Raw genomic sequence first — 56399 nt, 5'->3', positions numbered from 1 at the left:
TACTCAAACATTGTCTGTACTGGTTTCAGACAACCAAACACATAGCGTTTGCGATAGGTAAGTCTGCGCAAACGTTGAACAGAATCTTTTTTGAGATACAAACCGTTTGCGCTCTATGAGCCACTACAGTTCTGCGACAAATATCTATAATGTATATATCTATAGAAAGTAGGGTAAAACTTATGAATGAAGTTATCCTCGCAACCCTAGCGGGTTTTGTTGTTGGAGTCCTGTTTTCCGCTATCAAGTTGCCAATACCGGCTCCGCCTGTTTTATCGGGTGTGATGGGCATAGTAGGGGTCTACTTAGGTGGCATAGCTTATCAATGGATTATTGAAAAGTTTTTCAGCTAGCGATAATTGATACATGGAGTATGATTAACGCTGGTGACGGGGGATTTCCCCAACTGTTAGACACCGCAATCGCAGATTGTTGTGCCATAGACCAAACTGGTACTGTGCGGTGACAGGGATAGCAATTGGTATATTTTTCGCTGTATATACCGAGTCTTCAAGGAACCAAGTCCGTTCATAAATGAATGCAGCCTTAAAACAGAATTAAGGCCGTAACTTTTTTGAATATTGATCGGAGATAGAAATGAGCGATTTAAAAGCAGCAGCACTACGTGCACTTAAACTTATGGACCTAACTACGCTGAATGATGATGACACTGATGCGAAAGTTATCTCTCTATGTCATGACGCAAAATCAGCAGTAGGTAACACAGCTGCAATTTGTATTTACCCTCGCTTTATTCCTATTGCTAAGAAGACACTTCGTGAGCAAGGTACACCAGAAATTCGTATCGCAACCGTGACTAACTTCCCTCACGGTAACGATGACATCGAAATCGCAGTAGCAGAAACAAAAGCGGCTGTGGCTTACGGTGCAGATGAAGTCGACGTTGTTTTCCCATACCGTGCCCTAATGGCGGGTGATGAGAAAGTAGGCTTCGAACTGGTTAAGCAATGTAAAGAAGCTTGTGGTGACATTCTTCTAAAAGTGATCATCGAAACAGGTGAGCTAAAAGAAGAAGCACTGATCAAGAAAGCTTCACAAATCTGTATCGAAGCGGGTGCAGACTTTATTAAAACTTCAACAGGTAAAGTGCCTGTAAACGCAACACCAGAATACGCACGCATGATGCTTGAAGTGATTCGTGATATGGGTGTAGCGGAAACCGTTGGTTTCAAACCAGCAGGTGGCGTACGCACTGCAGAAGATGCAGCGGCTTACCTAGCCATGGCTGACGAAATCCTAGGTGATGGCTGGGTTGATGCTCGCCACTACCGTTTTGGTGCGTCAAGCCTACTGACTAACCTACTGAATACATTAGAAGTAACAGACGAAACTGCAGATCCATCTGCATATTAATTCTAATTAACGTCTGTTTGGTGGAGCGGTGTAAACCGTTCCACATTACCTCTTTACCTTACAACCATCGCTATCTTTAGCGTGGGAGGATCTAATGTACTTACCTCAAGAAATCATTCGCAAAAAACGCGACGGTGAAGAACTTACCGCCGACGAAATCAATTTCTTTATTCAAGGTGTTGCGAACAATACCGTCTCTGAAGGTCAGATTGCTGCATTCGCAATGACGATCTTTTTCAACGAAATGACGATGCCAGAACGCATTGCTTTGACTTGTGCAATGCGCGATTCAGGTATGGTGATTGACTGGAGCCACAAGAACTTCGGTGGCCCGATTGTCGATAAACACTCAACTGGTGGCGTTGGGGACGTCACCTCACTGATGCTTGGCCCTATGGTGGCAGCGTGTGGTGGTTTTGTACCAATGATCTCCGGCCGTGGCTTGGGTCACACTGGCGGTACACTCGACAAACTAGAGTCTATCCCTGGCTACAACATTACTCCAACCAATGAAGTGTTTGGTGATGTAACCAAAGAAGCCGGTGTCGCGATCATCGGTCAAACTGGTGACTTAGCACCAGCAGACAAACGTGTTTACGCCACTCGTGACATCACGGCTACTGTAGACAACATCTCTTTGATTACCGCGTCAATTCTGTCTAAGAAACTGGCAGCTGGTCTTGAGTCACTGGTTATGGACGTAAAAGTAGGTTCTGGTGCATTTATGCCGACTTATGAAGCGTCTGAAGAACTAGCGAAGTCTATCGTTGCAGTAGCGAATGGCGCAGGTACTAAGACCACCGCTATCCTAACGGATATGAACCAAGTGCTTGCGTCGTCAGCAGGTAACGCGGTTGAAGTGCGTGAAGCGGTACGTTTCCTCACGGGTGAATACCGTAACCCTCGTCTACTTGAAGTGACACTTGCGTCGTGTGCAGAAATGTTGGTGCTAGGTAAGCTGGCAGACAACACTGAGGACGCGCGTGCGAAGCTGATGGAAGTACTGGACAACGGTAAAGCGGCTGAGTGCTTCGGTAAGATGGTTGCAGGCTTAGGTGGTCCGGCTGATTTCGTAGAAAACTACGACAACTACTTAGACAAAGCTGAGATCATCAAGCCAGTATTCGCGGATCAGAACGGTATCGTTTCTGCGATGGATACTCGTGCAATCGGCATGGCAGTTGTTGCTATGGGCGGCGGTCGACGCGTTGCAACCGACAAGATTGACTATGCGGTGGGTTTTGATGGTTTCATCCGTTTAGGCGAAGAAGCATCAAGCGACAAACCGCTAGCGATTATCCACGCGCGCAGTGAAGAGCAGTGGCAAGAAGCAGCAGACGCATTGAAGAAAGCGATCACAATCGGTGGTGAGTACACACCAACCCCAGAGGTTTATCGCCAAATCCGCGCAGAAGATATTTAATTAGTTATAAATTAAGGCCTGCTTAATACCAATTATTACCGAGTGGGCCTAAGGAACGAGCAATGAAAAGAGCATTTATTTTAGTACTAGACTCATTCGGTATTGGCGCATCAGCAGACGCCGATAAATTTGGTGACGTTGGTTCAGACACACTAGGGCACATCGCTGAGCAATGTGCAAACGGCTTGGCAGATAACGCAGAGCGTAGCGGTGAACTTAAGCTACCTAACTTGTCAAAACTTGGCTTAGCGATGGCACATAAAGAATCAACTGGCCAGTTCGCTCCAGGTTTAGACGCAGACGTTGAGATCATCGGGGCATACGGTCACGCAGCAGAGCTGTCGTCGGGTAAAGATACTCCGTCTGGTCACTGGGAAATCGCTGGTGTACCCGTACTGTTTGACTGGGGTTACTTCACTGACAAAACCAACAGCTTCCCGAAAGAGCTGACAGACCGCATTTTAGAACGTGCGGGCCTAGACGGTTTCCTTGGTAACTGCCACGCTTCTGGTACGCAAGTACTGGATGACTTAGGTGAAGAGCACATGAAGACTGGCATGCCAATCTTCTACACCTCTGCAGACTCTGTATTCCAGATCGCTTGTCATGAAGAGACATTCGGCCTAGACCGTCTGCTAGAGCTTTGCCAAATCGCTCGTGAAGAGCTAGAAGATTACAACATCGGCCGTGTTATCGCGCGTCCGTTCATTGGTCCGGGTAAAGGTCAATTTGAGCGTACAGGTAACCGTCGCGACCTTTCTGTTGAGCCACCGTCAGCAACTGTGTTGCAAAAGCTGGTTGAAGAGAAGCAAGGTAACGTTGTTTCTATCGGTAAGATTGCCGATATCTACGCGAACTGCGGCATCACCAAGAAAGTCAAAGCAACGGGTATCCCTGCGTTGTTCGAAGCGACACTTGAGCAAATCAAAGAAGCGGGTGACGACACTATCGTTTTCACTAACTTCGTCGACTTTGACTCAGCGTACGGTCACCGCCGTGATGTAGCAGGTTACGCAGCAGCACTTGAGTACTTTGACGGTCGTATCAACGAGGTACTCGAACTGATGGAAGAAGACGATGTGCTGATCCTAACTGCGGACCACGGTTGTGATCCAACATGGCCAGGTACAGACCATACTCGTGAGCACATCCCAGTGATTGTTTACGGTAAAAAAGTACCAGCCGGTTCGCTTGGCCGCCGCGAGACGTTTGCCGATATCGGTCAAACCTTGGCAAGCCACTTTGACATCTCGCCAATGGATTACGGCAAGAATTTTCTATAATTGAGACTTAAGTAGAGAGGCGTTGTGCCTCTCTCTTTTTTTAGTTCGGATATAAGGAATATACAGACATGGCAACTCCACATATTAATGCTGAAATGGGGGCATTTGCAGACGTTGTTCTAATGCCAGGTGACCCGTTGCGCGCCAAGTACATTGCAGAAACCTTCCTCGAAGACGTCGTTCAGGTATGTGATGTGCGTAATATGTTCGGCTTTACTGGCACGTACAAAGGTCGCAAAGTTTCTGTGATGGGCCACGGTATGGGTATCCCGTCTTGTTCTATCTACGCCACTGAGCTGATTAAAGACTTTGGTGTGAAGAAAATTATCCGTGTCGGTAGCTGCGGCGCGGTGAACGAAGACATCAAAGTACGCGACGTTGTGATTGGCATGGGCGCGTGTACCGATTCCAAAGTGAACCGTATCCGTTTTAAAGGTCATGACTTCGCTGCGATTGCGGATTACAAAATGGTTCGCGCTGCAGAAGACGCGGCAAAAGCACGTGGCATCGACGTAAAAGTGGGTAACCTGTTCTCGGCTGAACTGTTCTACACGCCTGATCCAGAGATGTTCGATGTGATGGATAAATACGGCATCGTAGGTGTAGAAATGGAAGCGGCAGGTATCTACGGTGTATGCGCGGAATACGGTGCGAAGGCACTGACGATTTGTACCGTTTCAGACCACATCAAGACGGGCGAGCAGACAACCTCAGATGAGCGTCAAACCACCTTTAACGACATGATGCTGATTGCACTGGATTCTGTGTTGCTCGGTGATAACGAGTAATCATCTAGTTGTTTGAAAAGCAAAAAGCCTTGGTTTAAGACCAAGGCTTTTTTTGTTGTGTTAATCCAGCGAGCTTAGGATTCCATATCTTGCAGCAGCAAGTTCTTTCCTTTGCGTTTCGGCTTTCTACGAATCACGATCGCCAGCACCAAACCGGCAAGGAAACTCACCGCGACCATCGAATACATATAGCGGTCGCTCTTGCGGTAGTAATGGTCAGAAAACGCGGTCACTTTACCCGTTTCAAAGGTGATGCGGACAAAACCAATCACCGCATTATCGTGCATAATCGGCTCAACCAATTGCTGCTTACCAATGCGTGCGGTCGCCAGTGGCGTATCTAACCCAAGCGTTTCACGAACCGACTTTGCGTTATCACTCGACGCTAAACGAACGCCGTCTGCGCTATAAATGGTTGCGTCGTATACCAAATCATCTTGCGCCAGTTGGTTGCTAAGCTTAAGTAGGCGCTCTTGATCTTCGTTTGCGATTAAATCACCCGCTGACAAGGATGCTTGTGAGATTAGCACCTGAGTGAGGGTCTTGAGCTGGTTTTGCTGAATCTGCTCGTTACCCTTGGTGATTTTGACACTGTTGACGCCAACTAATGCCACCATGGCGATCAGAGCAAGAATAGCAAGCGCTCTGATGGCGACTCGAAATGAAAACAGAGATGAATCCATTTGACCTCAAAAATCGATTTATTTAGCCATAGGGCATATTGAGACTTGCGTAGGCAAATTGCAATAGGTTAACGTGTTGCAAGGTTTTTTTAGGATTATAAACATGGAACGGTTCAATACATTATCAATTCGACGCTCTATTCCGCTGATGAATCGACTGCCAGAAACACGTTTAGCGACTTGTTTTGACGTTGCTAAGGCCAGTTGGATTATCTATGGCCCTTACTTGTCTGGTGGCCAATTCGACGATATCGACTTTTTCACTGGTTACTACAACGGAGTCGTAGACGTATGGAAAGTCGGTCAGTACGAAGTCGCGCTGATGGACGGTGAACTCACCCCTGAGCACGAAGAGATCTTACAAGCTATCGGACTGGATTACGCGAAGTTGCAAGATGTGCCGGATTTGAGCAAGCCAGGTGTGGTTGTATTCGATATGGATTCGACGGCGATTCAAATTGAATGTATTGACGAAATTGCCAAGTTGGCTGGTGTTGGCGAAGAAGTGGCTGAAGTGACCGAACGCGCAATGCAGGGTGAGCTGGATTTTGAACAGAGCCTGCGCCAGCGCGTTGGCAAACTGGCGGGTGCGGATGAGTCGATTTTATCGGCAGTAAGAGAAGAGCTTCCACTGATGCCTGACTTGCCTGAACTTATCCAGACTTTCAAACAGTTTGGCTGGAAAACGGCGATTGCATCGGGCGGGTTTACCTACTTTTCTGACCATTTAAAACAGCAGCTTGGTCTTGATTTTGCCCAATCTAACCAGCTTGAAATCGTTAAGGGCAAGCTGACAGGTAAAGTATTGGGCGACGTTGTGACGGCGCAAACTAAAGCTGACATCTTAGAAGACCTTGCTGAGCAATATGAGATTGAGTCACACAATACGATTGCAGTTGGTGATGGTGCCAATGACCTGACCATGATGGGCGTAGCCGGATTAGGAATCGCGTATCACGCGAAGCCAAAAGTCGAACAGCAAGCGCAAGCCGCAATCCGTTTCTGCGGATTAGGCGGTGTGATATGTATTCTATCGGCGATGTTGGTGAAGCAAAAACGCGTTAGCTTCTCGCCGCAGCCTTAATCGCGGGTGTTCAGATATAGCAAAGGCGAGCATTTGGCTCGCCTTTATTGTTTTTGTCACAGTGTTTATTTGGTCAGTTCCAACCGAATTAGGACTTCTTCTGTGATGTCGGTGAGTTCACCGTATCCCACCACGTCGTGGAGCTCTTTTTCGAGACTGCGAGCTTTTGCCTGACTGATTTGATTGAGCTCTTTTAGGTCTTTGTGCATCAATACCGTCATTGGGTCGAGCACTGGCGCACTCAACACTCGGATCGCGAAGAACTCGCCGCTGGCTTGCGCGTCTTTGATAAACTTAATCCGCGACTTGATGTTGCTAAACTCGCTCGAGAGCTTTGATTCTACCGCTTGAATACGTGTACCAAACTTTATCACCATCAAATAGAGTTCGTGATATTGCGGTTTTGCCCCTTCAATACGTTTCATCGGCATCGCCAACAAAGTATTGGTGCGGCCTTTGTAGATCGGCTCCAATGAGTAACTTTTCTCTTCGCCGAGCTTCGCCAGTAACGCGATATGTGCTGGCAGCGGGAAGTTGACGCCAATGACTTTTGGTTTCAAGTTGCCGCGACGTTTCTCAAAGTAGACAGGTGTCGAAACCACCTTATCCAGCAGAATATCGTGTAGCCCTTCTAGCAACTCGCCACTTGGCAACAGCTCTTTCTTCGCAACCAGCTTTTCTTGATTGTAGTCAATCAAGCGCCCGAGGAAGGCGACGATTCGCAGGGTAAAGCTCTCTTCCATCATCGAGAGCTGAATTGTGCGACCATCAGGGCTGATGCGCACGATCTGATAAGGAACGGAGTTAAGCGGAACGCGTTTGTCGTACAGCTGTAGCTCTTTAAAGTTGAGATCACAAACGTCACCCGCTTTAAGATGGCTCGGCTCGGAAAGTATGATGCGCACACCGTGCTTGGAGAGATCGTCGGTATGACCAACCAAAACTTGCTTGTCGTCTGTGGTCAGTTCAACCGGAGATTTAAACTGGTATCTTGGTTCTCTGCGGCGTGATTTGGCGTCAAAGTACAAACTGGTTGGGTCGTACTCTGGAGTGCGAGCGTGCTTAAACTGATTCAGCGAGCTGCTTGGCAGTCTTGGCTTTTCTGTCAGTAAATAGTCTTGGCTGCTCTTTTCATCACTGATCTCCTGCAACATACCGCAGTGTGTCAGCGTGTTCGGGTCTAAATCCAGTTCGGTTGAGTGATGACTCAGCGCTTGTTTGTCTTCGTCCGACATTTCAAACACCGAAAGGCGGAAGGCTTTCCAAGACGGTTTCTTTGCTCCCACGTGCCAGAATAACTGGCGTACTTCACGTGTTGCTTCGGGCATCATCATTGAAAAGAAATGGGTCTTACCGTGGTGCTCATGGGTAAACGAGTAGAGTACGTTGCTGCTACCTCTCAGCCCTGGTCTGGTCAACTGCGACATGCGGTCTTGGTTGAACAAGCTGCTCAAAGCTTGTTGGTTACGCTCGTCTTGCCAGTAGTGCCAAATCGGCTGGTTGTTTTCCGTCATCAACACCAGCTTGAGCTGATCACCGCTGAAAAACAGTGGCAAGCTGCAGGTGTGTTTGAGGAAAATGTGCTCGTAGCCACGAGTGCGGGCGCGAATGATTTTATCTTGATTATCGTGACGTGCCTTTTGCGCGTCGCTTTTGAAGTACTGTTCAATCACGGTCGCGAGTGTGTTGCTGTTATCAAGCTTCAACACGCGCAGGAATTTTACCGCGTCGTTTTCGTATGACTCATCAATGCCGACAACACGATATGGAATTGCTTGGTCAATCCCCTCAATTTCACTGGTTCGTGCCAGCTCGACGAAACGCGCATGAATGATCTCACCGAGTTTATAATCAAATGCAGACGGAACTTTAAACTTCGCGCCAGACGGAGATAGATCGACCGTAACCGCGTGAACCAGTTGGTTGCTGTCGAGTTGAATCTCAAGCTGAGAGGAGACTTTGAGGCGATTTTCTTTACGTTTTAAATCAAAGCCTAAATTGATCGCCTCCACTTCGAGTGGCTTTTCAGGGGGCTGGCTTTCGCTGTGCAGAGATTGGTGTCGCTGCTTCATCACGCGGAAGTTATTATGGGTGTTAAACAGCGCTTCCCAAACACCTTCAGTGTAGCCACCAAATTTGTTCGTCAGCTTGTGATATGCATTGAACGCGACATCGTCCAGCCAGTGCGTGCGACCAGCGAGTTCGTATTGTCGGCATTCGCCATTGACCCTGCCACGCAAATCAATGCTCTTGTAACAAGGTGCCATCATTCGGTTGAGTTCCATCTTGACTAAGAACTTTACTGAAGGCGCTTCGCCTTTAGTCATTTGATTGAGTAATAGGTCAAAGTCGTCCGAATGATAGGCGGGAATAAGCCTTTCTGCTAAAGAGAGAATTTCTGGCTGCTGCATATCGTTTGTTTAAAGTGCTCCATGCTGAATTTATCGGCCTTGAAACGCAGATCTTTAGTGATATGTTACCGCGAATCAAGCAGAATTAGAGCCAAAGCGATATTCAAGTTCACAATTTATAACTGAGGCGACATGGCAAAAGCGAAAACAGCATATGTATGTAACGATTGTGGTGCAGATTTCCCCAGATGGCAGGGGCAGTGTAACGCATGTGGTTCGTGGAACACGATCAGCGAAGTACGTTTAGCCGCATCTCCAGCAGCGGCGAGAAACGAGCGTTTGTCGGGTTATGCGGGCAACAGCGGCGAGACCAAAGTACAGACACTGGCTGAGATCGACTTACAAGAAGTGCCTCGTTTTACCAGTGGCTTTAAAGAGTTTGACCGAGTGATGGGCGGCGGTGTCGTTCCCGGTGCTGCGATCCTAATCGGTGGTAACCCGGGCGCGGGTAAGTCGACCTTGTTGCTACAAACCATGTGTTTTCTTGCGTCGCACATGCCAACGCTTTACGTCACCGGTGAGGAATCTTTGCAACAGGTAGCGATGCGTGCTTCGCGCTTGGGACTACCCAAAGATAACCTCAAGATGTTATCGGAGACCAATGTTGACCGTATCTGTCAGATTGCAGAGAAAGAGCAACCAAAGATCATGGTGATCGACTCGATCCAGGTGATGCACGTATCGGATGTGCAATCTTCGCCGGGCAGCGTCGCGCAGGTTCGTGAATCGGCAACTGCGTTGACACGATACGCCAAGCAGAACAATGTGGCGGTGTTCATCGTTGGTCACGTGACCAAAGACGGTTCACTCGCCGGACCGAAGGTTCTAGAACATATCATCGACTGCTCTGTACTGCTCGATGGTGGAACCGACAGTCGTTTCCGTACGTTACGCAGTCATAAGAACCGTTTTGGTGCGGTCAACGAGCTCGGTGTGTTTGCCATGACAGGGCAGGGACTAAAAGAAGTCAGCAATCCGTCTGCAATCTTCTTATCGCGTGGTGAAGAAGAAACCTCAGGCAGCTCGGTAATGGTTGTGTGGGAAGGGACTCGTCCGTTGCTCGTCGAAATCCAAGCGTTGGTGGACTATTCACAACTGGCCAACCCTCGTCGTGTCGCGGTCGGCCTAGAGCAGAACCGCTTGTCGTTACTGCTTGCAGTGCTACACAAACACGGCGGCTTACAAATGGCCGACCAAGACGTGTTTGTTAACGTCGTTGGTGGGGTGAAAGTGACAGAAACCAGTGCCGACTTGGCGTTGGTGGTGGCGTTGCTTTCGAGCTTCCGTGACCGCCCACTACCGAAAGATGTGGTGGTGTTTGGCGAGGTCGGCTTGGCGGGAGAGATTCGCCCAGTGCCAAGTGGTCAGGAGCGTCTCAACGAAGCGTTCAAACATGGTTTCAAGAAAGCCATTGTGCCCGCGGCAAATATGCCCAAAGGTGGTATTCCGGGCATGCAAATCCACGGGGTGAAAAAACTCTCGGAAGCGATTGAAGCGTTTGATGAGTTGTAATACCTACAGGTAAAAAATAGAAAGAGCGAGCCACAGTGCTCGCTCTTTTTGCTTTTCGCCTTAGCGCATTAAAGCATGTCGACCGCTTTCTCTACCGCTTGGATAAATCGCTCAACATCGTTGTCAGTGTTATAGATCGCGAATGACGCACGCACAGTTCCTTTGACGTTCAGCGCATCCATTAATGGGTGCGCACAGTGGTGACCCGCGCGTACTGCAATACCTTGCTGGTCAAGCAACGTCGCGATGTCTTGGTGATGAACCCCATCAATCACAAAAGAAATGACTGACGCGTGTTCTTGGTAGCCAAGTATCCGTACATCTTCGATTTGATTTAAGCGGCGCTGCGCTTTGTCGACAAGCGAGTGAATATGCGTTGCTACGTCTTGAGGGGTAAACTCTTGGTACCATTTGATCGCGGTTTCAAGTGCGATTGCACCAGCAACGTTAGGCGTTCCTGCCTCAAACTTTCCCGGTAACTCGCTATAGGTCGTGCCGTTGAAAGATACTTTCTCGACCATCTTACCGCCGCCATGCCAAGGAGGCATGGCTTCCAATAAGTTGAGTTTGCCATACAACACGCCGATACCTGCAGGAGCGTATAACTTGTGGCCTGAGAAGACGTAAAAATCGGCATCTAGCGCTTGTACATCTACTTTCTCATGAACGATACCTTGCGCACCATCGACTACCACGACAGCGCCCACTTGATGCGCTCTGCTAATCACTTGTTCAATCGGTTGGCGTGTGCCAGTGACGTTGGTGATGTGGGCAATGGCTACTAGCTTTGTCCGGCTAGATAACAGTGATTCGAATGCCGCTAAGTCAAACTGGCAGTCTGGTGTCATCGGTACTTTGACCACTTTGGCGCCAGTCTGCTCGGCGACAATCTGCCAAGGGACGATGTTGGCGTGATGCTCCATCTCTCCGACGAGAATTTCATCTCCCGTTTGTAACGTATTACGTGCGTAAGTCTGCGCGATTAAGTTAAGCGCTTCGGTTGCGCCTCGCGTCCAGATGATTTCTTTGCTGGAGTCGGCATGGATGAAGTCAGCAACCGTTTCTCTGGCTGATTCAAACTGGCTAGTCGCGTGTGCGGTCAAGCTGTGGCTACCACGATGAACATTGGCGTTTTCTTGGCTGTAGTAACGGCTGATTGCATCAATCACGCACTGCGGCTTTTGGGTTGTCGCCGCACTATCCAGATAGACTAAGCGCTGGTCATTGACGGTTTGTTGTAAAGCCGGAAACTGGCGGGTGACTGCGTTAACGTCGAGCATTATTCGTCACCCAGCTTGTGATATTGCAGAGTCGGAATGGTCACCATTGGTTCGGCGACGGTCCAAGCGTGCGCTTTACCCGACAAGTTGATGATGATTTCCATCGCAAACTCAAGTGCAGTTCCCGGTCCTTGGCTGGTGAGCAAGTTATGGTTGATATCGTAAGTCACACGTTTGACGCGCCATTTGTCCTTAGCGATATGATCTTGGAAGTTTGGATGGCAAGTCATTAACGCATCGGGATAAAGATTGTGATGAGCAAGAACTAAGGCAGGTGCAGCGCAAATCGCAGCGACTAATTTGCCTTCGTACATTTGCTGACGAACGATCTCAACCAGTACCGTACTATCACGAAACGTTTCCGCGCCGCCAACCCCACCGGGCAGGATCACCGCGTCAAATTCGTCATCAGCGATATCGACCAGTTTACAGTCCGCGGTTAACGTTACTCCGCGCGAGGCTTTCATCACCAGATTACCGTCAAAGTCAGCACTGGCTACAACGGTTTCGTAGCCAGCGCGAACCATCATGTCGATGATAGTTACCGCTTCCATCTCTTCGGTGCCTGGAGCGATAGGGACGAGGACTTTTTTGCTCATGATGATTTCCAGCTTTGTTCTATGAGTTTGATTTGTTCAAACAGTGCGGTGTTGTGTGGCACAGCAATGTTGTGTGTTTGGGCGCGTTGCAGTAAATAACCCGTGATAAAGTCTATCTCGCTTGGGCGTTTGTGGACAATATCTTGCTGCATAGAAGAATGGTTTTTTGCCGTGGCTTGAATCACATTAAACACCGTTTCTTCTAGTTTAGCCGCATCGGTGACAATGCCCTCTGCGTTCATCACCTGTGCCACTTCTTCAACTACGCTAACCAACGTTGAGCGATAGCTATCTGCGGCCAACTCACCATTGGTGATCTGGTTGATCGCCGTCAATGGGTTGATCGCGCAGTTGATCGCGAGCTTTGACCACAATGCTTGTTCGATGTGGTTGTGCCATTGCGCGGTACTCAGTGCGTGGTCAAAGACCTCTGCAAGAAACTGACACTGTTTACCTTTCTCATTGTGTCCGCCGAGTTGCGTGATTCCTACACCAGTATGCTGCACTTTGTTTGGTTCTGGGCGATAGGCTCCATGCGTGGTCGTGGCCAGAACCAGTGGATTATTAGGTAGCAGCTCGGCAACGATGTCTGCGGTGCCCATGCCGTTGTGCATCAGAACTACGATGCAGTCGGGGTCAATCTGCTCAAGTAGCGGCTGCATTGCTGTTTCGACTTGAGGTGCTTTTAGTGTGACCAATAACAGGTCGGCATCTTTTAGCTTTTCAGCGTCATTGTTAACCAACGTGACGGGGGAGAGCGTATCGAGACACAGAGTCGACTGGTGGTGGCCGTTTCGTGACCAGAGTGATAGCGAATGACCAGCGTTGTGTAAGGAGAGTGCCCAGAGAGAGCCAATTGCTCCAGGACCTAAAACCACAATGTTCATGCGTTAACGAAGAGAAAAGGATTTGCCCAAAGGATAAGGCTATCGAGTGAGAAAGCAAATAAAAATGGCACCCGAAGGTGCCATTTGATGTTCTGAGCAACGTCTAAAATTAGAAGTTGTACTGTAGTCGGTAGATTACTAGATCTTGGTAATCTTTACGCGCTAGTTTGTTTACTGTGTAACGGTATAGTACGCCAGCAGACCAATCTTGGTGGAAGTTCCAAAGTAGGTTCAAGCTACCGTTTAGACCCCAGCTTTCTGAACCGTCGCCGCTTGCGAAGTCAGTGCTTTGAAGATCTGAGTAGTCGTCGTTACGCGCGAATTCTAGCTCGTTCCAAGTTGCGAACGTGAAGTTCTGACCCGCTAGGTCGAAGTTGTAGTAACCCACGTAACCGAACATACCGCCGTTGCTACCGCTGATGTCACCGCTGTTGATTTGGTGAACACCGATGAACGGAGTGAATGCCCAACCATCACCTTTAAGACCAGTGTAGCCTAGACCTAGAACACGGTTTTGCTCGTGGAATGCTGATTTGTCTGCGTCTGTGTTGTACACCTGAGCGTAAAGAGAAACACCAGAGTCAGTTAGGTTGTAGTGGATAGTACCTTTCGTTGATGCGCCACGGTCATCACCAGAACGGTCTACACCTTCATAGTCGTAGAAGCCGTAGATTTGACCCCAGTCAAACGCTGCACCACCTTCGATACCAATTACAAGTTGGTTACGATCATCGATATCGCCGCCAAAGTTGTCATCGTCGTTACCGAAACCGTGATCCCAAACTTGGTAATCTGCATACATGCTACCAAAGCCGTATAGGTATTCTGCTTGTGCTGGTACTGCTGAAACTGCTGCCACAACACCAAGAGCTAAAAGTGATTTACGCATACTGGTACTCTCTATGTTTGTTCAATATTAATTTAGATGCTTATAGCCAAAACTGCACAATCTATGCTGTGCTCTAATGGTGCGAATGATAGCGATAAAAATCTCAATTTGAAGTGACGCAGAGTGAAAAAGTACATAAAACTAGTGATGGAGATCTCGTTAACAAACAAAAAAAATGAACCAATTCAAATTTTCACGATGTTGCACAAAAAATGTTGCAGGTAACGATTACGCAAACGTTCAACTAAAATTTGAAGTACATCACGCGTTCGAAAAGGGGAAATGTGATCTATCCGATGTATATAACGTAAATGTTAGTAAGTTGTTTTTTGGAGAGTTGCAATGAACGAATTGATGCTATTTCCTCTGAACTCAGTCGTGTTGCCTGAAGGGAAAATGCGTCTGAGAATTTTTGAGGCGAGATATAAGCGTTTGGTATCTGAAGCACTGAAAGCCGACGGGACATTTGGCATCTGCTTGTTTGAGCCGCAAGCTTCTCTAGCACGAAGTGAGCTATCTCATCTCGGTACTTTGGTAAAGATTGTGGATTTTGAGCAGCTCGAAGACGGTTTACTCGGCATTACGGTCGCAGGAATTAATCGCTTTAAGATTGCCGGAGTGCGTGTGGAACATGACGGTTTGAGGTTTGCGAAGGTAAAAACTCTACCTGAATGGGATGTGACAGAACTGGACTCGGTAAGTATGCCGCTAAGTTTGCACTTACAAACTATCTATCAGCAATTTCCTCAGCTAAGTGAGCTCTACCAACAAAAGTTTTTTGATGACGCTAGCTGGGTAAGCCAGCGCTGGCTAGAAATTCTACCGCTTAGCAACAGCGAATTTGATGTATTGGCGGGGGGCAACAGTTGCCTCGCAGCAGTGGAGTTTCTTAACCAAAGGCTAAAAATTGATGCCGATAGTGATCCAGTCGCTAAACTGTAACGTAGTAAGGTGGAAACCAGTGCAAAGGACAATGTAATGGGTAGTCTGGACTCGCAGAATTATTCCCGAGAGGATTGGGCAGCGTGCATGGAAAAAGTCAAACAACAAGACAAACATGCATTCGCGCTCGTTTTTCAACACTTCTCTCCTCGTTTGAAACAGTTTGTCTATCGACACGTTGGCAATGAACATGTGGCGATGGAAATGGTACAAGAAACTATGGCGACGGTTTGGCAAAAGAGTGCGTTGTTTGATGGCAGAAAAAGCTCATTATCGACGTGGATATTTACTATCGCCAGAAACCTTTGCTTTGACATGTTGCGTAGACAAAAGGGACGAGAGAAGCACATCCACTCGGAAGATATCTGGCCGAATGATTATTGTCCGCCGGACCTGATTGAGCATTACTCGCCCGAGACCGACATGCTCAAAGAGCAGGTAGTGAAATTTATCGATACCTTACCGGAGGCTCAGCGTAAGGTAGTACAAGCCGTGTATTTGGAAGAGCTTCCACACCAACAAGTCGCCGAAATGCTGAACATTCCCGTAGGGACGGTGAAATCGCGTTTACGACTTGCCGTGCAAAAACTGAGACATTCAATAGAGGCAGACCAGCTATGAGTTATCACCCAGAAGATTTGATGTTGAAATCCTATGTGGAAGGAGAACTGGATGCTGTTTCCGCGCTCACTATCGCGGTTCATATCGAAACCTGCCCAGAGTGCAAGCGCAAAGTGGCATTGTTTGAGCAAGAGTGCGGTGAGGCGCTGTTTAGTGGTAGCTCTGAGCACGTTGACCATGATGAACAAGTATTCGATGAGATCTTTGACTCTATCGTTTGTCTCGAGCAGAACAGCGAACCTTTCAGAATGCCGAGAAAGCCTAAGCAGATCGAAGTCAACGGTAAAACATTTACTTTGCCTGTGTCGCTTAGTTCGTTTGTCGACCACATTGGTGAATGGCACAGTTATGGCGGTAAAGTATTCAGCGCGCCAGTTGATATTGCCGACAACAGTCGTGTGAATTTAATGTACATCGCTGAAGATGTGCAGATCCCTCAGCATACCCATAAAGGCTTGGAGTCAACCTTGGTGCTGCACGGTAGCTTTAGTGATGAGAATGGTCACTATCAAGTGGGAGACTTTATGATTGAAGACGGTTCGGTCAAGCACAGCCCAACCACCAGTAAAGGGCAAGATTGCTTATGTCTCACCGTACTGACTGAGCCAATGCTGTTTACACAAGGTATCGCGCGCTTGTTCAACCGCTTTGGCAAAGGTATGTATCCGTAAGCTCGATAACAACTTAAGTAGACTGATTTGAAAAAGGCTTGGTGTTTACCAAGCCTTTTTCTTTTAGCTGTGCGCTTCGCGCTCTTTGCACTCTTGCGCGTCGCGCTGTCTGGCCTTATCGAGCATAGCGTTGAAGTAGTGACGCAATGAATAGAGCATCACCAAACTCGGAATCACCATCAGCGCAGTAAGAACAAAGAACAACGACCAATCATTGAGGAAGTCTGCAAGTTCGCCACTGAAAGAAGCTAATGTGGTTCGGCCAAAGTTCCCGAGCGAAGCGAGTAGGGCATATTGGGTGGCGGAGAAAGCTTGCCCCGTCACTACCGTGAGGAAAGAAACAAAGGCGACAGTCGAGAAGGCCGAGGTGAAGTTATCGACCGCAAGTGTGGCTAAGAACAGCTGCTCGTTTGGACCTACTTTCGCAATCCAGGCAAACATCAGGTTACTCGCTGCCATCGCGATACCACCAATCATCAAACCACGTACGATGCCAAATCTCACGTTGACCATACTGCCGATCAAAGTGAATAAGATCGTCAGTCCCCAGCCGATCAGTTTAGAGTAGTAGCCAATTTGTTCGTTGGAGAAGCCGACTTCTTTATAGAAAGTAATCGACATTCTGCCAAGGAAGGCTTCACCAATCTTGAACAGAAATACGAATAGCAACAGGGTTAACGCCACGCGAAAACCGTTGCGTTTGAAGAAATCGAGGAACGGTTCAACCACCGTCACCGTCAGCCATGCTAGCGCGCGATTACCGACAATCTGGTTATGGCGCTGTTCCGCTTCCGCTTGAAGCGAGTCGCGATGTGTTTTCGGTTCGCCGACCAACAGAGTAAACAGCAACAGTACGCCGACAATCGCGGCCATTCCGTAGTAAACACCGTTCCAGCCGATCGAGTCGGCATTGATAAACGCCAAATAACCCGGAACAGAATACCCCGTCCACCAACCGATAACTGCCATCGCTGAGGCTTGCGGCAGTTTTGACGGCTCTGACTTAGGGAACGTATCGATACGGAAAGCGTCGATGGCGATGTCCTGTGTGGAAGACGCAATCGCAATGCCTAATGCTAGCATGGACGTCAGCATCAGGTTTTTCGCTGGATCGACTCCAGCAATAAAGAGAGTGCAGACCAGAACGATCGACTGACATAAGAAAATCCAGCTGCGTCGCTGACCAAGAATGGCGTGCAGTACCGGCAGTTTGACTCGGTCTACCAACGGGGCCCACAAAAAGTTGATCGCATAGACGGCAAAGACGCTACCAAAATAACCGATCGCAGCACGTGTGAGCCCGGCATCTTTGAGCCAGCCTGACATGTTCGAACCGATAAGAACCCAAGGGAAGCCGCTAGAGCAGCCAAGCATAAAGACCCACAACAGGCGTCTGTCCATGTAACTGCGAATGGTTTCTCGCCAAGACATAGACGGGGAGTCAAAAGACATATGCATTTCCTTGTTAGAGTGTTCGGTCGGCAAAAAGGCTCTAGCCGAACCAACTAGAGCCTAAACCTGTTAAGGTTGAAGTGTAACTTTAGTAATAACAATTGGTGTCACAGGGACGTCAGCGTAGCGACCGATGTTTTGCGTCGGTTTTGTCGCCATCGCTTGGACAACGTCATAGCCTTGTGTCACCTGACCAAATACCGCATAACCTGGTGGGCGCTGATCGTAGTCTAGGAAGTTATTGTCAGTTAAGTTGATAAAGAACTGACGAGTTGCCGAATTCGGGTTACTCGTTCTTGCCATCGCAATCGACGCGGTTTGGTTTTTCAAACCGTTTGACGCTTCGTTCTTGATTGGCGAGTAAGTGGCTTTCATCTGCATGTTTTCATCAAAACCGCCACCCTGAGCCATAAAGCCAGGGATCACGCGATGAAAAATAGTCCCAACATAGCTACCGTCTTCAACGTATTTAAGGAAGTTAGCCACCGTTACCGGCGCTTTTTCTTGGTTTAGCTCGACAGTGAATGCGCCTAAGTTGGTTTCAAACTCAACTTTTGGCCCGGCAAAGGCTAGGCTGCTGACGAGTGCTAAACAAGCGGTTGCAAGTTTCAACATTAGAATCGCTCCTGCATGTACTCTTTCAGTTCACTATCGTTAGCGATCTCTTTAAGTACCAAGCCGACAACGTCGTTCAGTACCATCTCGATATCTTGGTTTGACGCGCTCATCGCGCCCGTGCGTTTTGCCGTGCCTGTGTAGGTTTTCACTAGCTTGCCTTGCGCGTTTTCAGCGGTCACTTCAACGACAACTTTACCGTCCATTTCGTTTTCCATCACGCTGTGCTTGACCGATACCAGTACTTCTTGGATTTCAAGCTCAACCGTGTTTTCGCTGTTGACTGTGTTGCGGAAACCTTGTGACTGCAATTGTTCTAGCAGCGCGTTTTCTAATGAGATGCGGACATTTTGCTTCGAGTGGATAGGCTCAATGTTTGAGCGGCCACTGTCGACTAATGCAACGTACTGCGCTGAGCGAATGTCTTTACTCACGATGTTGAAAGTCGCATCGCTGGTAATCTCGCTGCTGCTCAATACTGCTTTTGGCATAAAGTTGATTTGCTGTTGCTGTGGAGCTGCACATGCGGTCAGAAGTGCCATCGAAGCCGCTAGGACCAGTTTTCTCATTGTTTAATTCCCTTGTTCGTCACTCTGAAAGTAGTAGAGGTATAGTCGTAAACTATTTAGTCGCCTGTAAAATAACAAATTTATTGTTGGAAGTAACAAGCTTGACGTTCTGCTTACCAAATAATCGCGTTAACTTTACATCGTATCCGAGGTGGCGGTTACCGATAACCATTAATTGTCCGCCGGTGCGAAGAACATGCTTTGCATCACAGAACATTTGCCACGCGATATGGTCGGTAATGGCTTGTTGCTGGTGGAATGGTGGATTACACACCACGAGGTCGGCGCTGCTTGCTTCGAAACCATCTAGGCAGTTGTTGGCGACGCAATCAATCTCGCGCTCAGAGCCTAAATTGTCCAACAGGTTTTGCTTGGCCGATTCTACCGCCATGAAACTCTCATCAACACAAGTCAGCTTCGCTTGTGGATTCTGCAAGCCAAGTTTGACTGACAATATGCCGTTGCCACAACCCAAGTCGATGATGTGTTTGTCGCCTAACTCGCTCGGCAGATGCTCAAGCATCAGGCGCGCGCCTAAATCGAGCTTCTCTCCTGAATAGACGTTTGGCAGGTTTTTGAGCGAGAAGTCGTGACCATCTACGTTCCAACGGGTGAATGCTTCAACCATCGGTGCAAGTTGGCTGTTGGCGTGGGCAAAGACGAGACGATGCTTTTTCCAAGCCAGTGATGTGGTGGTTTCGCCAAGGTGTTTTTCAAACAATTTGAGGGTTGAAGAGTGGATCTCCTTGGCTTTGTTGACCGCAATAACCTGTACCGAAGGTTTGAGCGACTGGCGAAGTTGGTCAAGCTGCCAAACAAGATGGCGATTTGCTTTAGGGATCTGAACCAAGACTAAATCGACATCACTTGGAATCGCATCCATGGTGCTGGCAAAGGTAATTTTGTTGCACTGATTCCGCTGAAGGTTAGAGAGCGTACCTTTATGGGCAATAAATGAATCACTCATCATGGTTACACGGTGTTTCTGTGCGAACCAGCAGCTTAATGCGCCGAAGTTGTCGTTAAGAATCAATATATGTTGGTTGTCGGGCAGGTGTAGCTCTTCGACATAATTGATCAGGTACTCGTCACCTGCATCCCATGCTTGGAGGGTTTCGTTGTTCTTTTTTGGGTAGCGGTAGAGTGAAAGGGTGCGATCGTGCAGCGTAAGCTCAGTTTTCATATTTGCAACATTAGCAATTTAAGACTGCACAAATTGTCGCAGATGCAAGGCAAAGTGAAAACTAAAACCTTTTGCTTTGCGTACAAGGGGATTATCATTTGTTCTTAATGCTATTAATAATTATATGGTGACACACGATGTTGCAAGAAGTGATTGAAACCAAACTACATGAAGCGTTTGAGCCCGAGTATTTGAAAGTCGTGAACGAGAGCTACATGCACAATGTGCCTCCCGGTTCTGAAAGCCATTTTAAAGTGATTGTCGTCAGCGACAAATTTGACGGCTTGAGGCTGATCGGTCGTCACCGCGAAGTCAACAAAGTCTTGGCGGATGAGTTGGCAAACCATATTCATGCGCTGTCGATGCACACGTACACGCAGGCCGAATGGAAAGCGCAAAATGAGAGCGCACCAGACAGCCCAATGTGCATGGGTGGCTCAAAATAGATTACGAAAGGAGGAGGTATATATCGCCTCCTTTTTATTTGACGATATCGATTGCATTAACAATGTGGAAACAAATTAATCAGATGATTCGATTTGATTCAAAATGTTTAAGGATGTGAATGTCGGAGAGTTTTTTGTCGAGCGGCTGAATACCGTTTGTGCGGTGGTTCAAAGTTATGACTATTCCTTAACCTTTTAAACTCAAATCCTCTGAAATATCCACACTATTCTTTTCATTGGTCATGGCATCCCCTTCCTAAAAGATGCTAGACTATCGCACCTGATAAATCTCGGACTTTTTCTGTTGCGAGATTTTTAATAGGATGTTGCGATTTTGGTGTTTTAAACGACACCGAAACCGGACACTAGTGTCGTGTCTAAAAGTTACGCAATCAAAGAATCTTTTTCCCGATAAAAGTAGTGCAAGTGCGTATGATTACAATAAAGAAGGGTCTGGACCTTCCTATCGCAGGAACTCCTACCCAGGTGATTAATGATGGTAAGACCATCAAGAAAGTCGCCTTGCTTGGCGAAGAGTACGTTGGCATGCGTCCTACTATGCATGTTCGCGTAGGCGATGAAGTGAAAAAAGCGCAAGTTCTTTTTGAAGACAAGAAGAACCCTGGCGTGAAATTTACTTCACCAGCAAGTGGTAAAGTGATCGAGATTAACCGTGGTGCTAAACGTGTCCTTCAATCTGTTGTGATTGAAGTGGCAGGTGAAGAACAGGTTACTTTTGACAAGTTCGAAGCCAACCAACTAGCAAGTCTTGACCGTGAAGCGGTGAAAACTCAGCTTGTTGATTCTGGTCTATGGACTGCTTTACGTACTCGTCCGTTCAGCAAGGTTCCAGCAATTGAGTCTTCAACTAAGGCAATCTTTGTTACTGCTATGGATACTAATCCATTGGCGGCACAGCCTGAGTTGATCATCAATGAACAACAAGAAGCATTCGTTGCTGGTTTAGATGTGCTTTCAACTCTGACTGATGGCAAGGTTTACGTATGTAAATCAGGCACCAGTCTTCCTCGTTCTTCACAGTCAAATGTAGAAGAGCATGTTTTTGATGGCCCTCACCCAGCAGGTCTTGCTGGCACCCACATGCATTTCCTATACCCAGTAAATGCAGACAACGTGGCGTGGAGCATCAACTACCAGGACGTTATTGCGTTCGGTAAGTTGTTCCTAACTGGTGAACTTTACACTGACCGTGTTATCTCTCTGGCTGGCCCAGTAGTGAATAACCCTCGTCTAATCCGTACGACTGTAGGTGCTAGCCTAGAAGACGTAACAGATAACGAGTTAATGCCAGGTGAAGTTCGTGTGATTTCTGGTTCTGTACTCTCTGGTACTAAAGCAACTGGTCCTCACGCATACCTAGGTCGTTACCACGTACAGGTTTCTGTATTGCGCGAAGGCTATGAGAAAGAATTGTTCGGTTGGGCGATGCCTGGTAAGAACAAGTTCTCTGTAACTCGCTCATTCCTTGGTCATATCTTTAAAGGTCAGTTGTTCAACATGACAACCACGACCAACGGTAGTGACCGTTCGATGGTTCCAATCGGCAACTACGAACGTGTAATGCCACTAGATATGGAACCTACTCTGCTACTTCGCGATCTATGTGCAGGCGATACCGATAGTGCAGCAGCACTTGGCGCGCTAGAGCTAGACGAAGAAGACGTAGCATTGTGTACCTTTGTTTGTCCTGGTAAGTACGAGTATGGTCAACTACTTCGTGAATGCCTAGATAAGATCGAGAAGGAAGGGTAATTTTCATGTCTCTTAAAAAGTTTATTGAAGACATCGAGCATCACTTTGAGCCTGGCGGTAAACACGAAAAGTGGTTTGCCCTTTATGAAGCAGCTGCGACGCTGTTTTATACTCCGGGTCTTGTAACAAAGAGAAGCTCGCACGTTCGTGATAGCGTTGACTTAAAACGTATCATGATCATGGTTTGGTTCGCGGTATTCCCAGCTATGTTCTGGGGTATGTACAACGCAGGTGGCCAAGCTATCGCAGCACTGACTCACATGCACGCTGGTGATCAACTAGCGGCAGTAGTTGCAGGTAACTGGCACTACTGGCTAACCGAAATGCTAGGTGGCACCATCGCCGCTGATGCTGGGGTTGGCAGTAAGATGCTACTCGGTGCGACTTACTTCCTACCAATCTACGCAACGGTATTCATCGTTGGTGGTTTCTGGGAAGTGCTGTTCTGTATGGTGCGTAAGCACGAAGTTAACGAAGGTTTCTTTGTAACTTCTATCTTGTTCGCGCTTATCGTTCCACCAACTCTTCCTCTATGGCAAGCAGCGCTAGGTATTACCTTCGGTGTGGTTGTAGCGAAAGAAATCTTCGGTGGTACAGGTCGTAACTTCCTAAACCCAGCACTAGCAGGTCGTGCATTCCTATTCTTCGCTTACCCAGCTCAAATCTCGGGTGACGTAGTGTGGACTGCAGCTGACGGTTTCTCTGGTGCGACGGCTCTTAGCCAATGGGCTCAAGGTGGTAACGGTGCTTTAGTTAATACTGTAACTGGCGCTCCTATCACTTGGATGGATGCTTTCATCGGTAACATCCCTGGCTCAATTGGTGAAGTTTCGACTCTGGCACTGATGATCGGTGCAGCGATGATCGTTTACATGCGAATCGCTTCATGGCGCATCATTGCAGGTGTAATGATCGGTATGATCGCGACAGCGACGCTGTTCAACGTGATCGGTTCTGAGACGAACCAAATGTTCAACATGCCATGGCACTGGCACCTGGTTCTAGGTGGTTTTGCATTCGGTATGTTCTTTATGGCGACAGACCCTGTATCTGCTTCATTTACCAATAAAGGTAAGTGGTGGTACGGCGCTCTAATCGGTGTAATGTGTGTTCTAATCCGTGTAGTTAACCCAGCGTACCCAGAAGGTATGATGCTGGCGATTCTATTCGCGAACCTGTTTGCACCTCTGTTCGACCACTTAGTTATCGAGAAGAACATCAAGCGGAGACAAGCACGCTATGGCAAGTAATAACGACAGCATTAAAAAGACGCTGGGTGTTGTTGTCGGGTTGAGCCTTGTTTGTTCAATCATCGTATCAACAGCAGCAGTAGGTCTACGCGATAAGCAAAAAGCTAACGCTGTACTAGATAAGCAATCTAAGATCGTTGAAGTTGCGGGCATTGATGCTGAAGGTAAAAAAGTGCCTGAGCTATTTGCACAATACATCGAACCACGTCTAGTTGACTTTAACACTGGTGACTTTGTAGAAGGCAACGCTGCGACTTACGACCAACGTAAAGCGGCTAAAGACCCTGCTGAGTCAATCAAGCTATCTGCTGATGAAGATAAAGCTAAGATCCTTCGTCGTGCTAACACGGGTGTTGTATACCTAGTGAAAGATGGTGACGCAGTATCTAAAGTTATCCTACCGGTTCACGGTAACGGTCTTTGGTCTATGATGTACGCTTTCGTTGCCGTTGAAACTGACGGTAACACAGTGTCTGGTATCACTTACTACGAGCAAGGTGAAACTCCTGGACTTGGTGGTGAAGTTGAGAATCCAAGCTGGCGTGCACAATTCGTAGGCAAGAAACTGTTTGATGAAAACCACAAGCCAGCTATCAAGGTAGTGAAAGGTGGTGCACCAGCAGGTTCTGAGCACGGTGTTGACGGCCTGTCAGGTGCGACACTAACTAGTAACGGTGTTCAACACACATTTGACTTCTGGTTAGGCGATATGGGCTTTGGTCCATTCCTAGCAAAAGTTCGTGACGGAGGTCTGAACTAATGTCTAGCGCACAAAATATTAAAAAGAGCATTCTAGCGCCAGTATTGGATAACAACCCAATCGCGCTACAGGTTCTTGGTGTATGTTCTGCTCTTGCAGTAACAACTAAGCTAGAGACTGCGTTTGTTATGACGCTAGCGGTAACATTTGTAACTGCTCTGTCTAACTTCTCGGTATCTTTAATCCGTAACCACATTCCTAACAGCGTACGTATCATCGTTCAGATGGCGATCATCGCTTCGCTAGTAATCGTGGTAGACCAAGTGCTAAAAGCTTACCTATACGATATCTCTAAACAGCTATCGGTATTCGTAGGTCTTATCATCACGAACTGTATCGTAATGGGTCGTGCTGAAGCATTCGCAATGAAGTCTGCGCCAGTACCTTCTCTTATTGATGGTATCGGTAACGGTCTTGGTTACGGTTTCGTTCTTATCACTGTTGGTTTCTTCCGTGAGCTATTTGGCTCAGGCAAACTATTTGGTCTGGAAGTACTACCTCTAGTGAGCAATGGTGGTTGGTACCAGCCTAACGGCCTGATGCTGCTAGCACCATCTGCATTCTTCCTAATCGGCTTCCTAATCTGGGCAATCCGTATTCTGAAACCAGAACAAGTAGAAGCGAAGGAGTAAGGACGTCATGGAACATTACATTAGTCTGTTAGTTAAATCGATTTTCATCGAAAACATGGCTTTGTCTTTCTTCTTAGGTATGTGTACGTTTCTTGCGGTATCTAAGAAAGTTAAGACCTCTTTCGGTCTAGGTGTTGCGGTTGTAGTAGTACTTACTATCGCGGTTCCAGTAAACAATCTTGTTTACAACCTAGTCCTAAGAGAAAACGCTTTAGTTGAAGGTGTCGATCTTAGCTTCCTAAACTTCATCACCTTTATCGGTGTAATCGCTGCACTTGTACAGATCCTAGAGATGGTTCTAGACCGTTTCTTCCCACCTCTGTACAACGCGCTAGGCATCTTCCTACCGCTGATCACAGTAAACTGTGCGATCTTCGGTGGTGTATCTTTCATGGTACAACGTGACTACAACTTTGCTGAATCTGTTGTTTACGGTTTCGGTTCTGGTGTGGGCTGGATGCTAGCCATCGTTGCTCTTGCAGGTATCCGTGAGAAGATGAAGTACTCTGACGTACCTCCTGGTCTGCGTGGTCTAGGTATCACGTTCATCACTGTAGGTCTAATGGCGTTAGGCTTTATGTCTTTCTCTGGTGTTCAACTGTAAGTCGGGTAAACCGCAACAATTAAGGAATAGTCAATGGACATTATTCTTGGTGTAGTGATGTTTACTCTGATCGTACTGGCTCTAGTACTAGTGATTCTTTTCGCTAAGTCTAAGCTGGTACCAACAGGTGACATTACAATTTCTGTGAACGACGACCCTAACTTGGCGATCGTTACACAACCAGGTGGCAAACTACTTGGCGCTCTTGCGGGTGCTGGTGTATTCGTTTCTTCTGCCTGTGGTGGCGGTGGCTCTTGTGGTCAGTGTCGCGTAAAAATTAAATCTGGTGGTGGTGATATCCTTCCTACCGAGCTTGACCACATTACTAAAGGTGAAGCACGTGAAGGTGAGCGTCTAGCGTGTCAGGTTGCGATGAAAACCGACATGGACATCGAACTTCCAGAAGAAATCTTCGGCGTTAAGAAGTGGGAATGTACGGTTATCTCTAACGATAACAAAGCAACATTCATCAAAGAGCTTAAACTACAAATTCCAGATGGCGAATCAGTACCTTTCCGTGCTGGTGGTTACATCCAGATTGAAGCGCCTGTTCACCACGTGAAATACGCTGACTTCGATGTACCTGAAGAGTACCGCGAAGACTGGGACAAATTTAACCTGTTCCGCTACGAGTCTAAAGTAAACGAAGAGACAATCCGCGCTTACTCAATGGCTAACTACCCGGAAGAAGAAGGCATTATTATGCTAAACGTGCGTATCGCTACGCCGCCGCCTAATAATCCTGACGTACCACCTGGTATCATGTCTTCATACATTTGGTCTCTTAAAGCAGGCGACAAGTGTACGATTTCAGGTCCATTTGGTGAGTTCTTCGCGAAAGATACTGATGCTGAAATGGTATTCATTGGTGGTGGTGCTGGTATGGCACCGATGCGTTCGCACATCTTTGACCAACTTAAGCGTCTAAACTCTACGCGTAAGATGTCTTTCTGGTACGGTGCACGTTCTAAGCGTGAAATGTTCTACGTAGAAGATTTTGACGGCCTACAAGCAGAAAACGACAACTTCGTATGGCACTGTGCTCTATCAGATCCAATGCCAGAAGATAACTGGGATGGTTACACAGGTTTCATCCACAACGTACTGTACGAAAACTACCTGAAGGATCACGAAGCTCCTGAAGATTGTGAATACTACATGTGTGGTCCACCGATGATGAACGCAGCTGTTATCGGCATGCTGAAAGATCTTGGTGTAGAAGATGAAAACATCCTTCTAGATGACTTCGGTGGTTAATCCATCTAAGTGATTGAAATTTATGGCTGACTCTTACGGGTCAGCCATTGTTTTTTCTGAATATTAATTGATATAGAAAATAGGTTCATATCGACCCAACTTATTCTCTATATCCATTTCAATTTTCCATAGGAGTTAAACAAGTGAAAAAGTGGCTTGTTGCTTTCGCTTCTCTTTTAGTTCTTGCTGGTTGTGAGCAGCCTGCAGAGCAAGTGCATCTTACTGGCCCTACAATGGGGACGACTTACAACATTAAATACATCGCTGCGGAAGGTATTCCAGCTGCGGCTGAGCTACAAAAAGAAGTCGACCGTTTGCTCGAAGAAGTGAACGACCAAATGTCGACCTACCGTAAAGATTCAGAGCTAAGCCGTTTCAACCAGTACAAAGACTCTGATGCATTTGAAGTCTCTCCTCAAACAGCGACTGTTGTGAAAGAAGCGATTCGATTGAACAAATTGACTATGGGCGCACTGGATGTGACTGTCGGTCCTCTGGTTAACCTATGGGGCTTTGGTCCTGAAGCTCGCCCAGAAGTTATCCCAAGCGATGAAGAGCTGGCTGAACGCCGTGCTAACACAGGTATCGAACACCTTGAAGTGTCAGGCAACACGCTGAAAAAAGACATTCCAAACCTATACGTAGACTTGTCTACGATCGCAAAAGGTTGGGGGGTTGACGTCGTTGCAGATTACATCCAATCTCAAGGTATCATGAACTACATGGTGGAAGTGGGTGGAGAGATGCGCGTGAAAGGCCTAAACCGTGAAGGCGTGCCTTGGCGTATCGCGATTGAAAAGCCGTCGGTTGAAGAGCGCGCAATTCAAGAGATCATCGAACCGGGTGATATGGCTGTCGCTACCTCTGGTGATTACCGCAACTATTTTGAGCGCGATGGTATTCGCTACTCACACATCATCAATCCAGAAACTGGGAAACCAATCAACCACAAAGTAGTCTCAGTAACAGTATTGGACAAATCGTCGATGACTGCAGACGGTCTAGCGACTGGCCTGATGGTGATGGGTGAAGTAAAAGGGATGCAAGTAGCACAAGAGAACAATATTCCGGTGCTAATGATTGTGAAGACCGAAGATGGCTTTGAAGAGCTGGCATCTGATGCCTACAAGCCATACGTAAGCCAATAACTACATAAGTGAGCATGTCATTATGAGTACGTTTTTAATCACTTTCGCGGTATTTGTTGCCGTGATCGCCGCAATGTCGATCGGCTATATCATCCAGAAAAAAGTCGTAAAAGGTAGCTGTGGCGGGCTCGGCGCAGTAGGTATCGAAAAAGTATGTAACTGCCCAGAACCGTGTGACGCGCGTAAAAAGCGTGAAGCTCGCGAAGCGGCGCGCGCAGAGAAGCTTGCGGCTTGGGAAAAAGACCGAATTGCTTAACAGCAGCTGTCTGATAATGTCATTTCGTGTAACCCGGCTTAGTCCGGGTTATTTTTTGCCTATGAAAAAGGGGAGAGTGGGAGACGCAAATTACTGACTGACCTTGCAGTGAGCTTAGCTTGGCTATACTGATAGAAATTAAGTCTACACTCGGAGGCACTATGGAGTTGCATCAACACGGAATGGTTGAACTGTTTCAACAACTAGGACTGGGAAGTTCAGACAAAGAGATAAAACAATTTGTTCTGGAACATCGACAACGTCGAGATGCGGTACTGCTTCATGAAGCCAGCTTTTGGAACGATGCACAAGCAGCCTTTCTTAAACAGGCAATAGAAGAAGATGCAGACTGGGCTGAGCTCGTCGACCAATTGGATGTGATGCTGAGAGATTAAAAAGCAAAGCGGCGCGATAGCCGCTTTGCCACCATTACTTATTGACGGTCAGTTAAACGGTAGTTGGCCGGCACTTCAAACTTGCTATCACGCACACCTTCTTCCGCGACCGAAGTCACCTCGTAAACGTAACGGATCAATGCATCTTTTTGCCATTCGCGCACCTGTTCTTCCACTTTCTGGTTGAACAAACCACCAACTAGGTCTGTGGCAGATTCAGTCAAACCATCGACACCGTTGCTGAAATCAAGTTGAGCGCTAGCTGCTTTCTGCTTTTCTTCCTGACACGCTTGAGTTTGTTGGAAAAACTCCATTTTCAAACTCAATGGATAGCCTTTGATTGTTTCCAGTTTTTTGAACACGGCATTGGTTGATTTAGGATTGGTGTTCTCTATATCGCCGGAAAAGGCACTAATGGCTTTGTAGCCATCTCGACCTAAAATTCGCACTAATGGGTGGTTGTCACCGACGGCATTGAGGTAATTGTCGGTAGCTTGTGAGTGAACTTTCCACGCTTGTTTGATATCGCTATTTGGCGTCGCAGTCCAAACACTGAAACGCAGAAGGTTCTGATCGGTTTTCTGTTTTTTATCTTCAAATACCACATGCCAAGTAACTGAGTATTCGTCGGCCTGCATGCCTGAAATGGTGCGGGTTTTACCGGTTGGTTTTACCGAAAACTCATTCTTTTTCAGTGACACCGAACAGTTCATTTCTTCGTAAGATTGCGGCTCTTCCGATTCAGACTCTTCTCCTTCGCCAAACTGTTCGGCAAAGCTAAATGTACCGCAACCCTCCAACGGACATTCACGATAGGTTTCTGACTCATGGTCGACTTCCCAGACTAGGTTTCTGTCAAACCTGTAAATGTCGCTTTGGTTAAAGTTAGCAAGGCTACTCATAAAGCTCTCTGCCTCAAAATCTGATTGGATATGACGCATTGAAGGGCGAGTATATGAGGTTTGATTGCCTTGACCATCAGGTAGATACAAGCCTTCCATCGAATACTTGGCTTTTACTACCGTGGTTGGATTGATAGGCGTGGTGTCTTTGACAGGCGCACTACAGGCAGACAGTAGTGCAGCAGACGAAAGAATCACAAAAGAGTGTGAAAGGTTGAGTTTCATTATACGCATCCTATGAGCTGACGTTGTTGTTATTGAAATTTGTTGCGTATAATTTTTCATCAATTTATTGATTCGGCAAATGATTGTTGTGATAAATGTGAATGAATCTCAGATTTAATATTAACCGAAAAGTATTACTTTCTCGCTGATGGTTTAGAACGGTTTCCAGAAACGAAGAAATTAACTATACTGTTTTTTTAAACAGTATTATTGGTAGTTAAACGCATGTCAGAGCGTATAAAGAAGATCATTCATGTCGACATGGATTGCTTTTATGCTGCGGTCGAGATGCGAGATAACCCGAATTATCGTGGTAAACCAATGGCCGTTGGCGGACACGAGAAACAGCGTGGCGTGATCAGTACCTGCAATTATGAAGCGCGTAAGTTTGGTGTCCGCAGTGCAATGCCAACATCGAGAGCCTTGCAATTGTGCCCGCAGTTATTGGTTGTTCCGGGGCGCATGGACGTATACAAACAAGTCTCTCGGCATATCCGAGAAATCTTCACTCGCTACACTTCGATCATCGAACCGTTGTCTTTAGATGAAGCGTTCCTTGATGTCACCGATTCGCCTCAATGCCGTGGCTCGGCGACATTAATTGCTGAGGCAATTCGCCGAGATATTTGGAATGAGTTGCAGCTTACTGCTTCTGCTGGGATCGCACCGGTTAAGTTTCTTGCCAAGGTGGCATCCGATATGAACAAACCCAACGGACAGTATGTGATCCCGCCAGATAAAGTTCAGGAAGAAGTAGATAAACTGCCGTTAGAGAAGATCCCCGGAGTCGGTAAAGTCAGTTTGGAAAAGCTACATCAAGCGGGCTTTTTCTTGTGCAAAGACATTAAGAACAGCGATTATCGTGAACTACTGCTTAAGTTTGGTCGCCAAGGCGCTTCACTGTGGAATAAAAGCCACGGTATCGATAAACGCGAAGTGATCACCGAGCGTGAACGTAAGTCTTTAGGCGTTGAAAGAACCTTCAGTGAGAACATCTCGACTTACGACGAATGTTGGTCTGTGATTGAAGAGAAGTTGTTTCCTGAATTGGAAAGACGCTTGATTAAAGCCTCACCGGATAAAGCGATCATCAAGCAGGGGATCAAACTCAAGTTTGCCGACTTCCAGTTGACGACCATCGAGCATATCCACCCTGAGCTCGAGTTGGATTACTTTAAGCAACTGCTCAGCGATATCCTCAAGCGGCAACAAGGGCGTGAGATTCGTTTGCTGGGTTTAAGCGTGATGCTTAAACCCGAAGATCAAACCAAGCAATTAAGCTTCTTCTGAGCCATTGAGCGACTCAACCAGCGCTAAAACTTGCGCATATGGCGCGCTCTCCAAACGGGCAAATCCCGCTAATGAGCGCGCCTTTAATTTGGTAAATACAGGCGTTGCGATGCCGCAGAGAAACTTAGCCTGTAGGTTGTGTGAAAGTGGCGTTGAGGATTTCTTCTGTAACTCGGTGAGCCAAGCGCTGACTTCTGAGGCGCTAGCTTGTTGAGTGTGACTTTTGGGTAGTTGGGCAATATGCCCACGGCATACGCTGCAGTGACCACACTGACTTGGCGCATTATGGTCACCAAAATAGTCCGCGAGACCGTGGCTCAAGCATTGTTCAGATTCGAAGAACTGCAGTAGGCGATGAATTCGCTCAACATCGCTTTGCTCTTTGTCTTTAAAGAGCTGGGCGAGCGAATTCGCTAGTGCATCAATCGGCTTATCCACGGTGTTGACGCGATAAACTTCGGTCATCAACTTACTTTCTAATTCTATCCAGCCTTTTTCATTAAAATAGTCCAAAGCTGCAATAGTACGCTGACGATCCGCTTGAAAGTGCGCCCATAACGTCTCAAAGTCAACCTGACACCAGGTTCTTGCTTGCGGTGAGCACTGGAAAATCGCATTGACGAACTCTCTGCGTTCGCCGTTAAACTGCGACAGTATGAACTGTTTGTCGCGAAGAAATTTGAATCGATAATCGGCAAAGTAACTGTATTGCGCTTGTATTACGCCCGCCATTTCCATGTAGACCAATAGGGTTTTTAGCGGCAACTGACGGACATTACTTTCGCTCGCCAGTCGGCTTAGTACCACTTCCCATTGGGGTGAAGCGTTGATGGCCTGTTGCAAGGTGAACAGGATTTCTTCACGTTCCGGAGTATCCCCGTAGATGAAGTTCTCCAGCGTGCTAATGCCGTTTTGATTGGCAAGCAGGATACAGTCAGACTTTTGTCCGTCGCGTCCAGCTCGCCCAATCTCCTGAGCGTAGTTTTCTATCGACTTTGGCAGGTCAAAGTGAATCACGCGGCGGATATCTGATTTATCGACCCCCATACCAAAGGCAATTGTCGCGACGATGCAGTCAATTTCACCGCGCATGAAATCATTTTGAATCCGCTCTCTGATGTCATTATCCAACCCTGCGTGATACGAATGCGCGTTGATTCCGGCTTTTCTTAGCTCAGAGGCAACATTCTCCGCGCTATTTTGCAACGTCACGTAGACGATGGTTGGTGCGTTAGGGGCCGTTTGTAACTCGCTTAGCAAGCGTTCGAGTTTCTCGTCGTCTTGGCAAGGCGCTACGGTAATATCGAGGTTCGGTCGGTAAAAGCCTGTGACTATCACGTCGGATTGCGCAATGGCGAACTTGCTTTGCATATCCGCAATAACCGCTTGGGTTGCCGTTGCGGTCAGCAGTAATACTTGGGGGATTTGAAACTCTTGCACGTATTGAGGGAGCTTGAGATAGTCTGGGCGGAAGTTATGCCCCCATTCAGAGATACAGTGCGCTTCGTCTACCACTAGTAGCGATATCGGTACTTGGCCAATGAACTGGCGAAATCGTTCGTTCTTTAGTCGCTCGATAGAAATCATCAGTACTTTAATTTTGCCGCTTCGTACTCCCTCCATAGTACTTTGAACTTCTTCCCTGCTGAGTGTCGAGTCAATCGATGCAGCGGGAATGTTCTTACTCGCCAAGAACGCGAGCTGGTCTTTCATTAGCGCTAATAGAGGAGAGACCACCAAGGTTAGATGCGGTAGGCATATCGCAGGCAGTTGGTAGCAGAGCGACTTGCCAGAGCCAGTTGGAAAGATAGCGGCACAGGAACGGTGATTAAGCACAGTCTCAATAACCCTTTCTTGACCAGGGCGAAGTGTCTCAAAACCAAAAGTTTCGCGTAACGTTTGGTTAATATTGATCGTGTTATTTGAGCTGTTCATAACGATTGATTCAGGTATCCTTCAGGCGTAATGACCTCTATTCTAGGGGTAAACGCTCGGATGGAATATGGTTTTTGTATGAATAAGTCGGATCTGCGCCTAACTATCTTAGGTATGCTGGAGCAAAAGTTAGCGATTGCTTACAGTTCGGTACAGCGAGCGATTGAATCAGCAACCGATGAAGAAACGGTGCCAGAACATAAGTACGATACGCTTGCGCTTGAAGCGTCGTATTTGGCCCATGGTCAAGCAATGCGAGTTCAAGAGAGCGAAAAAGAGATTCGCCGCTTTAGAGAATTGCACCTACCCGAATCGCCAGATAAGGTGGTGTTGGGGACGTTAGTGACCTTGGTCGATCTTGACGATAACCGGAAGCAATTTTTTGTCGCCCCGTGTGAAGGTGGTATGAAGGTTCAGTTTGAAAACCAGACGATAACCCTAGTAACGTTTGAATCGCCGTTGGGTAAAGCAATCAAAGGTACACAAGTGGGTGATGAAGTGCGCTATCAAGCGGGCGACAATACTTACTATTACGAAATAGAAACGATAAGCTGACATTGTGCTTTAGCGATTTGATATGGTGTCGGTGAATGGACAGGGCAGGATGACAAGAATGAAAAAAACACTATTACTACTACCATTACTGCTTTCAAGCCAAGCGATGGCGGCGCAGTGTAAAGTAGACCTAAAAAATGAGATTCACCTCGATGGTGAAACGGTCGAGATTTATCAGGCGAGCGGCGAGAGCGCGGTCGTCGATGCAGACAACAACCTGAAGATTGATGGTCAATACATCACGCTCACTGACGAGCAGAAACAAGCGGTGGCAGATTACCGCCAGAACTTAAATGACTACATTCCTAAAGCTAAGCAAATGGCGCAGGATGGTTTAGACCTAGCAAACAACATTATCGATGATGTGGCGGAGAGTTTTGACGCACCGGGAGCATTCGATAACGTGAAACAATCAATGCAGCAGTTCTACGCTGACATCGAAGCGCGTTACTACAAAGATGGTGATTTGATCTTGCCAGCGGATAGCTTCGGCTCAATTACCGAAAACTGGAGTGAAGACTTCGACAAGGCAACCGCGCTGTTTAACGAAGAGTTCATCACCAGTGCCTTTAATGCGATGTCTGAAAAGATGAAAGCGGAAGGTGGGATCAACCTGACTGAGATGGCTGATTCGATGTCGAAACTCAAAGAGCGCATTGCCAGCCGTATGGCGGAACATGCGGGTGAGGTAGAGCAGCGCAGCCAAGAATTCTGTGATTCACTGGATGACATGGCCGAACAAGAGCAAGACCTGCTGAAACAAATCCCAGAATTGAAAGACTACCAAGTCTTTACCATCTAATTGTTTGTCACTTATCTAAGAGCACCGTCCGGTGCTCTTTGTTTTTTCGCTTTAAGCCAAACCTTTTACTGAATATTTCGTGTGTCATACTGGCAAAGCTGTGATGTGCGCTGAAAGCATGCTGGCTACTCGCCTTTTGATTGATTTATTATTCTGTAACCATTGCTATTACTAGTGTTTTATAATAACGTACTAGCTAACTAGTTCATAAGTGCAAAGTTAAGTGGTATGGCACAAGTCGATACATCTCAATCTCGCGAACATTTTGGTTCTCGCCTCGGATTCATCCTTGCGGCTGCTGGTGCGGCTGTCGGTCTAGGTAATATCTGGGGATTCCCTACGCAAGCGGCCAGCAATGGTGGCGGTGCGTTCCTATTGGTTTACTTAGTGATGATCCTGATTGTTGCTTTTCCTATGCTGGTCGTAGAAATGGCAATCGGTCGTCATGGTCAGGCAAATCCTGTCGATAGCATGCGTTCTCTGACTTCTAACCCGATTGGCCAGCGATTTGGCGCGGCGGTGGGTTGGATTGGCTTAAGTGTGCCAAGTGCGGTACTGGCGTTTTACAGTATTGTTGGCGGCTGGTTGATTTGTTTCTTGTTGGGTGCAATTACCGACGTTATCGGTTTAGAAGAGCTGACAGCATGGTTTAAAGGCTTCAGCGTTGAACGTAACTTGTTCGGTACGATTACTTTTTATGTACTTACTGTTTTGATCGTACAAGGTGGCGTTAAGCAAGGGATTGAAAAGTGGTCAACTCGTTTGATGCCTGCGTTGTTTGTTTTGTTTGCACTATTGTTTGTTTACATCATGACGCAGTCGGGTGCAATGGAAGGGCTAAAGCACTATCTAGTGCCTGATTTTGAGAAAGTGATGGACCGTAAGCTGATTCTGGCTGCGATGGGACAGGGCTTTTTCTCACTGACGATCGGTGGCTGTTCGATGCTTATTTACGGCTCGTATCTAAGCAAGAAAGAGAATTTGCCTAAGATGGCGATGAACGTGACGCTGGTGGATACTGCGGTTGCCTTTATTGCGGGCTTAGTAGTGATGCCAGCCATGTTTGTTGCGATGCAAAAAGGCGTTCAGATCTACGCAGAAGATGGCTCGCTACTCAGCTCAGATACATTAGTTTTTACCGTGTTACCACTGATGTTTGATAGCTTAGGCTTGCTGGGTCAGTTGTTCGCTATCGTATTCTTTTTACTGCTGACTATCGCTGCGCTGACCTCGTCTATTTCGATGCTAGAATGCCCGGTCGCGCTGGTGGGTGAGCGATTCAATACCAAGAGAAGCACAACCAGTTGGGTGCTAGGCGGTTTGATTGCGCTGTTCAGTGTGGTGATTGTCTACAACTTCGGTGAATTGTTTGGCTTAGTGGCGACGGTTGCGACGCAATACCTTCAGCCGACAGCCGCGTTACTGTTCTGTGTGTTTGGTGGCTGGGTATGGAGCCGACACTCTAAAGTGAAAGAACTAGAACAAGGCAATCCAGACTTTACCTTGGGTTGGTTTGGCAAGGTATGGCCATCGTACGTTAAGTTTGTTTGTCCAATCCTTGTGGCTACCGTTATCTGGGCGTCATTTGGTTAAGCGACATGGGTACAAAAAGCCCGCGATATTTATCGCGGGCTTTTTTTATATTGATGAAGGTGCGGTTATTTGTCCGGTAGTGAGAGGTTCTAGGTCGGCGTCAGACACTTCGCCGATAAACTCTCCCACAACTTGTTCGACTTCTTGGTCATCTTCCTCGAAGTAGGCAAGGTGGAAAATTGCATCCCCTTCGTTAACAAGCGGCAGCGTTTGCTGACCGATGACAATCCCGCCTTTGCGTGCTTTTAACTCAATTTCACTGTGACCGAGCGGCGCGCTAATGTACGCCAGCACCTGACCTCGTGTGACTTTCTCACCAAGGGTAACTAGGGTACGTAAAATACCGTCGCTCTCAGCGCGCAACCAACTGGTCGATTTTGCAATCACTGAGGTTGGTAGGCGTTTACGGCTTTTTCGTATCATACCGATCGCCTGCATCACACGTTTGACACCTAAATAGCCGGCGTTGATACAAATCGGCTCAAAGCGCAGCGCTTCTCCGGCTTCATAGGTTAACACCGGAATGTTTAAGCGCTCGGCTTCGCTGCGCAGTGACCCTTCTCGTAAAGGAGAGTCAATGACCACAGGAGTGGCAAATGCTTGAGCAATACGTAGGGTTTCAGGGTTACTTAAGTCGGCGCGAACCTGCGGTAAGTTAGTGCGATGAATCGCCCCTGTGTGAAGATCAATAATATAGTCGCAGCGTTCCGCAACCTGAGAGAAAAAGGTATGCGCCATGCGCGACGCGAGTGAGCCTTTATCACTGCCCGGGAAACAACGGTTTAAATCGCGTCTGTCTGGTAAGTAACGTGATTTATGGATAAAGCCAAATACGTTAACAATTGGCACTGCGATTAAAGTGCCTTTGAGCTTGTCGGCACCAATGGTATCAATCAACTGGCGCACGATCTCAACCCCATTCAGCTCATCGCCGTGGATAGCAGCGTTGACCATCAGTACAGGGCCAGGAAGTTTACCATTGATGATTTCAACCGGAATGGAAAGTGGCGAATGGGTATATAGCTTCGCTGCTTCCAGTTCCATGACTCTTCTTTCTCCCGGCGAGATTGACTCGCCGAGAAATTCAAATGCGCTATTTTTTCTAGCCTTTGCCACGCGTTTTTGTCCTTTGACTTGCCGCATTTTTCTCAATGAATTCGACAATCATTCCAGCAATGTCTTTACCAGTTGCGGTCTCAATACCTTCAAGACCTGGAGATGAGTTCACTTCCATCACCAGTGGACCACGCTCTGAGCGTAATAGGTCAACACCAGCTACGTTCAGCCCCATAATTTTTGCCGCTGCCACTGCAGTACGGCGCTCTTGTGGGGTGATTTTTACTAAAGAAGCGCTACCGCCGCGGTGTAAGTTAGAGCGGAACTCGCCCTCTGCACCTTGACGTTTCATCGCCGCGATCACTTTGTCACCGATAACGAAACAACGAATGTCCGCGCCGCCTGCTTCTTTGATGTACTCTTGCACCATGATGTTGGCTTTCAGGCCCATAAACGCTTCAACAACACTTTCTGCTGCTTTACGCGTTTCTGCCAATACCACACCAATACCTTGAGTACCTTCTAGCAACTTGATCACAACTGGTGCGCCACCGACCATATCAAGTAAGTCTTTAACATCATCAGGTTTGCTCGCAAAGCCTGTGATTGGCATACCTACGCCTTTGCGTGAAAGAAGTTGCATTGATCGTAATTTATCACGAGAACGTGTAATCGCAACGGATTCATTTACTGGGTAGACACCCATCATCTCAAACTGGCGTAGAACCGCTGTACCATAAAAGGTCACTGACGCGCCGATACGTGGGATGATAGCGTCAAAACCAGACAACTCTTCACCTTTAAAGTGAATCTCTGGTTTCTCAGAGTTGATATTCATGTAGCAGCGAAGTGCATCAATCACTTTGACCTCGTGCCCTCGCTCCTTACACGCTTCAATCAGTCGCGTTGTGGAGTACAGTTTGGAGTTGCGAGACAGAATACCAATTTTCATTATTTGCTTTCCTCGAAAGGGACTAAAAATGACTCTACAGGGTCAACGATAATACGGTCATGCATAGCCGTACGACCCAAGAGCATGCGAAATGCCATGTTTTCACGGTTCGTCAATGTAATCTCAATCGGCCAGGTTTGACCGCCGATGCTCACCTCTGATTCAATTACATAGCGAGACTCTTCATGACCGCCTGAGTCACGTACGATGCGCTCATCGATCACTTTGGCTTCACAAACAACTTCTACATCAGAGTTACGTTGGATTGGGTGGATCCAGAATCTTACCCATAGAGCTTCGTCTTTCTTAAAGCTCTCTACTTTGAATGCGTGCAAGCAAGAGGTTCGGGCTCCGGTATCAATTTTTGCGTTAATTTTATCAATACCTAAACCGGGAAGGCTCAGCGTTTCACGCCAACCTACTATTAGTTTTTCTTTCATTGCAGTAACAGTAATTTTAGAGAGAGTTAAGATGCTCGAATGACGTGAGCATCCCCAACATGACTCGTTAAGTATAGACGAGTATGGCTTGAAGGAGAGTGAGGTGGTTCACTCATAGGCGCTTCAAGGACGGCGAATGTAACAACCTGTAAAGATGGTGACTAACGAAAAAAAATAACCGTGACGACAAAAGTAATTTGTTGAAAGGGTGAGCATAGAGAACAAAAAAAGCCAGCACGGTTGCTGGCTTTTGGATGAGATAATCTAGGGCTTACGCTTTCTCTGGAATCGCTTCCAGTAGTGCCACCATCTGATCCCAGAATAGGGCAACAGTATCGATCTTCACTTTCTCATCAGGAGAGTGAGGGAATTTGATCGTTGGGCCGAAGGAAACCATATCCATGTTCGGGTAAGGCTCTTTAAATAGACCACACTCAAGACCTGCGTGAATGACCATGATGTTTGGTTTGTGACCGTAGATACCTTCGTACATATCACGGAAGATAGCCATGATTTCTGAGTCTGCGTCTGGTTTCCAACCTGGGTAAGCACCAGAGAATTCAATGCTCGCGCCCGCCAACTCTGCGACAGATGTCAGCATGCTCTCAACTTGTTGGCGGCCAGAGTCAATCAACGAACGTACAAGGCATAGCACGTTGATCTGGTTTGCTTCTGTTGTGATGACACCAACGTTGAGTGACGTTTCAACCACACCTTCGATTTCATCACTCATACGGATAACACCGTTAGGACACGCGTTTAGCGCTGCGATGAAGCGTTGTTGGTCAGCCAAACTAAGAGCTTGCTGTTGAGTTTCGATCGCTTCGTTGAAAGAAACGATGTTGGTTTCAACTTTACCCAGTTCTTGTGTTAGCAAGTCTGTGTAGTAGCTAAATAGCTCGGCAAGTTTTGCTTCATTTGCAGCAGGTACCGCAACCGTGACAAATGCTTCACGAGGAATCGCGTTACGTAGGCTACCGCCACGGAATTCGATCAGACGTAGGTCTAACTCTTGCGCGTGACCGGCAAGGAAACGTGCCACCAGTTTGTTTGCGTTGCCACGACCAGTGTGGATGTCACAACCTGAGTGACCACCTTTTAGACCTTTTAGGATCAACTGACGAGTAACGTAACCCGCAGGTAGTGCTTCACGCTTGATATCAAACGTCATTTGGCCGTCAATACCGCCAGCACAGCCCATGTATACTTCGCCTTCTTGCTCAGAGTCAGTGTTGAGAAGGATTTCACCTTCTAACCAACCTGCTTCAAGGCCGAACGCACCAGTCATGCCTGCTTCTTCATCAATAGTCAGCAGCACTTCAATTGGGCCGTGTTTGATCTCTTTTGACGCCAAAACCGCTAGGCATGAAGCCATACCGATACCGTTATCCGCGCCTAACGTTGTGCCTTTTGCGGTTACCCACTCGCCATCGATGTATGGCTGAATTGGATCTTTAGTGAAGTCGTGGTCAGTGTCTTCATTCTTTTGCGGCACCATGTCGATGTGCGCTTGAAGAACCACACCTTTCTTATTCTCCATACCTGGAGTTGCAGGCTTTTTGATGAATACGTTGCCAGTTGGATCGCGACGAACATCTAAGCCTTGTGCTTTTGCCCAATCAATAATGTATTGAGCTAGGGCTTCTTCATGCTTTGAAGGGTGAGGGATAGAACAGATCTTATCAAAGAACTGCCACAATGGTGCAGGTGATAAGTTGCTGATTTCAGAATGGAATTCAGACACGGATGACTCCTTGTTTCGAATAATGCCAGATCTTGTAATGCATATATGTCAGATTAATAGAACAAAAATCCAAATATGTTCTATTAATTAGTGAAACAAAGAATAGCACTACCTGAGCCTAGGGAATAGTAAAAGCGGAAACGAAATGTTTCGCCGCAATCACAGAATACAAAAACTCGCCAGATGAAGATTGTGCGTGCTAATTCATATTGTTTTGTTATAAAATTTACAGCTTGGCTGATAATTCTGTAATTAAATTACAGAATTCATTTGATCTTAGTCATTTTTTAAAAATATTGTGACTTTTATCACTTTTGGGGTTGTAATTAAATTTCTTTAGGGTATATTTACATCAACTTCGAAAGCGAAGAGAAAATGCTCAAAGGATGAGTCCGATTTGTCGCCTCCAAGGAACCGAGAAATCAATACTTGTATTCTGTTTTAATTGATTTAGAAGGTGATAGTTATGAAAGGTTTACCAAGTGCAGCGTTCTGGTTAAACAGCTCTGTTTACACTGGCAGCTTTGCATACCCAACAAGCTTCGGTTACTAATCCAAAGCTTGTTACTCTCGAACAGTTTGTTCACCCCTATATATTGGAATTTTTTTACAGCTCTTTTATTGGCTGACATGATTCAACCGCCACTCGCTATCGAGTGGCGTTTTTTTATCTGCTTTATCCTGCTTCTCTCTCTTCTCAAACCATATCGAACTTCAATTTGATTCATTGTGCTGAATATTATTCGCATAAACACATACGTTTATCGCTTCATTCTGCGTCGAACTGCATGAAAGTTTACGACATAGTGCAAAAAAACAACTTTTAGAGTTTTTATTTGGTTTGTCAGTTACTCGTTGATTCTAATGAGAGTTTTCTTATGGAATGCAACAAGCTCACATCTAATTACCGTACTTATCAATAGAAATGTCTATTAGAGGGGGAATTCCATCTGGAATTTGCTATTTGATGACTTTATAATTCCCGCCAATCGATTACGCAACCGTTTACTTTTTACCCCTTATAGGATTCGATTATGTTCGAACAGCTATTTAAACTCAGTGAAAACGGCACGAACGTGAAAACTGAGATCATCGCAGGTATCACTACCTTCCTGACGATGGCCTACATCATTTTTGTTAACCCTGCGATTCTGGCTGATACTGGCATGGATCGTGGCGCGGTATTTGTCGCGACCTGTCTAGCCGCCGCTATCGGCTGTTTTATCATGGGTCTAGTGGCAAACTACCCAATCGCTCAAGCTCCAGGTATGGGCTTAAACGCATTCTTTACCTATTCAGTTGTGCTGGGTATGGGATACACGTGGCAAGTTGCACTTGCAGCGGTATTCTGTTCAGGTGTGCTGTTTATCCTGCTGAGCGTATTTAAGATTCGTGAGTGGATCATCAACTCGATCCCACTGTCGTTACGTACGGGTATCTCTGCGGGTATCGGTCTGTTCCTTGCGTTCATCGCACTGAAAAACGCGGGCATTGTTGTCGATAATCCAGCGACACTGGTTTCGCTAGGTTCGATTACTTCTCTTCCTGCAGTATTAGGCTCTATCGGCTTCTTCCTGACGATTGCTTTGGTGCACCGCGGTTTTAAAGGTGCGGTGATGATCGCTATCTTAGCGGTAACTGGCCTTGGTCTTGTATTTGGTGACGTGCAATGGGGCGGCATTATGTCTACGCCACCGAGCATCGCGCCAACTTTCTTGCAACTGGATTTCTCTTCAGTATTCGAAGTTGGCATGATCTCGGTTGTGTTCGCTTTCCTATTTGTCGACTTGTTTGACACCGCAGGTACACTGGTTGGCGTATCGCAAAAAGCGGGTTTGGTTGGTGAAGACGGTAAGATCCCTCGTCTGAACAAAGCGTTATTGGCGGATTCTACCGCGACTTCCGTTGGCGCATTGCTTGGTACGTCGAACACAACTTCTTACATTGAGAGTGTTTCTGGTGTTTCTGCTGGCGGGCGCACAGGTTTAACGGCTGTCGTCGTTGGCATTTTGTTCCTACTTGCTCTATTCTTCTCTCCACTAGCTGGCATGATCCCAGCCTATGCTACGGCAGGTGCACTATTTTATGTCGCAATTCTGATGCTTTCAGGTCTAGTAAGCATTGATTGGCGCGACCTAACAGAAGCAGCTCCGGTAGTCGTAACGTGTCTACTTATGCCTCTTACTTTCTCGATTGCAGAAGGTATTTCTCTAGGCTTTATCGCTTACGCGGCTATCAAATTGTTTAGTGGCAAAGGCCGTGACGTTTCTCTGAGTGTTTGGGTTATGTCTGCGATCTTTATCATCAAGTACATCGTTGCTTAATAAGTTTATAAGGGTCTGTAAAGCTAGATACTTCTGGTTTTACAGGCCCTCAACATTTTTAGAATTAGGTTAATACAATGAGCAAGAAATTTGTCATCACTTGGGACCAAATGCATGCGTTTTGTCGTGAGCTTGCAGCAAAGCAGATGCCAGCAGAGCAGTGGAAAGGCATCTGGGCGGTAAGCCGTGGTGGTTTGGTTCCTGGTGCAATTCTGGCGCGTGAGCTGGGCATTCGTCACGTAGACACTGTGTGTATCTCAAGCTACGACCACGATCATCAACGCGATATGAGTGTGATTAAAGCGCCAGAGGGTGACGGTGAAGGTTTCCTAATCGTAGAAGATTTGGTTGATAGCGGTGACACTGCGCGTAAGCTTCGTGAGTTGTACCCGAAAGCGAAACTCATCGCGGTATGTGCGAAGCCTTCAGGTGCTGCACTACTTGACGACTACGTTGTCGATATTGCTCAGGAAACGTGGATTGAACAGCCATGGGATATGGCAATTCAATACATTGAACCAATTAACCGTAAGCAAAAATAAGATTCAGACAGATAACTTTCAGTTTCTTGATTAATGACCCTTCATTGGGTCATTTTTTTTATTACTATTTAGAAAATACTAACAAGCTAGGTTCCAGTAATGTCCGAGGAAGTCAGCAAAAACCTCTCTGAACGTCTTTTTGTTAAGCACAAACAAGCCAGAGAAACATCCGCTCTCATCAAATACATGCCAAGTAGCGAAGCGTTTTTAGACCAAAAACGCGAGCAAGATAATTTCAAATGGTATCGCAACTTACGTCGAATGCAGTGGGCATGGCAGGGGATTGATCCGATTGAGATAGAAGCCGTGTTGGCCAAGATTGCCTCTTCGAAACATTCTCGTACCCAAGAGCAGTGGTTAGATACCGTGATGGGCTATCACAGCGGAAACTGGACCTACGAATGGACTAAGTTGGGCATGCTGCACCAGAAGCGTTCTGGTGAACTCACGGGTGAAGAAGCTGCCGATGAAATGTTTAATGCCTCACTGTGTTTCAGTATCGCCGGTTACCCACACCTAAAAAACGACAACTTAGCGATTCAGGCGCAGGTACTTGCCAGTACCGCCTATAGCGAAGCAGCGAAAAAAACCAAGTTCATCGTTAAACGTATCGAGGTGCCGTATCAAAACAAGAAGATCATCGCGCACCTGCACTTAACTTCAACCGAGAAGCCGCAACCCGTGGTTTTGGTTAGCGCTGGTCTGGATAGTTTGCAAACCGATTTGTGGACGCTATTTCGTGACCATTTAGCGAAAAAAGGCATCGCGATGATGACCATCGATATGCCGTCGGTTGGTCACAATACCCACTGGAATTTGACCGAAGATACGTCAGTGCTGCACCAAGCGGTACTTAACGAGCTATATAGTATTCCTTGGGTGGATCACCACAGCGTCGGACTGATCGGTTTTCGTTTTGGCGGCAACGCCATGGTGCGTTTGTCGTTTATGGAACAAGACAAAATTAAAGCGTGTGTGTCACTCGGTGCGCCTATTCATGATGTGCTTTCTTCACCTCAAAAGCTGAAGCAAATGCCAAAGATGTACTTGGATGTGCTGGCCTCGCGCTTGGGTAAGGACGCGGTTGATATCCATAGCTTGTCGAGCCAACTGATGGCGTGGTCGCTGAAAGTGCAGGGGATTCTTTCCAGTCGTAAGACCAGAGTACCTATTCTGGCAATGAGTTTAGAGGGCGATCCGGTCTCTCCATATAGTGACAACCAGATGGTGGCGCTGTTTAGCGATTATGGCAAAGCGAAGAAAATCAGTTCCAAGACAATTTCACAAGGATATGAGCAATCCCTCGATTTAGCGATCAAGTGGTTGGAGGACGAGTTAATGAGATGACATTTCGTTTAATTTAGACGAAACTGAACTTTAAGACGCGTGGAAACAATAAGTTATAAAATGGCGTCTGTAACTATAAATACAGAAATGAATATGGAGATTCATATGTCTGATATGGCTAAAGTTCCAACTCATTACCGCTTGCTAACAACACTAAAAGCGATAGGACCTTACTTACGTGAACCTCAGAGTGAAGAGGGGTATTACGTATTCGATTGTTTATCTGTTTGTGTAAACGACAAAAAGTCACCGGAAAAGAGGGAGTTCTGGGGCTGGTGGCTCGAGCTACAAAAACAAGGAGAGGTTTATCAAGCTCGCTACAGAAAAGGACTCTATGACATCAGCGGGGAGTGGCAGGATGAAACACTGCCAAAAAATGTGATTGATGATGTCAACCGAACTCAAGAAGCATTCCATCTCAAGCTCGTTGAGACGATGCAATCGGAGTTTGCAATACAGATAGAGATGCACGAAGAATCTGTTGAATTCGTCTAATTTTTACCTGTTATATTTTTTCTCTATTAAAAAGGCGCCGTTTGGCGCCTTTTCTACTTGTGAATTTGTGCTCGGGTTGCTAAAACAACAGGTCTGGATGCTATTTCGACATAATCCTGTAAAACAAACAGTTTATGTCGTGCCGGCTCTATAGACGACTTTCAGCATGAACCATGATGATGTCGTAGAGAGAGGCGGTTTCAATAGCTTAGAACCTGTTTATTTTATTCATAGCAGAACGAGAATGAATCAAGAATGCGGACAAACTCTACAGCCGAAAACTGTAGTAGTTAAACTGGGTACCAGTGTATTGACTGGTGGTACGTTGGCGTTAGACCGTGCTCATATGGTTGAGTTGGCGCGTCAATGTGCAGAGCTGAAAAAACTAGGCCACTCTGTGGTCATGGTATCGTCAGGCGCGATTGCTGCCGGACGTGAGCACCTTGGTTACCCCGCACTCCCCAACTCGATGGCGAGCAAACAGTTGCTTGCAGCGGTGGGCCAGAGTCAATTGATTCAAACTTGGGAAGCCTTGTTTGGTATTTACGGCATCAAGATCGGTCAGATGCTGTTGACTCGTGCGGATCTGGAAGACCGCGAGCGTTTCCTCAACGCACGTGACACCATCAACGCTCTAGTTGAAAACGACATTATCCCAATCGTAAACGAAAACGACGCGGTCGCGACCAGTGAGATCAAAGTCGGTGATAACGACAACCTATCTGCTTTGGTGGGTATTTTGTGTGGCGCAGACAAGTTATTACTGCTGACCGACCAAAAAGGTTTGTTTACTGCTGACCCGCGTAAAGACCCAGATGCGGAACTGATCAAAGAAGTTAAAACCATCGACGACACGCTGCGTAAAATTGCCGGCGGCAGCGGCACAACGCTCGGTACGGGTGGTATGGCGACCAAACTGCAAGCGGCAGATATTGCTCGCCGCGCAGGGATTGAAGTTATTATCGCGGCGGGCAGCGCGCCAAACGTGATTTTTGAATCGCTGGGTGATGAGCCACATGGCACGCGTTTCTTACCGTGTGAAGAAGCGCTGGAAAACCGCAAGCGTTGGATTCTAGCTGGCCCGGCAACGTCTGGGGATATCGTGATTGATGAAGGCGCGGTGAAGGCGGTTTACGCTAAAGGCAGCAGCCTACTAGCGAAAGGCGTGACCAAAGTAAGCGGCGAATTTGCTCGTGGTGATGTGGTTCGAGTGACCGACGTGAACGGCAAAGTTATCGCGCGCGGCATCTCAAGCTACTCAAGCAAAGACATGGCCAAAATCATCGGCAAACACAGCAAAGATATTTTAGGAATATTGGGTTATGACTACGGCAGCGAAGTGCTGCACCGTGATGACATGGTAGTAATCCAAGAGTAATACCAAGTCTCAAACTATCTAACGATTAAACGACATTGGTATAAAAAGGGGAAACATAGTGGAACTGATTTCTATGGGTAAAGCTGCCAAAGATGCGGCTTTCCAACTAGCAACGGCTTCAACAGCACAAAAGAACCAAGCATTGGCCATCATCGCCGATGAGCTGGAAGCTAACTCTGCGACCATTTTGGCCGCAAACGCAAAAGATATTGAACTGGGTCGTGAGGCAGGTCTAACCGAAGCGTTACTCGACCGCTTACTGCTGAATGAAGAGCGCTTAACGGGGATCGCCAATGATGTCCGCAACGTGATCAGCCTGAATGACCCTGTCGGCAGTGAAATTGACAGCAAGGTGCTGGAAAACGGTATGTCACTGGCTCGCCGCCGTGTCCCACTTGGTGTCGTCGGTGTGATTTATGAAGCGCGCCCTAATGTAACTATCGATATCGCGGCTCTGTGTCTTAAGACGGGTAATGCCAGCATTCTGCGTGGTGGTAAAGAAACTTTCTTCTCTAACATGGAACTGGTCAAAGTGATTCAGTCGGCATTGGCCAAGGCTGATCTTCCTGCTGCGTCTGTGCAGTACATCGAAAAGCCGGATCGTGAGCTGGTTTCTCAGTTACTAAAACTCGACGATTATGTTGATATGATCATTCCACGTGGTGGTGCGGGTTTGCACAAAATGTGTAAAGAAAACAGCACGATTCCAGTGATCATCGGTGGTTTTGGTATCAGCCATATTTTTGTTGATGAGAGCGCTAACTTGGCCAAATCTCTGGATGTGGTTGAGAACGCTAAAGTACAACGTCCTTCTGCGTGTAACTCGCTCGATACGCTTTTGGTGCACGAAGGTGTTGCCGCTGAGTTCTTGCCAATGCTGGCTGAGCGCATGAACGACAAAGTCACGTTTGTTGCCGAGCCAAAGGCTAAAGCTTTGATGAGCAACGCGACGCAAATTCGTGACGCGGCTGAGGGCGATTTTGATACTGAATGGCTGAGCTACACACTGGGCGTCAAAGTCGTTGCAGACGTGAAAGAAGCAGTTGACCATATGCGCATTCACAACGCGAGCCACTCAGATGCGATTATGACTAACAGCCTAGAAAACGCCGAGCTGTTTATCAATTCGGTCGGTTCAGCGGCGGTTTATGTCAATGCTTCAACACGTTTCACCGACGGTGCGCAGTTTGGTTTAGGTGCGGAAGTGGCGGTATCAACGCAAAAACTGCACGCCCGTGGTCCAATGGGTTTAGAAGAACTAACCAGTTACAAGTGGGTAGGTAAAGCAAACTACTTGCCGCGCAGTTAACAAAACGCGTGACGGAACGGTTAAAAAGGGGCTGATTGGCCCCTTTTGCTTTTCTTAGCTTTGTTAAATCCGCTACACTATCTGGCATTATTTTGGAGGTGATATGCATTGTCCTTTTTGTTCCGAGAACGATACTAAGGTAATTGACTCTCGTTTGGTGGCGGATGGCCATCAAGTTCGTCGTCGTAGGCAGTGTTTGGCGTGCAGCGAACGTTTTACCACGTTTGAAAGCGCTGAATTGGTGATGCCAAAAGTGATTAAGTCGAACGGTAACCGAGAACCGTTTAACGAAGATAAAATGGTTGGCGGTCTGCAGCGTGCTTTGGAAAAACGTCCGGTCAGCGCAGATGCGGTGGAACTTGCGATCAGCATGATTAAGTCTCAGTTACGTGCGACGGGTGAACGCGAAGTGCCGAGTGAAATGATCGGTAACTTGGTCATGGATCAGCTCAAAGAGTTAGATAAGGTTGCGTATATCCGTTTCGCTTCGGTATACCGCAGTTTTGAAGATATCCGCGAGTTTGGCGAAGAGATCGCCAAACTGGAAGACTAACGGCAGCCATCGATGTCCCAATTCTCTCCTCTAGATTTTCAAATGATGTCGCGCGCGATTCAACTCGCGAAAGGCGGCATCTACACCACGGCGCCCAATCCAAACGTCGGTTGTGTGATTACCCGCGATGGTGAAATAGTCGGTGAAGGTTTTCACTTCAAAGCGGGCGAGCCTCATGCGGAAGTGCACGCACTGCGTATGGCAGGTGAGAAAGCCGCAGGCGCGACCGCTTATGTTACGTTGGAGCCTTGCTCTCACTATGGTCGAACTCCTCCTTGCGCTGAAGGCTTGATTAACGCCAAAGTGGCGAAAGTAATCTGTGCGATGCAAGACCCAAACCCGCAAGTGGCCGGGCGTGGGATTCAAATGTTGCGTGATGCTGGCATCGAAGTGCAAGTTGGTTTGCTCGACGCTGATGCTTACGCGCTCAATCCCGCTTTCATCAAACGCATGAAAACTGGCATGCCGTTTGTCCAGTTGAAAATGGCGGCGAGTCTGGATGGTCAAACGGCGCTCGCCAACGGACAAAGCCAGTGGATCACCTCCCCACAGGCGCGTCAGGATGTGCAAAAATTCCGTGCTCAAAGCGGTGCGATTCTCTCGACCAGTAAAACAGTGCTCGATGATAATGCTTCGCTAAACGTACGCTGGGACGATTTGCCGCAAAGCGTGCAAGCTAACTATTTACAACAAGATTTACGTCAGCCTGTCAGGGTAATACTAGACCGCCAGCAGCAATTGACTCCTGAGCTTAAGCTTTTCCAATCAACCGGCGCTAAGCTGATTGTTTCTGAGCAGGGTGACATTGCGCCTATCTTAGATAGCGAGCAGCGAATTGACCTCAAAGCAACGTTTGCGCAATTAGTCAGCCAACACAACGTGAACCATCTTTGGGTGGAAGCGGGGGCGACTTTGGCGAGCAGCTTAATCCGAGCCGATTTGGTGGATGAACTTATTCTCTATCTTGCGCCTAAAATTATGGGTAGCGACGGCAGAGGATTACTCGGCGCGTTGGGGCTTGAATCGATGGCAGAGGTCATCGAGCTGGATATTCAAGATGTAAGACAAGTGGGCAAAGATATTCGTATCGTTGCCAAGCTACTAAGAAAAGATTCGTAATTATGTTTACAGGTATTGTGGAAGCAGTCGGCACTTTGACTGCGATTACGCCGAAAGGTGAAGACATCAGTGTTACCGTTGAAGTCGGTAAGCTAGATATGTCCGACGTTAAGTTGGGTGACAGCATCGCGACCAACGGTGTATGTCTGACCGTAGTCGATTTTAGTCAGACTAGCTACACCGCGGATCTTTCGTTAGAAACGCTGAAGAAAACCGGTTTTGCTGACTACCAAGCGGGCGACAAAGTGAACTTAGAAAAAGCGATGCTGCCGACGACTCGCTTCGGTGGGCATATCGTTTCTGGTCACGTCGATGGTGTGGGTGAAATCGTTGAGCGCAACATGGTGGGGCGTGCAATAGAGTTTTGGGTGGCAATGCCGAGTGAAATCGCTAAGTACGTTGCCGAAAAAGGCTCAATCACGGTTGATGGTATTAGCCTGACAGTGAACGCGCTGCGTAAAGATGCGTTTAAACTGACGATTGTGCCTCATACTGGAGAAGAAACCACTATCGCTGACTTCCACGTTGGACGCAAAGTAAACCTAGAAGTTGACGTGCTGGCGCGGTACATGGAGCGACTGCTCACCGCACAACGAGACCAACAACCGGAATCTCGTATCACGATGGATTTTTTACAACAGAACGGATTTGCCTAAGCAAGTTACCCTACGCTAAATAAACCAATTTGCCGCTAGAAGCCGATTAAGGAATAAAAAGATGCCAATTAGTACGCCACAAGAGATTATTGAAGATATTCGCCTCGGAAAAATGGTTATCCTGATGGATGACGAAGACCGCGAAAATGAAGGTGACCTGATCATGGCTGCGGAGCTCGTGACTCCAGAAGCGATCAACTTTATGGCAACTCATGGTCGTGGTTTGATTTGTCTGACGATGACCAAAGATCGATGTGAAAAGCTCGGCTTGCCACCAATGGTGCAAGACAATAACGCTCAGTACACGACTAACTTCACCGTCTCAATTGAAGCGGCTGAAGGCGTTACAACGGGTATTTCAGCGGCAGACCGCGCTCGTACAGTGCAAGCCGCTGTGGCGAAAGACGCGAAAGCGGCAGACCTTGTTCAGCCTGGTCATATCTTCCCGCTTGCAGCTCAAGAAGGTGGTGTATTGACTCGCGCTGGTCATACCGAAGCTGGATGTGATTTAGCTCGCTTAGCGGGTTTCGAGCCAGCAGGCGTAATCGTTGAGATTCTTAACGACGATGGCACCATGGCGCGTCGCCCTGACTTAGAAGTGTTTGCGGAAAAACATGACATCAAACTCGGCACTATCGCTGACCTGATCGAGTACCGCAACAACACTGAAACCACGATTGAACGCGTGGCTGAGTGCAAACTGCCAACCGAATTCGGTGAGTTTGAACTGGTGACTTACCGTGACACCATCGATAACCAAATTCACTACGCGCTATGTAAAGGGGAGCTTGAAGGTCAAGCGCCACTGGTTCGTGTGCATCTGCAAGACACCTTTACTGACCTGCTTCGCAGTGACCGCAATGCAGAGCGTAGCTGGACGCTGGATAAAGCGATGAAGCGTATCGGTAAAGAGGGCGGGGTACTGGTTATCCTCGGCAATGAAGAATCGACGGATTTGCTTATCCACCGCGTGAAGATGTTTGAAGCGCAAGATAAAGGCCAAGCGCCGACGTTAGCGAAGCGTCAGGGCACTTCTCGTCGCGTTGGTGTTGGTTCGCAAATTTTGGCGGATCTGGGTGTGCATGACATGCGTCTACTCTCGTCAACCAATAAGAAGTACCACGCATTGGGCGGCTTTGGTTTGAACGTCGTGGAATATGTCTGCGAATAATCGCCAAATCAGACGATGAATTAGAGGGCAAATGGTTTAGCGACCTTTTGCCCTCTTTGCTGTTCAAACCGTTAGCCAAGGCTCGAGCAATACGAAATTTCCATTAGATATTGCTCACAAATCTGTGCTAGAATCCGGCGATTCTCACTTGATGAACATAGTTAAAGGAAAGCTTATGAAAGTGATCGAGGGTGGCTTCCCAGCGCCAAACGCAAAAATTGCTATCGTTATTTCTCGTTTCAACAGTTTTATTAACGAAAGTCTATTGTCTGGTGCAATCGATACTTTAAAGCGTCATGGACAGGTTAGCGAAGAAAACATTACTGTAGTTCGTTGTCCTGGTGCAGTGGAATTACCTCTTGTTGCTCAGCGTGTAGCAAAAACAGGTAAGTTCGATGCGATCGTGTCTCTAGGTACAGTAATTCGTGGTGGTACACCACACTTCGACTATGTTTGTAGTGAATGTAACAAAGGTCTTGCGCAAGTATCTCTGGAATACAGTCTTCCAGTAGCATTTGGTGTCCTGACAGTTGATACAATTGACCAAGCTATCGAGCGCGCAGGAACCAAGGCTGGTAATAAAGGTGCAGAGGCTGCACTGAGCGCACTTGAGATGATTAACGTTCTTTCAGAAATTGATTCCTAATGGGGGCCAGTGTGAAACCAGCCGCACGTCGTAATGCACGTCGATTCGCTCTACAAGCGATCTACTCATGGCAAATTACCAAAGAGAATGTTGCCACTATTGAAGAGCAGTTCTTATCTGGTGGCAAGTATGATGAAGAAGAGCATCATGCCTCAGAACCAGCACTTGCAGCTCCAGAAACTGACGTTGCCTACTTCCGTGACCTACTAACAGGTGTTGTGCTAAGTCACACAGAGCTAGACAGCAAGATTCGTCCTTATACTGCACGCCCAATGCAGGATCTGGACATGATGGAGCTAGCATTGCTTCGTCTTGCTATGTATGAAATGACACGTCGTGAAGACGTACCTTACAAAGTGGTTATCAACGAAGCGATTGAACTTGCAAAAGTATTCGCTGCTGAAGATAGTCATAAGTTCGTGAACGGTGTGCTTGATAAAGCAGCGCCTCACGTTCGTAAGAAGTAATTGATTTCAAATTTAAAAAGGTCAGCAAATGCTGACCTTTTTTATTCGTACTCAACAATCTGTGGAATTCCTAATGTCTGGTGAATTTAATCTGATTGAGAAATACTTTGTTGGCAGGCAGCAGCAGCGTAAAGACGTGTTGTTGGCCGCAGGTGATGATTGTGCCTTGGTTCAAGTACCACAAGGCTTATCCGTCGCCATCAGTACCGATACTCTAGTTGCCGGTACCCATTTTCTTCCAGACGCTAATCCTGCGTGGGTCGCGCACAAAGCGTTAGCTTCCAACATCAGTGATTTGGCGGCGATGGGCGCAACACCTGCTTGGGTCTCCTTTGCCCTGACGATGCCCGAGCCGGATGAAGCTTGGCTGGCACCGTTTTGCGATGCATTTTTCCAGCTAGCCGATTACTTTGGTATTCAGTTGATCGGCGGTGATACTACCAAAGGACCGCTGAGTCTCACGCTGACCGTACAAGGCTTAGTCGCGCCGGAGAAGGCGCTGCGACGTGACGGTGCGAGTGTAGGCGACTGGATCTATGTCACTGGTGACTTAGGCGACAGTAAAGCTGGCCTTGACGTGATTCTTAATCGCGAGCTTGAGCGCAAGCCGTTCGCGAGCGAACTGGAGCAACGTCACTATCTCTCTACACCACGAGTGTTGGTTGGCCAGGCTTTGTTGGGTTTAGCCAGTGCAGCGATTGATATCTCCGACGGCTTGATCTCAGACTTGCCGCATATTTTGCAGCGTTCACAAGTTGGCGCTAGTATTGATGTTTCTAAGCTTCCTGTGTCTAATGAGTTAGTTCAGTTTGTCGGTAATCCGGAAGTTGCGCTTCAATATGCCCTAACCAGCGGTGAAGAATACGAGCTGTGCTTTACCGTGCCTGAACAAAACCAAGGTGCTATCGAAAGTGCGTTGGCACACTGTGGCGCTAAAGTTAGTTGCATTGGTCAGATTCGACCACAAGGTACTTTTGACCTTCATTTACACGGCGAAGCGCTAAATTGGTCACTCAGTGGCTACGACCATTTCAAATAATAAAACATTAGTATGACAAACCCATTATCTCGCATTTCACTCAAGAACCCCTGGCACCTACTGGCGACAGGGTTTGGTAGTGGTTTATCTCCGATTGTTCCTGGCACGATGGGGACTTTGGCTTCTTTGCCGTTTTATTTACTCTTAGCGCATTTGTCGCTGCCGCTGTATGGGCTGGTGGTGATAGCTTCGTGCGTCATCGGGGTAAAGATCTGCCAAGTGACTTCTGACGACATGGGCGTGCACGACCACGGCTCGATCGTTTGGGATGAATTTGCCGGAATGTGGATTACCATGCTGGTGGTACCGATGTTGGGTTTAGCCGTGTTTGATTGGAAATGGCTCGCGACGGGATTTGTGTTGTTCCGTTTCTTTGACATGGTTAAACCATGGCCGATTGGTTGGTTAGACAAGCGAGTTCACGGCGGGTTAGGCATCATGATCGATGACATCGTCGCTGGTGTGATGGCGGGTGTTGCACTGTATCTAGTCGGTCTATACGCTGGTTGGTTGTAAGCGTAAACCAAGATGAAAAAAGGCTTCCAGTAGGAAGCCTTTTTCGTATACAGCGATTATTTTAGCTTTTCTAGATCGGCTTCAATCTCAGCGATCTTACTGGAAACCACTTTTTCTAGATGACGTAAATCAGATAGGATTTTCTGCTTCACATCGGTCTCGACCAGTTTCTCTGGTTTGGTAATCTTGTTCAGTTCATCAATAACCAATGTTAGATTACGGTTGATCTCGGTGACTTCTTTGTATTTGTGACTGCCGCTGTCAACCAAAACATTTTTCACCTGACGTGGGTATTTGAATTTCACGCTTTTCGCAAACAGTTCTCCTTTTTGCTTGCGAAAATAGACTTTTAACACGTCCTTGTGCGCTTCTTGGCGAAGTGAATAGCGCTCAATCTGTTTAGGATCTTGAATGCCTAAACCGGTGAGGTGTGGAAACATAGGCTACCTCTTTAACTGTGTCGAAGTTATTAACTAATCCAATAGTTAATGTAGCAGCCTATTAGCGTAGTAGATAGTTGATTTTTCAAGCAGAGCAGTAACTTGTGGTCAAGATCGCTTACGGAGCGAGCTTGGCCACGTTTTCGATCAACTCCGCTCTCAATTGCAACTCTTCTTCCTCGGTCAGCTTGCCACCGTTATCACTTGTGATGATAAATAAATCCTCGGCACGCTCACCAATCGTGGTGATTTTCGCGGCATGAAGATGCACGCCTAAATCGGCAAATGTAGCGCCGACTGTCGCCAGTAATCCTGGTGTATCCAGAGCAACAAACTCCATTAACGTGCGTTTTTTACTCTTGGTCGGCAAAAAGTCCACCTGAGTTTTCACCTTAAAGTGTTGCAACTTACGTGGTATACGGCGCGTTTTAATCTTCGTCGGACGACCATCTTTCAGCACGTGAACCAAATGCTTGATCACTGCTTTGTGACGGTCTTCTTCGATCACGTTGCCATGCTGGTCGAGAACCATAAAAGTATCGAGTACGTAGCCGTCTTTACTCGACATGACCTGAGCGTCGTGTACGTTAAGATTACGACGGTCTAACTCTGCCACTACTGTTGCAAACAGGGCATGTTGGTCTTTGCTGTAAACAAACACTTCTGTGCCGCCTCGGGTCGCTTTCTTGGAGATTAAGATCAGCGGTTTAGAGTGGTCGTCATGGCGCAGCAGGTGCGTACAGTGCCAGGCGATTTGTTTATGGGTATGGCGCAGGAAGTAGTCCGCTTTAAAACGTTGCCAGAGCACTTCAATTTCTCGTGCGCTAAAACCTTCTTTACGCAGCAGAGCCGATGCCATTTGCTGGTTATGGCGAATACGCTCGCGTATATCGACAGGATTTTCTAAGCCGCGACGCAGTGCTCGTTGCGTTGAGTGGAATAGCTCGGCCAGCAGGGTACGCTTCCAACTGTTCCAAAGCTCAGGGTTGGTCGCGCAAATATCCGCAACCGTCAGACAAACAAGGTATTCAAGGCGTTCTTCGTCGCGGACTTGTTTAGCAAATTCGGTGATGACTTCTGGGTCGTAAATATCACGGCGCTGCGCGGTGACCGACATCAATAAGTGGTTACGCACCAGCCAAGATACCAGTTTAGCCTCTGGTTTTGACAGGCCGTGTTCAATACAGAAATCATACGCTTCTACTTCGCCGATCTCTGAGTGGTCTCCGCCACGACCTTTACCGATGTCGTGGAAAATGGCCGCTAGAATAAGCAGCTCTTTTTTCTGAATGCGCGGGTACACTTCGCAGCAAATTGGATGCTTATCGTGGTTTTTAGCGTAGCTAAAAGTATTGATGTGCTTGAGCAAACGTACGCTGTGTTCATCCACGGTGTAAACGTGGAAGAGGTCAAACTGCATCTGACCGACAATCTGGCTCCATTGCGGTAGATACGCAGCAAGTACGCCTAACTTGTGCATCAGGCTAAAGGCTTTGTGCAGCGCATTAGGATGGCGGCACAATTCCATGAACTTTTCTCTCGCGGCAGGCATCGTATGTAGGAACTTATTGAGTCGACGGCGTGCAGTACGCAACTGTCGCATAGTCGGCGGTGCGACCCCTTCGATAGTCGAGTCATTAGCGATATGCAGGAACATATCCAGAATGGTTTCTGGACGCGCTTGGAATAATGCTGGCTTTCTCGCTTCGATTAGGTGACCACGACGCAAGAAGTCGTCGCTGAGGATCTCTGGTTCGCTTTCGATACCGTTGTCGAGAATCGCTTGGTCGAACAGTTTAAGTAGCATTTTGTTGAGTTCGGCGACACGTCTTAGTGTGCGGTAGAACTCTTTCATCATTTTCTCGACTGCTTGGTTACCTTCGCCTTGGAAACCTAGGCATTCCGCTACCTGAGCTTGGTGAGCAAACGTCAGGCGGTTGTCGTAGCGTTTTAACTGTAAATGTAATGCGAATCGTACTCGCCAAAGGAAGTCCTGACACTCCAACAGCTCACGGTATTCGGCATCGGTCAAAAAGCCGAAGTGGCTCATTTCGAGCAGAGAGGTCGCGCCAAAGTGACGGCGGGCAATCCAGCTTAAGGTATGGATATCACGCAG

Annotated in this window: 57 protein-coding genes (1 of these 57 only partly in view); 39 read left to right on the top strand and 18 right to left on the bottom strand. The window is 47.3% G+C overall.

The genetic code is table 11. The features are described 5' to 3' along the window. Positions 1-182 precede the first annotated feature (182 nt). From AKJ31_RS09980 to deoD, 5 genes are all read left to right on the top strand, one after another. Positions 183-353: a XapX domain-containing protein gene (locus AKJ31_RS09980; protein ID WP_053409096.1), complete on the top strand. Its 171-nt coding sequence runs from the start codon at positions 183-185 to the stop codon at positions 351-353. A gap of 244 nt (positions 354-597) precedes the next feature. Beyond that, on the top strand, positions 598-1374 hold the full coding sequence (gene deoC / locus AKJ31_RS09975) for a deoxyribose-phosphate aldolase (RefSeq protein WP_053408949.1): 777 nt from the start codon (positions 598-600) through the stop codon (positions 1372-1374). A gap of 94 nt (positions 1375-1468) precedes the next feature. Further along, the gene (gene deoA, locus AKJ31_RS09970) at positions 1469-2797 is read left to right on the top strand and encodes a thymidine phosphorylase (RefSeq protein WP_053408948.1); all 1329 of its coding nucleotides are present in this window, start codon (positions 1469-1471) and stop codon (positions 2795-2797) included. Between the two features lie 62 nt (positions 2798-2859). After that, positions 2860-4080 carry a phosphopentomutase gene (locus AKJ31_RS09965; RefSeq protein ID WP_053408947.1) on the top strand — a complete coding sequence of 407 codons (1221 nt, stop codon included), beginning with the start codon at positions 2860-2862 and terminating at the stop codon, positions 4078-4080. A gap of 68 nt (positions 4081-4148) precedes the next feature. Next, entirely contained in the window at positions 4149-4868 is a 720-nt protein-coding gene (gene deoD / locus AKJ31_RS09960) for a purine-nucleoside phosphorylase (protein ID WP_053408946.1), read from the top strand. Between the two features lie 74 nt (positions 4869-4942). Here deoD and AKJ31_RS09955 read toward each other — a convergent pair whose 3' ends face one another. Beyond that, positions 4943-5551, bottom strand: a complete 609-nt coding sequence (locus AKJ31_RS09955; protein WP_053408945.1) for a YtjB family periplasmic protein — start codon at positions 5549-5551, stop codon at positions 4943-4945. A 103-nt stretch (positions 5552-5654) separates the two neighbouring features. On the opposite strand from AKJ31_RS09955, the gene serB reads away from it, so the two are divergent. Then, entirely contained in the window at positions 5655-6635 is a 981-nt protein-coding gene (serB, locus tag AKJ31_RS09950) for a phosphoserine phosphatase (RefSeq protein WP_053408944.1), read from the top strand. Positions 6636-6700: 65 nt separating this feature from the next. On the opposite strand, the gene AKJ31_RS09945 is transcribed toward serB, so the two are convergent. Then, positions 6701-9046 (bottom strand): PilZ domain-containing protein, encoded by a 2346-nt coding sequence (locus AKJ31_RS09945; RefSeq protein WP_053408943.1) that lies wholly within the window; start codon positions 9044-9046, stop codon positions 6701-6703. A 132-nt stretch (positions 9047-9178) separates the two neighbouring features. Between AKJ31_RS09945 and radA the strand changes: the two genes are divergently transcribed. Further along, entirely contained in the window at positions 9179-10558 is a 1380-nt protein-coding gene (gene radA, locus AKJ31_RS09940; protein WP_053408942.1) for a DNA repair protein RadA, read from the top strand. 68 nt (positions 10559-10626) lie between these two features. On the opposite strand, the gene csdA is transcribed toward radA, so the two are convergent. From csdA to AKJ31_RS09920, 4 genes are all read right to left on the bottom strand, one after another. After that, positions 10627-11838 (bottom strand): cysteine desulfurase CsdA, encoded by a 1212-nt coding sequence (gene csdA, locus AKJ31_RS09935; RefSeq protein WP_053408941.1) that lies wholly within the window; start codon positions 11836-11838, stop codon positions 10627-10629. Beyond that, positions 11838-12437, bottom strand: a complete 600-nt coding sequence (locus tag AKJ31_RS09930; protein ID WP_053408940.1) for a DJ-1 family glyoxalase III — start codon at positions 12435-12437, stop codon at positions 11838-11840. Before AKJ31_RS09930 ends, csdA begins: the two co-directional genes overlap by 1 nt. Next, entirely contained in the window at positions 12434-13324 is an 891-nt protein-coding gene (gene panE, locus AKJ31_RS09925) for a 2-dehydropantoate 2-reductase (RefSeq protein ID WP_053408939.1), read from the bottom strand. Before panE ends, AKJ31_RS09930 begins: the two co-directional genes overlap by 4 nt. A 109-nt stretch (positions 13325-13433) precedes the next feature. Beyond that, a complete protein-coding gene (locus tag AKJ31_RS09920) occupies positions 13434-14213 on the bottom strand; it encodes an outer membrane protein OmpK (RefSeq protein ID WP_053408938.1) in 780 nt (259 codons plus the stop codon). A 342-nt stretch (positions 14214-14555) separates the two neighbouring features. On the opposite strand from AKJ31_RS09920, the gene AKJ31_RS09915 reads away from it, so the two are divergent. From AKJ31_RS09915 to AKJ31_RS09905, 3 genes are read left to right on the top strand one after another with little or no spacing between them, the layout of a single operon-like run. Beyond that, the gene (locus AKJ31_RS09915) at positions 14556-15155 is read left to right on the top strand and encodes an LON peptidase substrate-binding domain-containing protein (RefSeq protein WP_053408937.1); all 600 of its coding nucleotides are present in this window, start codon (positions 14556-14558) and stop codon (positions 15153-15155) included. 36 nt (positions 15156-15191) lie between these two features. After that, positions 15192-15776 carry an RNA polymerase sigma factor gene (locus tag AKJ31_RS09910; RefSeq protein WP_053408936.1) on the top strand — a complete coding sequence of 195 codons (585 nt, stop codon included), beginning with the start codon at positions 15192-15194 and terminating at the stop codon, positions 15774-15776. Beyond that, on the top strand, positions 15773-16447 hold the full coding sequence (locus AKJ31_RS09905) for a ChrR family anti-sigma-E factor (RefSeq protein ID WP_053408935.1): 675 nt from the start codon (positions 15773-15775) through the stop codon (positions 16445-16447). The genes AKJ31_RS09910 and AKJ31_RS09905 overlap by 4 nt, the downstream gene beginning before the upstream one ends. 63 nt (positions 16448-16510) lie before the next feature. On the opposite strand, the gene AKJ31_RS09900 is transcribed toward AKJ31_RS09905, so the two are convergent. From AKJ31_RS09900 to AKJ31_RS09885, 4 genes are all read right to left on the bottom strand, one after another. After that, the gene (locus tag AKJ31_RS09900) at positions 16511-17899 is read right to left on the bottom strand and encodes an AmpG family muropeptide MFS transporter (RefSeq protein ID WP_053408934.1); all 1389 of its coding nucleotides are present in this window, start codon (positions 17897-17899) and stop codon (positions 16511-16513) included. Positions 17900-17968: 69 nt separating this feature from the next. Further along, positions 17969-18514 carry a peptidylprolyl isomerase gene (locus AKJ31_RS09895; RefSeq protein ID WP_053408933.1) on the bottom strand — a complete coding sequence of 182 codons (546 nt, stop codon included), beginning with the start codon at positions 18512-18514 and terminating at the stop codon, positions 17969-17971. Next, positions 18514-19083 (bottom strand): YajG family lipoprotein, encoded by a 570-nt coding sequence (locus tag AKJ31_RS09890; protein WP_053408932.1) that lies wholly within the window; start codon positions 19081-19083, stop codon positions 18514-18516. The genes AKJ31_RS09895 and AKJ31_RS09890 overlap by 1 nt, the downstream gene beginning before the upstream one ends. A gap of 52 nt (positions 19084-19135) precedes the next feature. Next, positions 19136-20266, bottom strand: a complete 1131-nt coding sequence (locus AKJ31_RS09885; protein WP_053408931.1) for a methyltransferase — start codon at positions 20264-20266, stop codon at positions 19136-19138. A gap of 137 nt (positions 20267-20403) precedes the next feature. Between AKJ31_RS09885 and bolA the strand changes: the two genes are divergently transcribed. From bolA to AKJ31_RS09835, 10 genes are all read left to right on the top strand, one after another. After that, positions 20404-20712: a transcriptional regulator BolA gene (gene bolA / locus AKJ31_RS09880; protein ID WP_053408930.1), complete on the top strand. Its 309-nt coding sequence runs from the start codon at positions 20404-20406 to the stop codon at positions 20710-20712. 432 nt (positions 20713-21144) lie between these two features. Then, positions 21145-22485, top strand: a complete 1341-nt coding sequence (locus tag AKJ31_RS09875; RefSeq protein ID WP_053408929.1) for a Na(+)-translocating NADH-quinone reductase subunit A — start codon at positions 21145-21147, stop codon at positions 22483-22485. Between the two features lie 5 nt (positions 22486-22490). After that, positions 22491-23735: an NADH:ubiquinone reductase (Na(+)-transporting) subunit B gene (locus AKJ31_RS09870; RefSeq protein ID WP_053408928.1), complete on the top strand. Its 1245-nt coding sequence runs from the start codon at positions 22491-22493 to the stop codon at positions 23733-23735. Continuing rightward, the gene (locus AKJ31_RS09865; RefSeq protein ID WP_053408927.1) at positions 23725-24495 is read left to right on the top strand and encodes a Na(+)-translocating NADH-quinone reductase subunit C; all 771 of its coding nucleotides are present in this window, start codon (positions 23725-23727) and stop codon (positions 24493-24495) included. Before AKJ31_RS09870 ends, AKJ31_RS09865 begins: the two co-directional genes overlap by 11 nt. After that, positions 24495-25127 (top strand): NADH:ubiquinone reductase (Na(+)-transporting) subunit D, encoded by a 633-nt coding sequence (locus AKJ31_RS09860; protein ID WP_053408926.1) that lies wholly within the window; start codon positions 24495-24497, stop codon positions 25125-25127. Before AKJ31_RS09865 ends, AKJ31_RS09860 begins: the two co-directional genes overlap by 1 nt. A 7-nt stretch (positions 25128-25134) precedes the next feature. Continuing rightward, on the top strand, positions 25135-25731 hold the full coding sequence (gene nqrE, locus AKJ31_RS09855; RefSeq protein WP_014232790.1) for an NADH:ubiquinone reductase (Na(+)-transporting) subunit E: 597 nt from the start codon (positions 25135-25137) through the stop codon (positions 25729-25731). Between the two features lie 33 nt (positions 25732-25764). Beyond that, entirely contained in the window at positions 25765-26988 is a 1224-nt protein-coding gene (nqrF, locus tag AKJ31_RS09850; protein WP_053408925.1) for an NADH:ubiquinone reductase (Na(+)-transporting) subunit F, read from the top strand. A 143-nt stretch (positions 26989-27131) separates the two neighbouring features. Further along, positions 27132-28136 carry an FAD:protein FMN transferase gene (locus tag AKJ31_RS09845; RefSeq protein WP_053408924.1) on the top strand — a complete coding sequence of 335 codons (1005 nt, stop codon included), beginning with the start codon at positions 27132-27134 and terminating at the stop codon, positions 28134-28136. A 22-nt stretch (positions 28137-28158) separates the two neighbouring features. Beyond that, entirely contained in the window at positions 28159-28392 is a 234-nt protein-coding gene (gene nqrM, locus AKJ31_RS09840; RefSeq protein ID WP_014232787.1) for a (Na+)-NQR maturation NqrM, read from the top strand. A gap of 161 nt (positions 28393-28553) precedes the next feature. After that, positions 28554-28787 (top strand): DUF2789 domain-containing protein, encoded by a 234-nt coding sequence (locus tag AKJ31_RS09835; protein WP_053408923.1) that lies wholly within the window; start codon positions 28554-28556, stop codon positions 28785-28787. A gap of 38 nt (positions 28788-28825) precedes the next feature. Here AKJ31_RS09835 and AKJ31_RS09830 read toward each other — a convergent pair whose 3' ends face one another. Continuing rightward, positions 28826-29914 carry a hypothetical protein gene (locus AKJ31_RS09830; protein ID WP_053408922.1) on the bottom strand — a complete coding sequence of 363 codons (1089 nt, stop codon included), beginning with the start codon at positions 29912-29914 and terminating at the stop codon, positions 28826-28828. A gap of 225 nt (positions 29915-30139) precedes the next feature. On the opposite strand from AKJ31_RS09830, the gene dinB reads away from it, so the two are divergent. Beyond that, positions 30140-31204 carry a DNA polymerase IV gene (gene dinB / locus AKJ31_RS09825; RefSeq protein WP_053408921.1) on the top strand — a complete coding sequence of 355 codons (1065 nt, stop codon included), beginning with the start codon at positions 30140-30142 and terminating at the stop codon, positions 31202-31204. On the opposite strand, the gene AKJ31_RS09820 is transcribed toward dinB, so the two are convergent. Continuing rightward, positions 31190-33139, bottom strand: coding sequence for a RecQ family ATP-dependent DNA helicase (locus AKJ31_RS09820; protein ID WP_053408920.1), 1950 nt, complete (start codon positions 33137-33139; stop codon positions 31190-31192). The genes dinB and AKJ31_RS09820 overlap by 15 nt on opposite strands. A gap of 78 nt (positions 33140-33217) precedes the next feature. Between AKJ31_RS09820 and AKJ31_RS09815 the strand changes: the two genes are divergently transcribed. The 3 genes from AKJ31_RS09815 to AKJ31_RS09805 all read left to right on the top strand — a co-directional run bounded on the left by AKJ31_RS09815 (position 33218) and on the right by AKJ31_RS09805 (position 36089). Then, positions 33218-33694, top strand: coding sequence for a GreA/GreB family elongation factor (locus AKJ31_RS09815; RefSeq protein ID WP_053408919.1), 477 nt, complete (start codon positions 33218-33220; stop codon positions 33692-33694). 58 nt (positions 33695-33752) lie between these two features. Then, entirely contained in the window at positions 33753-34496 is a 744-nt protein-coding gene (locus AKJ31_RS09810) for a YggN family protein (RefSeq protein WP_053408918.1), read from the top strand. 228 nt (positions 34497-34724) lie between these two features. Then, positions 34725-36089 carry a sodium-dependent transporter gene (locus tag AKJ31_RS09805; protein ID WP_053408917.1) on the top strand — a complete coding sequence of 455 codons (1365 nt, stop codon included), beginning with the start codon at positions 34725-34727 and terminating at the stop codon, positions 36087-36089. A gap of 45 nt (positions 36090-36134) precedes the next feature. Here AKJ31_RS09805 and AKJ31_RS09800 read toward each other — a convergent pair whose 3' ends face one another. From AKJ31_RS09800 to AKJ31_RS09785, 4 genes are all read right to left on the bottom strand, one after another. Further along, positions 36135-37232: a succinylglutamate desuccinylase/aspartoacylase family protein gene (locus tag AKJ31_RS09800; protein WP_053408916.1), complete on the bottom strand. Its 1098-nt coding sequence runs from the start codon at positions 37230-37232 to the stop codon at positions 36135-36137. Then, a complete protein-coding gene (rimK, locus tag AKJ31_RS09795) occupies positions 37192-38097 on the bottom strand; it encodes a 30S ribosomal protein S6--L-glutamate ligase (RefSeq protein ID WP_053408915.1) in 906 nt (301 codons plus the stop codon). The genes AKJ31_RS09800 and rimK overlap by 41 nt, the downstream gene beginning before the upstream one ends. Next, positions 38097-38537, bottom strand: a complete 441-nt coding sequence (locus AKJ31_RS09790) for an ATP-dependent zinc protease family protein (RefSeq protein ID WP_053408914.1) — start codon at positions 38535-38537, stop codon at positions 38097-38099. The genes rimK and AKJ31_RS09790 overlap by 1 nt, the downstream gene beginning before the upstream one ends. Positions 38538-38808: 271 nt before the next feature. Continuing rightward, positions 38809-40281, bottom strand: a complete 1473-nt coding sequence (locus AKJ31_RS09785; protein WP_053408913.1) for an aminoacyl-histidine dipeptidase — start codon at positions 40279-40281, stop codon at positions 38809-38811. A gap of 466 nt (positions 40282-40747) precedes the next feature. On the opposite strand from AKJ31_RS09785, the gene vcdP reads away from it, so the two are divergent. From vcdP to pgpA, 15 genes are all read left to right on the top strand, one after another. Further along, positions 40748-40834, top strand: a complete 87-nt coding sequence (gene vcdP / locus AKJ31_RS23655) for a small protein VcdP (protein ID WP_483051709.1) — start codon at positions 40748-40750, stop codon at positions 40832-40834. Between the two features lie 481 nt (positions 40835-41315). Then, on the top strand, positions 41316-42605 hold the full coding sequence (locus AKJ31_RS09780; protein ID WP_053408912.1) for an NCS2 family permease: 1290 nt from the start codon (positions 41316-41318) through the stop codon (positions 42603-42605). 77 nt (positions 42606-42682) lie between these two features. Continuing rightward, positions 42683-43147 carry a xanthine phosphoribosyltransferase gene (gpt, locus tag AKJ31_RS09775; protein ID WP_053408911.1) on the top strand — a complete coding sequence of 155 codons (465 nt, stop codon included), beginning with the start codon at positions 42683-42685 and terminating at the stop codon, positions 43145-43147. Between the two features lie 99 nt (positions 43148-43246). Beyond that, a complete protein-coding gene (frsA, locus tag AKJ31_RS09770) occupies positions 43247-44494 on the top strand; it encodes an esterase FrsA (RefSeq protein WP_053408910.1) in 1248 nt (415 codons plus the stop codon). A 105-nt stretch (positions 44495-44599) separates the two neighbouring features. Beyond that, the gene (gene crl / locus AKJ31_RS09765; RefSeq protein ID WP_053408909.1) at positions 44600-44989 is read left to right on the top strand and encodes a sigma factor-binding protein Crl; all 390 of its coding nucleotides are present in this window, start codon (positions 44600-44602) and stop codon (positions 44987-44989) included. A gap of 244 nt (positions 44990-45233) precedes the next feature. Then, the gene (proB, locus tag AKJ31_RS09760) at positions 45234-46367 is read left to right on the top strand and encodes a glutamate 5-kinase (RefSeq protein ID WP_053408908.1); all 1134 of its coding nucleotides are present in this window, start codon (positions 45234-45236) and stop codon (positions 46365-46367) included. A gap of 58 nt (positions 46368-46425) precedes the next feature. Further along, positions 46426-47676 carry a glutamate-5-semialdehyde dehydrogenase gene (locus tag AKJ31_RS09755; RefSeq protein ID WP_053408907.1) on the top strand — a complete coding sequence of 417 codons (1251 nt, stop codon included), beginning with the start codon at positions 46426-46428 and terminating at the stop codon, positions 47674-47676. Between the two features lie 103 nt (positions 47677-47779). Further along, entirely contained in the window at positions 47780-48229 is a 450-nt protein-coding gene (gene nrdR / locus AKJ31_RS09750; RefSeq protein WP_053408906.1) for a transcriptional regulator NrdR, read from the top strand. Between the two features lie 12 nt (positions 48230-48241). After that, complete coding sequence (gene ribD, locus AKJ31_RS09745) at positions 48242-49348, top strand: bifunctional diaminohydroxyphosphoribosylaminopyrimidine deaminase/5-amino-6-(5-phosphoribosylamino)uracil reductase RibD (RefSeq protein ID WP_053408905.1); 1107 nt, start codon at positions 48242-48244, stop codon at positions 49346-49348. 2 nt (positions 49349-49350) lie between these two features. Then, entirely contained in the window at positions 49351-50004 is a 654-nt protein-coding gene (locus tag AKJ31_RS09740) for a riboflavin synthase (protein ID WP_053408904.1), read from the top strand. A 61-nt stretch (positions 50005-50065) separates the two neighbouring features. Continuing rightward, positions 50066-51175, top strand: coding sequence for a bifunctional 3,4-dihydroxy-2-butanone-4-phosphate synthase/GTP cyclohydrolase II (ribBA, locus tag AKJ31_RS09735; protein WP_053408903.1), 1110 nt, complete (start codon positions 50066-50068; stop codon positions 51173-51175). 175 nt (positions 51176-51350) lie between these two features. Then, the gene (ribH, locus tag AKJ31_RS09730; protein WP_053408902.1) at positions 51351-51821 is read left to right on the top strand and encodes a 6,7-dimethyl-8-ribityllumazine synthase; all 471 of its coding nucleotides are present in this window, start codon (positions 51351-51353) and stop codon (positions 51819-51821) included. Next, a complete protein-coding gene (nusB, locus tag AKJ31_RS09725; protein WP_053408901.1) occupies positions 51821-52288 on the top strand; it encodes a transcription antitermination factor NusB in 468 nt (155 codons plus the stop codon). The genes ribH and nusB overlap by 1 nt, the downstream gene beginning before the upstream one ends. A 73-nt stretch (positions 52289-52361) precedes the next feature. Next, entirely contained in the window at positions 52362-53327 is a 966-nt protein-coding gene (gene thiL, locus AKJ31_RS09720; RefSeq protein WP_053408900.1) for a thiamine-phosphate kinase, read from the top strand. Positions 53328-53339: 12 nt separating this feature from the next. Further along, the gene (gene pgpA / locus AKJ31_RS09715) at positions 53340-53843 is read left to right on the top strand and encodes a phosphatidylglycerophosphatase A (RefSeq protein ID WP_053408899.1); all 504 of its coding nucleotides are present in this window, start codon (positions 53340-53342) and stop codon (positions 53841-53843) included. Between the two features lie 56 nt (positions 53844-53899). On the opposite strand, the gene AKJ31_RS09710 is transcribed toward pgpA, so the two are convergent. Beyond that, a complete protein-coding gene (locus AKJ31_RS09710) occupies positions 53900-54283 on the bottom strand; it encodes a DUF3461 family protein (protein ID WP_053408898.1) in 384 nt (127 codons plus the stop codon). A gap of 118 nt (positions 54284-54401) precedes the next feature. After that, positions 54402-56399: the 3' portion of a bifunctional uridylyltransferase/uridylyl-removing protein GlnD gene (gene glnD / locus AKJ31_RS09705; protein ID WP_053408897.1), read on the bottom strand. 624 nt of this gene lie beyond the right edge of the window; the window shows 1998 of its 2622 coding nt (coding positions 625-2622); the start codon falls outside the window, past its right edge; it ends in the stop codon at positions 54402-54404.

It is taken from the genome of Vibrio hepatarius (genome assembly GCF_001274785.1).
Lineage (GTDB): Bacteria > Pseudomonadota > Gammaproteobacteria > Enterobacterales > Vibrionaceae > Vibrio > Vibrio hepatarius.
This window is presented reverse-complemented; position numbering and strand designations above follow the sequence as displayed.

What these genes read in the sequence shown, in the direction of transcription:
- radA (WP_053408942.1), top strand. Translation starts at nt 9,179, where the DNA reads ATGGCAAAAGCGAAAACAGCATATGTATGTAACGATTGTGGTGCAGAT.
- AKJ31_RS09780 (WP_053408912.1), top strand. Translation starts at nt 41,316, where the DNA reads ATGTTCGAACAGCTATTTAAACTCAGTGAAAACGGCACGAACGTGAAA.
- AKJ31_RS09965 (WP_053408947.1), top strand. Translation starts at nt 2,860, where the DNA reads ATGAAAAGAGCATTTATTTTAGTACTAGACTCATTCGGTATTGGCGCA.
- AKJ31_RS09930 (WP_053408940.1), bottom strand. Translation starts at nt 12,437, where the DNA reads ATGAGCAAAAAAGTCCTCGTCCCTATCGCTCCAGGCACCGAAGAGATG.
- AKJ31_RS09920 (WP_053408938.1), bottom strand. Translation starts at nt 14,213, where the DNA reads ATGCGTAAATCACTTTTAGCTCTTGGTGTTGTGGCAGCAGTTTCAGCA.
- AKJ31_RS09980 (WP_053409096.1), top strand. Translation starts at nt 183, where the DNA reads ATGAATGAAGTTATCCTCGCAACCCTAGCGGGTTTTGTTGTTGGAGTC.
- nusB (WP_053408901.1), top strand. Translation starts at nt 51,821, where the DNA reads ATGGGGGCCAGTGTGAAACCAGCCGCACGTCGTAATGCACGTCGATTC.
- nqrM (WP_014232787.1), top strand. Translation starts at nt 28,159, where the DNA reads ATGAGTACGTTTTTAATCACTTTCGCGGTATTTGTTGCCGTGATCGCC.
- crl (WP_053408909.1), top strand. Translation starts at nt 44,600, where the DNA reads ATGTCTGATATGGCTAAAGTTCCAACTCATTACCGCTTGCTAACAACA.
- AKJ31_RS09835 (WP_053408923.1), top strand. Translation starts at nt 28,554, where the DNA reads ATGGAGTTGCATCAACACGGAATGGTTGAACTGTTTCAACAACTAGGA.
- AKJ31_RS09885 (WP_053408931.1), bottom strand. Translation starts at nt 20,266, where the DNA reads ATGAAAACTGAGCTTACGCTGCACGATCGCACCCTTTCACTCTACCGC.
- ribBA (WP_053408903.1), top strand. Translation starts at nt 50,066, where the DNA reads ATGCCAATTAGTACGCCACAAGAGATTATTGAAGATATTCGCCTCGGA.
- pgpA (WP_053408899.1), top strand. Translation starts at nt 53,340, where the DNA reads ATGACAAACCCATTATCTCGCATTTCACTCAAGAACCCCTGGCACCTA.
- nqrE (WP_014232790.1), top strand. Translation starts at nt 25,135, where the DNA reads ATGGAACATTACATTAGTCTGTTAGTTAAATCGATTTTCATCGAAAAC.
- AKJ31_RS09800 (WP_053408916.1), bottom strand. Translation starts at nt 37,232, where the DNA reads ATGCGGCAAGTCAAAGGACAAAAACGCGTGGCAAAGGCTAGAAAAAAT.
- proB (WP_053408908.1), top strand. Translation starts at nt 45,234, where the DNA reads ATGAATCAAGAATGCGGACAAACTCTACAGCCGAAAACTGTAGTAGTT.
- AKJ31_RS09710 (WP_053408898.1), bottom strand. Translation starts at nt 54,283, where the DNA reads ATGTTTCCACACCTCACCGGTTTAGGCATTCAAGATCCTAAACAGATT.
- AKJ31_RS09790 (WP_053408914.1), bottom strand. Translation starts at nt 38,537, where the DNA reads ATGAAAGAAAAACTAATAGTAGGTTGGCGTGAAACGCTGAGCCTTCCC.
- AKJ31_RS09890 (WP_053408932.1), bottom strand. Translation starts at nt 19,083, where the DNA reads ATGAGAAAACTGGTCCTAGCGGCTTCGATGGCACTTCTGACCGCATGT.
- AKJ31_RS09895 (WP_053408933.1), bottom strand. Translation starts at nt 18,514, where the DNA reads ATGTTGAAACTTGCAACCGCTTGTTTAGCACTCGTCAGCAGCCTAGCC.
- frsA (WP_053408910.1), top strand. Translation starts at nt 43,247, where the DNA reads ATGTCCGAGGAAGTCAGCAAAAACCTCTCTGAACGTCTTTTTGTTAAG.
- AKJ31_RS09875 (WP_053408929.1), top strand. Translation starts at nt 21,145, where the DNA reads ATGATTACAATAAAGAAGGGTCTGGACCTTCCTATCGCAGGAACTCCT.
- dinB (WP_053408921.1), top strand. Translation starts at nt 30,140, where the DNA reads ATGTCAGAGCGTATAAAGAAGATCATTCATGTCGACATGGATTGCTTT.
- AKJ31_RS09815 (WP_053408919.1), top strand. Translation starts at nt 33,218, where the DNA reads ATGAATAAGTCGGATCTGCGCCTAACTATCTTAGGTATGCTGGAGCAA.
- AKJ31_RS09860 (WP_053408926.1), top strand. Translation starts at nt 24,495, where the DNA reads ATGTCTAGCGCACAAAATATTAAAAAGAGCATTCTAGCGCCAGTATTG.
- AKJ31_RS09865 (WP_053408927.1), top strand. Translation starts at nt 23,725, where the DNA reads ATGGCAAGTAATAACGACAGCATTAAAAAGACGCTGGGTGTTGTTGTC.
- bolA (WP_053408930.1), top strand. Translation starts at nt 20,404, where the DNA reads ATGTTGCAAGAAGTGATTGAAACCAAACTACATGAAGCGTTTGAGCCC.
- AKJ31_RS09830 (WP_053408922.1), bottom strand. Translation starts at nt 29,914, where the DNA reads ATGAAACTCAACCTTTCACACTCTTTTGTGATTCTTTCGTCTGCTGCA.
- serB (WP_053408944.1), top strand. Translation starts at nt 5,655, where the DNA reads ATGGAACGGTTCAATACATTATCAATTCGACGCTCTATTCCGCTGATG.
- AKJ31_RS09915 (WP_053408937.1), top strand. Translation starts at nt 14,556, where the DNA reads ATGAACGAATTGATGCTATTTCCTCTGAACTCAGTCGTGTTGCCTGAA.
- gpt (WP_053408911.1), top strand. Translation starts at nt 42,683, where the DNA reads ATGAGCAAGAAATTTGTCATCACTTGGGACCAAATGCATGCGTTTTGT.
- ribD (WP_053408905.1), top strand. Translation starts at nt 48,242, where the DNA reads ATGTCCCAATTCTCTCCTCTAGATTTTCAAATGATGTCGCGCGCGATT.
- AKJ31_RS09900 (WP_053408934.1), bottom strand. Translation starts at nt 17,899, where the DNA reads ATGTCTTTTGACTCCCCGTCTATGTCTTGGCGAGAAACCATTCGCAGT.
- deoA (WP_053408948.1), top strand. Translation starts at nt 1,469, where the DNA reads ATGTACTTACCTCAAGAAATCATTCGCAAAAAACGCGACGGTGAAGAA.
- AKJ31_RS09910 (WP_053408936.1), top strand. Translation starts at nt 15,192, where the DNA reads ATGGGTAGTCTGGACTCGCAGAATTATTCCCGAGAGGATTGGGCAGCG.
- AKJ31_RS09820 (WP_053408920.1), bottom strand. Translation starts at nt 33,139, where the DNA reads ATGAACAGCTCAAATAACACGATCAATATTAACCAAACGTTACGCGAA.
- AKJ31_RS09805 (WP_053408917.1), top strand. Translation starts at nt 34,725, where the DNA reads ATGGCACAAGTCGATACATCTCAATCTCGCGAACATTTTGGTTCTCGC.
- nrdR (WP_053408906.1), top strand. Translation starts at nt 47,780, where the DNA reads ATGCATTGTCCTTTTTGTTCCGAGAACGATACTAAGGTAATTGACTCT.
- thiL (WP_053408900.1), top strand. Translation starts at nt 52,362, where the DNA reads ATGTCTGGTGAATTTAATCTGATTGAGAAATACTTTGTTGGCAGGCAG.
- AKJ31_RS09810 (WP_053408918.1), top strand. Translation starts at nt 33,753, where the DNA reads ATGAAAAAAACACTATTACTACTACCATTACTGCTTTCAAGCCAAGCG.
- deoD (WP_053408946.1), top strand. Translation starts at nt 4,149, where the DNA reads ATGGCAACTCCACATATTAATGCTGAAATGGGGGCATTTGCAGACGTT.
- deoC (WP_053408949.1), top strand. Translation starts at nt 598, where the DNA reads ATGAGCGATTTAAAAGCAGCAGCACTACGTGCACTTAAACTTATGGAC.
- rimK (WP_053408915.1), bottom strand. Translation starts at nt 38,097, where the DNA reads ATGAAAATTGGTATTCTGTCTCGCAACTCCAAACTGTACTCCACAACG.
- vcdP (WP_483051709.1), top strand. Translation starts at nt 40,748, where the DNA reads ATGAAAGGTTTACCAAGTGCAGCGTTCTGGTTAAACAGCTCTGTTTAC.
- AKJ31_RS09955 (WP_053408945.1), bottom strand. Translation starts at nt 5,551, where the DNA reads ATGGATTCATCTCTGTTTTCATTTCGAGTCGCCATCAGAGCGCTTGCT.
- AKJ31_RS09945 (WP_053408943.1), bottom strand. Translation starts at nt 9,046, where the DNA reads ATGCAGCAGCCAGAAATTCTCTCTTTAGCAGAAAGGCTTATTCCCGCC.
- AKJ31_RS09905 (WP_053408935.1), top strand. Translation starts at nt 15,773, where the DNA reads ATGAGTTATCACCCAGAAGATTTGATGTTGAAATCCTATGTGGAAGGA.
- AKJ31_RS09740 (WP_053408904.1), top strand. Translation starts at nt 49,351, where the DNA reads ATGTTTACAGGTATTGTGGAAGCAGTCGGCACTTTGACTGCGATTACG.
- AKJ31_RS09870 (WP_053408928.1), top strand. Translation starts at nt 22,491, where the DNA reads ATGTCTCTTAAAAAGTTTATTGAAGACATCGAGCATCACTTTGAGCCT.
- ribH (WP_053408902.1), top strand. Translation starts at nt 51,351, where the DNA reads ATGAAAGTGATCGAGGGTGGCTTCCCAGCGCCAAACGCAAAAATTGCT.
- panE (WP_053408939.1), bottom strand. Translation starts at nt 13,324, where the DNA reads ATGAACATTGTGGTTTTAGGTCCTGGAGCAATTGGCTCTCTCTGGGCA.
- csdA (WP_053408941.1), bottom strand. Translation starts at nt 11,838, where the DNA reads ATGCTCGACGTTAACGCAGTCACCCGCCAGTTTCCGGCTTTACAACAA.
- nqrF (WP_053408925.1), top strand. Translation starts at nt 25,765, where the DNA reads ATGGACATTATTCTTGGTGTAGTGATGTTTACTCTGATCGTACTGGCT.